Below are 56426 nucleotides of genomic sequence, written 5' to 3' on the forward strand. Positions count from 1 at the left end.
TTCGATGGCGGTCGCGCCGGATTCGTCCTTCACAAAACGTGCAATGAGATTAGACATTCGAGAGCTCCTACTCCACGTGTTACAGCAATTCCGTCAACTTCTCTTGGCGGCTGATCGGATGCTGCCAATCTATCGGGAAGCTCTTTCGATCGGCTTAATAAACAGCCTTACCGATTCCTTTCCCGCTTCGAATGCATTGCGTGGTTAACCGTAAACTAAGTGACGCCCAGAAGCCCGACAGGCATGTCTAAGGCCGCGAAAAGCGCAATTTGGCGATTCGAGAAACGTGGTGGCCCGCTCCAGGCGACCACGATGCCGGTCCCTATATCATCATCGATCCCATCCGCTTAACCGTTGGTTCACCAATCTCGTTCATGTTCCGTTGAGCAGTTTGCCGCCGTGGAGCGTTTCGATGACCGGGCCGAGATCGTCATTTCCGATTGCCGCGCTTCTTGCCGCCGCAGCCTTCGTCGCGCCGGCCAAGGCTGGCGCCGGCATCGAGGTCACGATGAACCAGGCGAAGATCGTCAAATTATCGCGCGCCGCCGACACGATCGTCGTCGGCAATCCGGCAATCGCCGACGCATCCGTGCAGGATGCTTCGACGATCGTGCTGACAGGCAAGGGCTTTGGCGTCACCAACCTCGTCGTCCTCGATCAGGAGGGCCAGCCGATCATCGACGAGCAGATCACGGTCGTGCGGCAGGACGCATCGTCGGTGCGCATCTATCGACGTGCCGAAATACAGACCATGTCCTGCACGCCGTATTGCGAGAGCTCGTATAAGAGCGATGCGGAGAAGACCTCCGAAGCCGAGATGAGCGCCGGCCGGTAGGCGACCGGGCTGTCTTGCTCGCCACAATGCCGCTTCGGTTATCCGCCGGTTAAAATCTTCCCGTCGAATTTAAAGATCATCCAAACTGCACTTCAATGGGTTCCCGCTAATAGTTCCTCCGACACCTCTTCAGGATCGGTAGACGGGACATGAGCAAAGCAGGACGAGCAAGCCTTTCCGCGCGGTTCCTTGGCGACCGGCGCGGCAGCACGGCTTTGGAATTCGCGATGCTTGCGGTGCCGTTCGCGCTTCTCGTCTTTGCCATCCTGGAGAGCTGCATTTCGTTTGCCGGGCAGGAGGTGATGGCCAACATCACCGACGATGTCGCGCGCCAACTGCGGACGGGCCAGATAAGAAGGACCGACATGACCGAGGCGGCGCTGAAGGACATGATCTGCAACCGGCTGGAGATCATGGTCGCCAAGGACTGCCCCGGACTGGAGGTGGATCTGCGCGAATATCCGACCTTCGCCGATGCAGCCAAGGCGGGCTTCAAGATACAAGATCGCGAAATCGTGCTGACGGGCACGAACCCCGCGACTTTTACGGTATCCCCAGGATTGGCTGAATCAATAAACATGCTGCGGGTTTTTTACAAATGGCCTGTCATGACCGATTTCATGGCCAAGTCGATGGCCAATCTGAAAGACGGCAACACGCTGCATTTCACATCGGTAACCTGGCAGAACGAGCCATTCGACAACTGAAAACCTACCGTCGCGTGGGTGGGAAGGGACAAGGGTATGGGGCGTGCGGGGGCACATAAGAAAATCGCCGGGATTTGCACGAAAGCAATCCGGTTCTGCCGCGATCGCCGAGGTGTAGCGGCTGTTGAGTTTGCCTTCATCGTGCCTGTGCTGCTGATCATGTACTTCATGACCATGGAAGCCTCGCAAGCCATCGAGACCAGCAAGAAGGTCAGCCGCGTCGGCAGCATGGTGGCGGATCTCGTCACGCAGCGGCAGACCGTCGAGGCGGCCGAACTCGATGCGATGATGCAGATCGGCAACTCCACCCTTCAGCCCTACAATCGATCGAACCCGGAAATCACCATCACCGCGATAGAGGTCACCAACGAAACGACGCCGAAGGTGCTGGTCGTGTGGTCACGCAAGATGGCCGGTGGTGCTTTCAGCGTCGGCGCCGCCAAGAACTCCGTCACCACGGTTCCACCGGCGCTCAAGATCAAGGGCACCTTTCTCATTCGCGTCGAAGGCAATCTCGCATACAAGCCGATCATCACCTGGTCGGCGGACAGTGAGAAGCGGCTTGGATTGACTTCGGCCTTCGACACGATTTCGATGGGCGAAACCTATTATCTCAGGCCCCGCAGGAGCCCGACGATTCCTTGCGGCACCTGCTGACAACCGCGCCCTTCTCCGATCGCCATTGCTATCGGCCGTTGCCCGACACCAGGCGCACGATGGCCACGGCCATCGCGTAATCCTTCGGGCCGGCAACCGCGAAACCGCCGGAATGTTTCGATTCCAGAAGATCGTAGACATCTGGCGATATCGATCTGAGATTGACGAGGAACACGGTGAGCCGACGCTTGGCCTCGGGGTCGAGGTCGCTGCGGACGGCATGGGGTCCATATCGCAGCAGGCCGGACGTCCACACGATTTGAAGCGCTGCTTTCGAAAGCCCCGCGGCTTCCAGCCTGGCCACCGTGCCGCCTGGAACATCCGGCTGGCCATCGGCCGCCGCCGGCACCCAGCCGAACATGGCATCGGCCTCGCCGTCGACCAGCATCGTTTCAGCCGCGACAGCCGAACTGGCGTGCGTCAGAAATGACGCGTTCTCAGCGATCTTGACGCCTTCGGCGGCCAGCCCGGCACGCGGCAAGAGAGAGCCGACGCTGTCCGCAGGCGCCATGGCCACCCGATATGCTTCCATCGCGGCCAGATCGGGAACCTTGCCGTCCCGCGTCAGCAAAACGGAGCGTACGCCGATCGCGCCGTCGGAATCGACAGGCGCCACAAGAGGCTCTACGCAGTCGCAGCGTTCGGATGCGGTGGCGTAGGCGATCGCCGAATAGACCGCATAGTCGACACGGGCATCGGCCTGCGCCTCGATCAGCGCCGCGTAATCGCCGGCAACGACAAACTCCACCTTCATGCCGAGCGCCTTGGTGTAGGCATCCGTCAACAGCGCCAGACCCGGAACGGTGCCGCCGGCGCCGGGCTCGGCGACGATGCCGACACGAAACGTGCCTATGTCATCCCGCCAATCGGCGCGCACCGGGTTTGACCAGGATGCGCCCAATATCACCATGACGGCTGCAGAGGCCTTCAAGGCACGCGCCATGGGAATCCCATCCCTTCTTTGTCGATCCGTGCATATGCAGGCGTTCGCCACATCTCAACCATCGCGCCAAGCCGCCTGGTTCCGAATTGCCAATGGCGGCGCAGATCCCTATGTCTTGGCAGACAGACAATAATAATGAATCCCTGCAAATGGCGCGCGCCTTCCTTTTCGTTCTCGATTCTTTCGGCATCGGCGGCGCGGCCGACGCCGAGCGCTATGGCGACGCCGGTTCCAACACGTTCGGACACATCCTCAAAGCCTGCGCGGAAGGGCGCGCGGATCGTGTGGGACTGCGCAAAGGGCCGCTCTTCGTACCCAACATGCTCTCGCTCGGTTTGGGCCACGCGGCGAAAACCGCGACGGGATTAAGCTTCGGCGACGGCGCCGGGGCCCTGCTCGCCTCCGCCTTCCATGGCGCGGCGCAGGAGATTTCGAGCGGCAAGGACACGCCATCGGGCCATTGGGAAATCGCCGCCCTGCCAGTCCGCTTCGAGTGGGGCTATTTCCCGGACACGGTTCCCGCCTTTCCGGCCGAACTGACCGAAGCGATCATGCGCGAAGGGGGGGTGCCGGGCATTCTCGGCAATTGCCATGCCCCGGGTACCGAGATCATCGAGCGGTTCGGCGAGGAGCATATCCGCACCGGCAAGCCGATCTGCTACACTTCGGTCGACTCCGTCCTGCAGATCGCGGCGCATGAAGTTCACTTCGGCCTGGAACGGCTCTACGAATTCTGCAAGGTGGTGCGCAGGCTGGTCGATCCGCTTAATATCGGACGGGTGATCGCGCGGCCTTTCATTGGGGAGACCACCGCCAGCTTCGAACGGACGCACAATCGCCGGGACTATTCGGTGCCGCCGCCGGAGCCGACCCTGCTGGACCGGCTGACGACGCGCGGCAGCCGGGTCATCGCGGTCGGCAAGATCGGCGATATCTTCGCCCATCGCGGCATTTCGGAGGTCCGCAAGGCCGCCGGCAACATGGCGATGTTCGACAAGGCATTGGGTGCTATGAGCGACGCGAGCGACGGCGATCTCGTCTTCGCCAATTTCGTCGATTTCGACACCGAGTTCGGCCACCGGCGCGACGTTGCCGGCTATGCCGCCGCGCTGGAGGCTTTCGACTGGCGGCTGCCGGAGGCGCTTGCGCAGCTGAGGCAGGGCGATCTACTCATCCTCACTGCCGACCATGGCAACGATCCGACCTGGCGCGGCACCGATCATACGCGCGAACGCATTCCGGTGATCGGCACGGGACCGGGGTTGGGCGGCGATATCGGGCTCCGTGCGACGTTCGCCGACATCGGTGAAACCGTCGCCGAACACCTTGGGCTGGCGCGCGGTCGCCACGGCACTTCCTTCTATGCAACGATAGGCGGCCATGCCTGAGTTGCCCGAGGTCGAAACGGTCCGGCGCGGCCTGCAGCCGATCCTGGAAGGCGCCCGCATCGCCCGCGTCGAGGCACGCCGGCCCGACCTGCGTTTTCCGTTCCCCGAAAGATTCTTGGAGAGGCTGACCGGCAAGACGATCACGGCGCTCGGTCGCCGGGCAAAATACCTGACGATGCACCTGGAAGGCGGTCCGGTGCTGATCTGCCATCTCGGCATGTCGGGGTCGTTCCGCATCGACGCGTCCGATGGCAGCGAAATGGCCGATAACAGCGAAGTGTTGGGCGCGTTTTATCACGAGCGATCGAAAAATGCGGTACACGATCATGTCGTCTTCCATGTCCTCTCCCCCGAAGGCGCCCGTTGCCGCGTGATCTTCAACGACCCGCGCCGTTTCGGCTTCATGCTGTTTTCGGAAGGGGCGCCCGACACGCATCCGATGCTGGCAGGACTGGGCGTCGAGCCGACAGGCAACACGTTGGACGGCGGGCTGCTCGCCTCGCTGTTGAAAGGCCGGAAGTCGCCGCTGAAGGCAGCACTTCTCGACCAGCGGCTGATCGCCGGGCTCGGCAATATCTATGTGTCGGAGGCCCTGTGGCGGGCCGGCTTGTCGCCGTTGCGCGAGGCGGGCACTGTCGCAAAACCTGGAAAGAAGGCCAAGCAGCAGCGCGACGCGTTGGCCGAAGCAATCCGCTCGGTGATCGCCGATGCGATCGCCGCCGGCGGATCGTCGCTGCGCGACTATATGCAGACCGACGGGTCCCTGGGTTATTTCCAGCATTCCTTCGCGGTCTATGATCGCGAGGGCGAACCCTGCTCCAGGCCCGGCTGCGGCGGCCAGATAGAGCGCATCGTGCAGAGCGGGCGTTCCACATTCTATTGCCGGACCTGCCAGTTGTAAGTTAGTTGGCCAGGTATGAGCCAGGTGCCGGGTGCAAGCAGATGACCGAGCGAGGAGATACAGTCATGGCCTACGAAACGATCATCGTGGAGACCCGCGGCAAGGTAGGGCTGATCACGCTGAACCGGCCGAAGGCGCTCAACGCGCTGAACTCGCAGGTCCTGGCGGAAGTGGTCGCGGCCGTGAACGGCTTCTGCGCGGATGCCGGCATCGGCGCGATGGTCATCACCGGCTCCGAAAAAGCCTTCGCGGCTGGCGCGGACATCAAGCAGATGCAGGCGATCTCCTTTGTCGACGCCTATGTCCAGGATTTCTTTGTCGGCTGGGAAGAGTTCACCCGGACGCGCAAGCCTGTCATCGCGGCGGTGGCCGGCTATGCGCTCGGCGGCGGCTGCGAACTGGCGATGATGTGCGATTTCATCATCGCCGCCGACAACGCCAAGTTCGGTCAGCCCGAGATCACGCTCGGCGTCATGCCGGGCATGGGCGGATCGCAGCGCCTGACCCGCTTCGTCGGCAAGTCGAAAGCGATGGACATGTGCCTGACCGGGCGGATGATGGATGCCGCAGAGGCCGAGCGTTCCGGCCTGGTGTCGCGCGTCGTGCCTGCCGGCGAGTTGCTCGAGGAAGCGCTGAAGGCGGCGGCCAGGATAGCCGATTTTTCGCTGCCGTCGGTGATGATGGCGAAAGAGGCCGTCAACCGCGCCTATGAAACGACACTGGCCGAGGGGCTGCGGTTCGAGCGTCGGCTGTTTCACTCGCTTTTTGCGCTCGACGACCAGAAGGAAGGCATGGCGGCCTTTGCCGAGAAGCGGAAGCCGAATTTCACGAACCGGTAGATCGTGATGGCGGCGGCCGGAAGCGAGCGACAGCAGCAGTCAAAAAGAAGCCGAAGCAGCGTTGACGCGCCGGAAAAGCTGAACTATAAGCCGCACCAACCGAGGCGGCCCTGTGGCTGCCCGTTTGTTTTTTGCGCCCTGCGGCATCCCGCAAGCGCCCACCAGATCAGAAGAGAGGCATCATGGCCAATACCTCCTCGGCCAAAAAGGCAACGCGCAAGATCGCCCGCCGTACGGCGATCAACAAGAATCGCCGCTCGCGCGTGCGGACCTATATCCGCCAGGTTGAAGAGGCGCTCGCCTCGGGCGACAAGGCTGCCGCGCAGGCTGCTTTCAAGGTGGCGGAGCCGGAGTTGATGCGCGCCGCGACCAAGGGCGTGATCCATAAGAACACGGCGTCCCGGAAGGTGTCGCGCCTGGCCCAGCGACTCAAGGTGCTATCGGCCTAATATCCCTTCCCCTGAACTGGTCTTCTTCAAACCCGGCCGCTACCGCCGGGTTTTTTCGTTTGCCGGCAAGTACTTAAAAAGAAAGCCCGCGAACGACACTCTGCATGGATTTCAAAGTCCGAAATGCTTTGCCGGCATATACATGCCCGCTAACGTTCGCCGCCACTGAAAGCCCCCATGGCGAAAACATCAACTGTCAAAAATTTCCTTTATTTTTCAACAATTTATAGATGGTCATCCACAACTTGTTCACATCGTGCGTAAGGGATGGGGGACAAGTGGCTGTCAAGAAAAATATTTCAGAAAATTTCGCGCGGTGTGGCCTTTTTCACATTCGCCGGAAAAGGGTTTGAATCACAATGGCTTTGTCAAAATACGCCCGCTCCGAACCAGTCTGGAGTAACCACATTCCTTAAAAATCCGTTAGTCGTGGCCTTGCCCTATCCACAACGATTTCGCTAATGTCGGTCTATCGAGAGGGACGGGCCTTTGGCCCTTAACCCAGCCTGAATCGGCCAGCTCAAATTGGCGGAATTCACGACGTGGATCATATCCGCGGCGGGTTTGGTTTGCCTTTCGATACGGTAGGGGATTGGCGTAACTGTAAATGGCAGGTCAATGACGCACCGGCGTTTTCGCCGGACGGAATTGTATTGCTTTGACATGACCCAAACGGGCTGGCTCCGAGGAGCCGGCGCCGGTTCTCGACAACGAGGTGACATCATCTGCCGGCGGTGGCGATGGTGTCGTAGCGAAGACACGGTCGCCGGAAACATGGATGCAGGAGGCGCATTCCCGGCGGAAAACAGGTACAAAAGGACAAGGAACTCGGTCATGCAGAGCGGCATCGAAAGGGAGCTTACGGGCGACCTCCCATTTCCTGGAACCTTAACCGGAGGGGACGCTATATTGGCTTCCAGCGACGCGGAACAGAAGTTCGACCGGGTCAAAGCCCAGTTGAAGGCGCGTCTGGGAACCGAGGTCTATTCGAGCTGGTTCGGACGCATGAAGGTCGCCGAGGCGTCCCGTGGCATTGTCCGCATCTCGGTACCCACCGCCTTCCTGCGCTCGTGGATCAACGGTCACTATCTCGACCTCATCGCCGAGTTGTGGAAACACGAGGATCCCGAAATACTCAAGGTCGAGATCGTCGTGCGCACCGCTACCCGTCCGGGGCGCAACAGCGTCGAACCCGAAGTGGCCCCGGCGCGCAAGATGACCAGGCAGGCGCAAACGGCGCTGGCTGCGGGCACAGCAGGCCCCGGCAGGGTGGAGCGGGTACCGGCACCTCGCCCGGGAATGCCGGCGGAGACCGAGTTCAGGCATAATGTGCTCGGTTCGCCGCTTGACCCGCGCTACACGTTCGGCTCCTTCATCGAGGGACCGTCGAACCGGGTGGCCTTCGCCGCCGCCAAGGCGGTGGCGGAATCGCAGTCGAGCGCGGTGCGCTTCAACCCGCTCTTTCTTCACGCGACGGTGGGACTGGGCAAGACGCACCTGTTGCAGGCGATCGCGGCAGAGTCGCTGAAGCAGAACCCGAAGTCGCGCGTCGTCTATCTCACGGCCGAATATTTCATGTGGCGGTTCGCCACCGCGATCCGCGACAACAATGCGCTGACGCTGAAGGAACAGCTGCGCGACATCGACCTGCTCATCATCGACGACATGCAGTTCCTGCAAGGCAAGTCGATCCAGCATGAATTCTGCCATCTGATCAACATGCTGCTCGACAGCGCCAAGCAGGTGGTGGTCGCCGCCGACCGGCCGCCGTCGGAACTGGAATCGCTGGAGCCCCGCGTCCGCTCGCGCCTCAACGGCGGTGTCGCGCTCGAAATGTCGGCGCCGGATTTCGCCATGCGCATCGGCATGCTCAAGCTGCGCCTTGCCACCGCCAAGGCCGACGATACATCGCTGGACATCTCGGAGGAGATACTCAACCACGTCGCCCGCACGGTGACCGGCAGCGGGCGTGAACTCGAAGGCGCGTTCAACCAGCTCCTCTTCCGCCAGTCGTTCGAACCGCAGATCACCATTGACCGCATCGACGAGATCCTTGGCCACATCTATCGTTCGGGCGAGCCGAAGCGGGTGCGCATCGAGGACATCCAGCGCATCGTCGCGCGCCATTACAATGTGTCGAAAACAGAACTTCTGTCCAACCGGCGCACGCGCACCATCGTCAAGCCGCGGCAGGTCGCCATGTACCTGTCGAAGGTGATGACGCCGCGCTCCCTGCCGGAGATCGGGCGGCGTTTCGGTGGCCGCGACCATACGACTGTGCTGCATGCCGTGCGCAAGATCGAGGATCTTTCGGGCGTCGACAACACGCTGGCGCAGGAACTCGAATTGCTCAGAAGACTGATCAACGATCAGGCCTGACCGGCCAGAAAAATGAAAGCGCGTCGCGTTTGGATAGCTCATGCGACGCGCTTGAAATCTTCGTTTTCATCCATGTCGCTGTCCCAGAACCGCTGCGCACTTTTGGGCGACAAGCATTGGCTTGCGGGCTTCTCCAGCTTTATCCCCAGAAAGCCCGCGTAACCGACCCGAACCGGTGGCGCGGACTTGCGCTTGCAGGGTTTTTCCTATCAGTTTATGCAGATTCTGAGCCTGTTCAGACCTTTCGCGGGGCGCCGCTTGCCGGAGACCCGCTCATTCATTCAAGCGAGCCTGTTTCGTCATGCGTGTTATCCTGGAACGGTCAAATCTCCTGAAGTCGCTGAACCACGTTCATCGCGTGGTCGAGCGGCGCAACACCATACCGATCCTGTCGAACGTGCTGCTAAGCGCCGAGGGCGCCACTCTCGAGATGAAGGCGACCGACCTCGATCTGGAGGTGACCGAAGCCACGCCGGCCAAGGTCGAGCGCGGCGGGGCGACGACGGTTCCCGCGCATTTGCTCTACGATATCGTGCGCAAGCTCGCCGACGGCGCGGAGGTCATGCTGAAGACCGACGATGACGGCAATGCCATGACGGTGACCTCCGGGCGCTCGAGTTTCCGTCTCCAATGCCTGCCGCAATCCGATTTCCCGGAGCTTTCGGCCGGATCGTTCTCGCATATCTTCCGGCTCGATTCGGTTGCGCTGAAGGGCCTGATCGAGAAGACCCAATTCGCCATCTCCACCGAAGAGACGCGCTACTACCTGAACGGCATCTATCTGCACACGCATGACGCCGACGGCAAGCTGAAGCTGCGCTCGGTTGCGACCGACGGCCATCGGCTGGCGCGCGCCGAGATCGACGCACCGGCAGGGTCCGAAGGCATGCCGGGCATCATCATTCCGCGCAAGACGGTCAGCGAGCTGCAAAAGCTTGTCGACGACCCGGACGTCGCCGTGACCACCGAATTGTCCGACACCAAGATCCGCTTCACCATCGGCAGCGTCGTTTTGACATCGAAGCTGATCGACGGCACCTTCCCGGACTATCAGCGGGTCATCCCCACCGGCAACGACAAGAGGCTGATCATCGACCGCCAGAGTTTCGCCGCCGCCGTCGACCGCGTCTCGACCATTTCCTCCGAACGCGGCCGCGCGGTGAAGCTTTCGATTGGAGATGGCCAGGTCACGCTTGCGGTCAACAATCCGGATTCGGGCAGCGCCACCGAGGAACTGGCCGCGGACTATTCGTCCGACCCGATCGAGATCGGCTTCAACGCCAAATATCTGCTCGACGTCGCCGCCCAGTTGACCGGCACGGAGGCTAGATTCATGCTTGCTGATGCCGGTTCGCCAACGCTGATCCACGACATGACCGACGAAACCACGCTCTATGTGCTGATGCCGATGCGGGTATAAGCCCGAACGAGGCCATCTTGCTGTCATGACCGGAGTTGCGAAGCAGTCTGAGCACGGCCAGCAGACTCATATAAGTAAGCTGTCTCTTACGGATTTCCGCAATTACGCAAAATTGTCGATCGACCTCGCCCCTGGCGCGGTGGTTTTTTCCGGCGACAATGGCGCCGGCAAAACCAATTTGCTGGAAGCGATTTCCCTGCTGACACCGGGGCGCGGCCTGCGCCGCGCACCCTATGCCGACGTGGCGCGTGAAGGCGGCGACGGCGGCTTTGCCCTCCATGCCAGGCTCGATGGGCCGGATGGCCCAGTCGAGATTGGCACCGGGATTACAGGCGGCGACGCCGCCGGCGAGGGCGGCCGGCGGGTGCGGATCAATGGTGCGGCGGCGCGCTCGGCGGAGGACATGCTGGAATGGCTGCGCGTCGTCTGGCTGACGCCGGCGATGGATGCATTGTTCACCGGGCCTGCCGCAGACCGCCGGCGCTTTCTCGACCGGCTGGTTCTGGCGATCGATCCCGGTCACGGCCAGCGCGCGCTCGACTACGAGAAAGCGATGCGCGGCCGCAATCGGCTGCTCGCCGAAGGCTCTCGTGACGGCGGCTGGTTCGATGCGATCGAGACGCAAATGGCCGAAACCGGCGTGGCGATTGCCGCGGCGCGGGCCGAACTGGTACGCCTGCTCGCCGCCATGATCGACAGGCTGCCAAGCGCCAGTCCGTTTCCGCAGGCCGACATCGGCCTGTCGGGCGCCTTGGAAAGCGAGGTCGGTACCGCCGCGGCCGTCGATGTCGAGGAGCGGTTCCGCCGCGCCCTAGCCGAAGGCCGTGATCGCGACCGGGCCGCCGGGCGCACGCTCGACGGCCCGCACCGTTCGGATCTCGTGGTGCGGCACCGGCCCAAGGCGATGCCGGCCGAGCTCTGTTCGACCGGCGAGCAGAAGGCGCTGCTGGTGGGCATGGTCCTGTCGCATGCCCGGCTGACCGGCGAGATGTCGGGCATGACGCCGATCCTGCTGCTCGACGAGATCGCCGCCCATCTCGACAGCGGCCGGCGTGCCGCACTGTTCTCGATCCTGGAAGAGCTGAACTGCCAGACTTTCATGACCGGAACTGATGCGGCGCTATTTTCCAGTCTCAAGGGACGCGCGCAGTTCCTGACCGTCGATCACGGCACGGTTGGGCCAACCATTTGAAACTTTATGCATATCGTTATCCCAAAACCGCTGCGCACCGTCGGGTCAAGCCCGAGGGCAGGCTTTTGGGCAGCCTGCATTGACCCCTGACAAGATTTTTGCGCCGCTGTAAGGTTCGGCCATGACCGCCCTCACCGACGAAGAACTCGAACGCTACGCCCGCCATATCGTGCTGCCCGAAATCGGCGGCGCCGGCCAACAGAAATTAAAGCGTGCTCGGGTCCTTGTCATCGGTGCCGGCGGGCTGGGGGCGCCAGTACTCGAATATCTCGCCGCCGCCGGTGTCGGCACGCTCGGCGTCGTCGATGACGATAGTGTCTCGCTGTCGAACCTGCAAAGACAGGTGATCCACGGCACCGAGACCGTCGGCATGGCGAAAACCGACAGCGCCAAAGCGGCGATCGCCTGCATCAATCCGAATGTCGCCGTGGAGTTGCACAATCTCAGGCTGACGGCTGACAACGCCCCTGCCCTCGTCGCCCGCTACGACATCGTCGTCGACGGCTCCGACAATTTCGAAACACGCTTTGCGGTGGCCGACGCCTGCGCCGCGGAAAAGCGACCGCTGGTGCATGCCGCCGTTGGCCGTTTCGACGGCTCGGTGACGGTGCTGAAACCGTTCGAGGCCGGCACGGACGGCAGGCCGAATCCAAGCTATCGCGATCTTTTTCCGGAACCACCGCCGCCCGGGCTGGTACCGTCCTGCGCTGTGGCCGGCGTGCTCGGCGTGCTGACAGGGGTCGTCGGCACGCTGCAGGCGATGGAGGCTATCAAGCTGATCGCCGGTATCGGCGAGCCGCTGGTCGGCCGGCTGCTGCTTTACGATGCGCTGGCCGCGCGCTTCGATACGATCCGCTACAAGAGAAACTAGATCTTGGTCAGCCTGGTCTCCGTTGCACAATTCCCGGCCGATTTCGACCGTTGGGACGAGGTGCTGGCGCTGATCATGCGCGCCTTCGCCTCGATGGACGGCGTTATCGATCCGCCATCCTCGGCGCATCGGCTCACCGTCGAAAATCTCCATGACAAAGCCCGGCAGGAAACGGGCTTTGCGGCGAAAAAGGACGGCAGGACCGTCGGCTGCGTTTTTGTCCTGGAGCGGACCAACGATTTCTATGTCGGAAAGCTCGCGGTCGATCGGGACTTTCAAGGGCAGGGCATTGGCAGGCAGCTGATGCATGCGGTCGAGGATCTCGCCCGCAGCCGCCGCAAGCCTGCAATCGAGCTCCAGACGCGGGTCGAACTGACCGGAAACCATGCAGCCTTTGCCCGCCTCGGCTTCCGCGAAACGGAACGGACGGCACACGAGGGCTACGACCGTCCGACGTCGATCACCATGCGCAAAGTGCTTGTGTAAGCATGAACTAACCTAAAGTCACGTCCGCAGCGGCAGCACGCGATCCGGCGGGCGGTGGCCATCGAAGAAGGCGCGGATGTTGATGATCACCTTCTCGCCCATGTCGATGCGGCCTTCCAGCGTCGCCGATCCCATATGCGGCAACAGCACGACCTTGCCCTTGGCGGCGAGCTTCAGCAATTTCGAGTTCAGCGCCGGCTCATGCTCGTAGACGTCAAGGCCGGCGCCGGCGATCTTGCCGTCCTGGATCAGCTTGACCAGGGAGTCCTCATCGATGATGTCGCCGCGCGCCGTGTTGACGATGTAAGCGGACGGTTGCAGAAGCGCCAGCCGCCGTGCCGAAAGCAGATGGAAGGTTGCCGGCGTCGACGGACAGTTGACCGAAATGATGTCCATGCGGGCAAGCATCTGGTCGAGGCTTTCCCAGTAGGTCGCTTCCAGCTCGTCCTCGACCGCCGGCAGCACGCGATGGCGGTTGTGATAGTGGATCGACAGGCCAAAAGCCTTGGCCCGCCGGGCGACAGCGGTGCCAATGCGGCCCATGCCGACAATGCCGAGACGTTTGCCCCAGATACGCCGGCCGAGCATCCAGGTTGGCGACCAGCCGGCCCATTTCTTGTCGCCGGTCAGCACATTGGCGCCCTCAGCCAGCCGCCGCGGCACCGCCAGCATCAGCGCCATGGTCATGTCGGCCGTATCTTCGGTCAGCACGTTCGGCGTGTTGGTGACGGTGATTCCCCGCTTTGCCGCCGCCGCCACGTCGATCTTGTCGACGCCGTTGCCGAAATTGGCGATCAGCTTGAGATTGTCGCCGGCCTGGGCGATCAGCGCCGCGTCGATATGATCGGTTATGGTCGGCACCAGAACATCGGCTTCCTTGACCGCCGCAACCAGTTCCGGCTGCGTCATCGGCCTGTCCTCGACATTCAGCCGGGCATCGAACAGCTCGCGCATACGGGTCTCGACCGGGTCGGGCAGCTTGCGCGTGATGACGACGAGGGGCCTTTTTCTGCCTGCCATTGTTTCCTCAAACCCGATCTCGTTGAGACCTCTTTAACCAAGACGGGCGAAACTGGAAGCCGGTCGCGGTGCCAGTTATCCATGTAACAAGAGGTTCCGTCGAAGACAAAGAAAAAGGGGCGCCAAGGCCGATAGGCCGGCGCCGAAAGGAATGAAAGTGTCTGGTTTCGCGTCGCTCCGCCTGATCCTCAGCGCAGCATTTCTCGGCGCTCTCCTCTACTCCCCGCTTGCGGCGGCACAGGGTGCGGCAGCACCTGCCCAGAGCGTCACGCTCGGACCGAGCGGCCTGCCGCTGCCGCGTTTCGTCAGCCTGAAGGCGGCCCGCGTCAACTCCCGCGTCGGACCAGGCGTCAACTATTCCGTCGACTGGATGTACATGAAACCCGGCCTGCCTATGGAAATCATCCAGGAATTCGACACCTGGCGTCGTGTGCGCGATGCCGACGGCTCGGAAGGCTGGATCAACCAGTCGCTGCTTTCAGGTCGCCGCACGGCGATCGTGGCGCCTTGGCAGCGCGGCAAGGATGCCCGAATCAACCTTCTCGACGACCCGCAAAAGGATGCCAGCATCATCGCGCTCATCGAGCCAGGCGCCATGGGCGCGATCAAGTCCTGTGACGGCCAGTGGTGCGAAATGACCTTCGACGGCCACACCGGCTGGCTCGCTCAGTCGCTTGTCTGGGGTGCCTATCCGGGGGAACGGGTCAAAAACTAACCCCTTCTTGCCGGCTCGGGATCATCGGCTAAAGCGCGCGTTCACGCGACTTTCATGCATGTGGTTATCCCAAAACCGCTGCGCACCCTCGGTTCAAGACCGAGGCCATGCGATTGGGCGACATGCATTAGCGGCCGAGACGGTGTCTCGCGGCCTCATGAAGCGCCGGTCAATCGCGGCGTTTGGGGCGCAGCCTCACCACGATATCGACATTGGCGATCTCCATGCCTTCCGGCGGCTCCGGCAGGTTGGAAACCGTGACAGGACCGCCGGCGATGTCGAAGATTCTGTTTTCGCCTTCTATGTAGAAATGATGGTGATCGGAAGTGTTGGTGTCGAAATAGGTCTTCGACCCCTCGACGGCCAGGATACGCAGAAGGCCCGCCTGGGTGAACTGGTGAAGGGCGTTGTAGACGGTGGCAAGCGACACCGGCACGCCGGCGGCGATCGCCTCCTCGTGCAGTTCCTCGGCCGATAGATGGCGGTCGCCCTTGGCGAAAAGCAGATCGGCCAGCGCAATGCGCTGACGCGTCGGCCTCAGGCCAGCTTCGCGAACCCGCTTGTCCACAGCGACATTTTCCTTCCGGCAGCCCAGATTCATCTATTCGTCCAAGCTCACAGTTTCGCCCCAACATATGCCCAGAATGGCAAAAAAAGAATATCGGCCGAAACCAGGCACTCCCCGACATATATTCTGTCGGCCGAATACGATCAATAGCGCGCATTGACCCAGGCAGACGGGCAGGTTAAGCGCAAACGCCGGTTTCCGGCCTGAAATAGATTGTGTTAGGAAACCAACGACAAGGGCGCCCTACCGCCCGGGACGATTACGGGGACGAGATTGATGGCGGTTACGAAATCCAGCTACGACTACGAGGAACTGCTTGCCTGCGCCCGCGGCGAGCTGTTCGGACCTGGAAACGCCCAGCTCCCCTATCCGCCGATGCTGATGTTCGACCGTATCACCGAGATCAGCGAGACGGGCGGGGCCTTCGACAAGGGCTTCATCCGTGCGGAATTCGACATCAAGCCGGACTTGTGGTTTTTCGCCTGCCATTTCATCGGCAATCCGATCATGCCGGGGTGCCTGGGCCTGGACGCCATGTGGCAATTGACGGGATTCTACCTCGGCTGGCTGGGCGAGCCCGGCAAGGGAATGGCGCTGTCGACCGGCGAGGTCAAGTTCAAGGGCATGGTGACCCCGTCGGTCAAGAAGGTGGAGTATGGGGTGGACTTCAAGCGCGTGATGCGCGGACGGCTGGTGCTTGGTATCGCCGATGGCTGGCTGAAGGCGGATGGCGAACCCATATACGCAGCAACGGACCTCAAGGTGGGTCTGTCCAAGCAATCGGCCGCCTGACCGGGCGCCGCCACAGCGCCGCGGGTCCAAAGGAAGCTGTAGAATCTTAATGTGCGCATGATCCTTGTCCGACAGGTTTCGGGCTCATGCGCTGGAAGGAGTTGCGAATGAGACGGGTCGTAGTGACAGGCCTCGGCATCGTGTCGTCGATCGGCAACAATGCCAACGAGGTGCAGGCCTCGCTCCACGACGCCAGATCCGGCATCAGCTTCTCCGATTCCTTCGCCGAACACGGCTTCCGTTGCCAGGTCTGGGGGGCGCCGACGCTCGACCCCTCCGCCATGATCGATCGTCGCGCCATGCGCTTCCTGTCGCAGGGTGCGGCCTGGAACCATGTCGCTATGGACCAGGCGATCGCGGACGCCGGACTTGGCGAGAGCGACATCACCAATGAGCGCACCGGCATCGTCATGGGATCGGGCGGACCATCGACCCGAACCATCGTCGAGGCCGCCGAGACCACCCTCAAGAACGGCAGCCCCAAGCGCATCGGCCCGTTCGCGGTGCCGAAGGCGATGTCGTCGACCGCTTCTGCGACGCTCGCCACCTGGTTCAAGATCCACGGCGTCAACTATTCGATCTCTTCGGCCTGCTCGACCTCGGCGCATTGCATCGGCAATGGCTATGAACTGATCCAGTGGGGCAAGCAGGACATCGTCTTCGCCGGCGGTCATGAGGATCTCGACTGGACGATGTCAGACCTGTTCGACGCGATGGGCGCCATGTCCTCCAAGTTCAACGACAAGGCATCGGCCGCCTCGCGCGCCTACGACGTCGATCGCGACGGCTTCGTCATTGCCGGGGGCGCCGGCGTGCTGGTCCTGGAAGAGCTCGAGCACGCCAAGGCGCGCGGCGCCAAGATCTACGCCGAGATCGTCGGCTATGGCGCGACCTCCGACGGCTACGACATGGTGGCGCCCTCGGGCGAAGGCGCGGTGCGCTGCATGCGACAAGCGTTGGCGACAGTCTCTTCGCCGGTCGACTACATCAACACGCACGGCACCTCGACGCCGGTTGGCGACTCCAAGGAGATGGGTGCGATACGCGAGGTGTTCGGCGAGAAGATGCCTTTCATCACTTCGACGAAATCGCTGACCGGCCATTCGCTGGGTGCGGCCGGCGTGCAGGAATCGATCTACTCGATCCTGATGATGCGAGGCGGCTTCATCGGCGAGAGCGCCCATATCGAGCAGCTCGATCCGGAATTCGAAGGCATGCCGATCGTGCGGGAACGCATCGATGACGCCAGGATCGACACTGTTTTGTCCAATTCGTTCGGTTTCGGTGGCACCAACGCTACGCTGATTTTCCAGCGCTATTCCGCATAAGGATTGCCGACCATGGACGGATTGATGAAGGGCAAGCGCGGGCTTGTCATGGGTGTCGCCAACGACCATTCGATCGCCTGGGGCATCGCCCGGAAACTGTCCGAACATGGGGCGGAACTCGCCTTCACCTATCAGGGCGAAGCCTTCGGGCGCCGGGTCAAGCCGCTCGCCGACAAGCTCGGCGCTTCGCTGGTCGTCCCTTGCGACGTCGAGGACAGCGCATCGGTCGCCGCCACCTTCGAGACCTTGGGCGAGGCCTGGGGCGGGTTGGACTTCGTCGTCCATGCCATCGGCTTTTCCGACAAGAACGAGCTCAAGGGCCTCTACGCCGACACCAGCCGCGACAATTTCGTCCGCACCATGGTCATCTCCTGCTATTCCTTCACCGAGATCGCCCGCCATGCCGCCACGCTGATGAAGGACAGAGGTTCGATGATCACGCTGACCTATGCGGGTTCCGTCCGCGTCATGCCGAACTACAATGTCATGGGCGTCGCCAAGGCCGGGCTGGAAGCCAGCGTCCGCTATCTCGCCAACGACTACGGCCCACGCGGCATCAGGGTGAACGGCATATCGGCGGGACCGGTGCGGACATTGGCCGGCGCCGGGATTTCCGACGCACGCCACATGTTTTCCTACCAGCAGCGCAACTCGCCGCTGCGCCGCACAGTGACCATCGACGAAGTCGGTGGTTCCGCACTCTACCTCCTGTCCGACCTGTCGTCGGGCGTCACCGGCGAAATCCACTATGTCGATTCCGGCTACCATATCGTTTCGATGCCGACGCTCGAGGAGTTGAAGCAGACCGACACCAGCCGGGACTAATTCGGCCGGTAGGATAAATCGGCGGAAAGTCGCGTGATTTGGGATGCTAACGTCGGCAGTCTTGCCGGCATGCAGACCGGCATAGGATTCGCGAACGACGCCTAGCCAATCCGCACCGGCTCAGCGGCGTGCCGCGAGAACCTTGAACATGCCGTCGCGAGCGATCTCGGCGTGGCTGGAGAAGGCGGCCGCCAGCACAGACTCGTAGGGAAGCTGGCGATTCGCCACCATGAACAGGCGCCCGCCCGGTTTCAGCGCCTTCGCCGCTGCGCGGATCATGCCAGCGCCAATCTCCGGTTCGGCGGCCCGGCTGCGGTGAAAGGGCGGGTTCATGACGATTGCGTCATAGCGGCGCTCGACCGGTTCGCTCAAAAGATCGATCCAGAAGAAATCGGGCTCCGCCACTGTGTTGCCGATGTTGCCTTTCGCCGCCTCCAGCGCATCGAAATCGGCCTCGTAGAGATCGAGCGCCGATATGCCGGGCGAGCTTGCGGCGGCCTCGGCCGCCACATAACCCCAGCCGGCGCAGAAATCGGCAACGCTGCCACGCAGGTCGTTAGGCAGATTGTCCACCAGCAATTTCGAACCCGCATCGATCTTGTCGAAAGAGAACATGCCTGGCGCGGTGCGGAAACGGCCCTCCACCAGAATCCCCGGGTTGGCTGCGCGAAGCGCTGCCGCCGCCGCAGCATTGGCTGGCCGACGGAACCAGAAGGCGATGCCGTGATGTTTCGGCAAATGGCCGTCGAGTGGCACAAGCTCATCGATGCGTTTGCGCAGGCTGGCAATGCCATCATCCTTGGCGCCGGCGACGACGATCAGTCCGCCTGGTGTCGTACGCTCCATCGCCTCTGTGATGCGCAATTCGTTTTGTCCGCGATGACGGCCGGCAAGCACCAACGCCGCATCGAAACCTTCGTCCTCCAGCCGCGGCGTGACCGTGAAGCCCGCCCCCTGCAGCGCGCGAAAATGCGGCCGGAAGCCTTGCACCAGATGCAGTTCCGCATCGAAGCCTTCGGGCCGGCGAAAACCGGGTTCGGCGCCCAGAAAGAGGACACGCTCGCCCTTACGCGGCAAGGAAACAGCCTCTGCCTCGAAAGGATGGAACAGTGTCTTCAGTGGCTCGGCGGACATTCTTTAGTCTCGAAATGCGGCTGGCTTGTCTTGAAAATGAAAACGGGCGCGACCTTCCGGCGCGCCCGCTTCGATGGTGCGATCAGGCCGCTCAGGCGGCGTCTTCTTCGCCTTCGGCCTTCTTTTCGCGGGCGATTTCCTTGCCCGTGGCCTGGTCGACGACCTTCATCGACAGGCGAACCTTGCCGCGCTCGTCGAAGCCCATCAGCTTGACCCAGACCTTGTCGCCTTCCTTGACGACGTCGGAGGTCTTGGCGACGCGATCGTTGGCGAGCTGCGAGATGTGGACGAGGCCATCACGCGGACCGAAGAAATTGACGAAAGCCCCGAAGTCGGCGGTCTTGACGACCGTTCCCTCGTAGATCTCGCCGACTTCCGGCTCGGCGACGATGGTGTGGATCCACTTCTTCGCCGCCTCGATCTCCTTGGCGTTGGACGAAGCGATCTTGACCGTGCCGTCGTCCTCGATGTTGATCTTGGCGCCGGTCTTTTCGACGATCTCGCGGATGACCTTGCCGCCCGAGCCGATCACGTCGCGGATCTTGTCGGTCGGGATGTGCATGACCTCGATGCGCGGCGCGAATTCGCCGAGTTCGGCACGCGCGCCGGAGAGCGCATGACCCATTTCGCCGAGGATGTGCTGGCGACCATCCTTGGCCTGGTCCAGCGCGATCTTCATGATCTCCTCGGTGATGCCCTCGATCTTGATGTCCATCTGCAACGAGGTGATGCCGTTGGCGGTGCCGGCAACCTTGAAGTCCATATCGCCGAGGTGATCCTCGTCGCCGAGGATGTCGGAGAGCACAGCGAAGCGCTCGCCTTCCTTGATGAGACCCATGGCGATGCCGGCGACGGGCTTCGCCAGCGGCACGCCGGCATCCATCAGCGCCAGCGAGGTGCCGCAGACGGTCGCCATCGACGACGAGCCGTTGGACTCGGTGATCTCCGAGACGACGCGCAGCGTGTAGGGGAACTGGTCTGATGTCGGCAGCATCGGGCGGATCGCGCGCCAGGCCAGCTTGCCATGGCCGATTTCGCGGCGGCCGGGCGACCCCATACGGCCGGTTTCACCGACCGAATAGGGAGGGAAATTGTAGTGAAGGAGGAACTTTTCCTTGTACATGCCGGTCAGCGAATCGACATACTGCTCGTCCTCGCCGGTGCCGAGCGTGGCGACGACCAGCGCCTGGGTCTCGCCGCGGGTGAACAGCGCCGAGCCATGGGTGCGCGGCAGGACGCCGACTTCGGAGACGATCTTGCGAACCGTCTTCAGGTCGCGGCCGTCGATGCGCGATCCGGTATCGAGGATGTTCCAGCGCACGATCTTGGCCTGGAGCTCCTTGAACACGGTGCCGACCTGCTCGGACGTGTACTTTGCTTCCTCGCCTTCGGCCGGCGCGAACGCAGCCTTGACCTTCGCCTTGACGGCGTCGACGGCGGCATAGCGCTTCTGCTTGTCGGTGATCTTGTAGGCATCGCGAAGTTCGCCTTCGACGATCTTCAGCATCTCGGCTTCAAGCGCCGAATAGTCGGGCGCGGTGAAATCGCGAGGATCCTTGGCGGCGACCTCGGCCAACTTGATGATCGCGTCGATCACCGGCTGGAAGCCGCGATGGCCGAACATGACGGCGCCGAGCATCAGATCCTCGCCGAGTTCCTTGGCTTCGGACTCGACCATCAGCACGGCGTCGGCGGTGCCGGCGACGACCAGGTCAAGTTTGGACTCCTGCATCTCGTCGACATGCGGATTGAGCACATATTCGCCATTGATGTAACCGACGCGCGCGCCGCCGATCGGGCCCATGAAGGGGACGCCGGACAGCGTCAACGCTGCCGAGGTGGCGACGATCGACAGGATGTCCGGATCGTTTTCGAGATCATGCTGGACGACGGTGACGACGATCTGCGTATCGTTCTTGTAGCCGTCGGCAAAGAGCGGCCGGATCGGACGGTCGATGAGGCGGGAGACCAGCGTTTCCTTTTCGCTCGGGCGGCCTTCGCGCTTGAAATAGCCGCCCGGGATCTTGCCGGCGGCATAGGTCTTTTCCTGGTAGTTGACGGTCAGCGGGAAGAAATCGAGGCCGGGCTTCGGTTCCTTCATCGAAACGACGGTGGCGAGAACCTTGGTTTCGCCGTAGGTGGCGAGCACCGCGCCGTCAGCCTGACGCGCGATCTTGCCGGTTTCGAGGATGAGCGGACGGCCGCCCCATTCGATTTCGACTTTGTGGTGATTGAACATGTCTTGTCCTTCATATGCGGAAAGGGCCGCGCCGTTTCACCGTGCGCGAATGCCCCTTCCCCTGGCTTCGTTTCTCGGGCAGCCACGGGCAAGACAACGGGAAGCTCGGCTAAATCCGGCGCGGTTGGCCGGGCGAGCGTCCTGCAATCCTGCCCCATGACCGTCCATGGGCGGTTTCGAATGGCCCTGTGCACTCTCGAAACCGGTCTGGCCAATCGACCCGACTGGCCTTGCGCATGATCCCGAAAACAGCGGTCCTCGGAAGGCATCATGCGCAAATTCAAACTTTCAAGGCGTCACTTTGCGTGTCCAGTTCGACACACGGCGCCCTGCTTCCTTCATTGGAACGCGGATAGGTCCGATGCTCCAATGCGCGACCGGCGGGCCCTCGAAAGAACCCGCCGGTCAATTCGTCAACGGCGCAGACCGAGCTTCTCGATCAGCGTCTGATAGCGCGCGTCATCCTTGCGCTTGAGATAATCAAGCAGGCTGCGGCGCTGGGAGACGAGAGCGAGCAGACCACGGCGGGAATGGTTATCCTTCTTGTGGTCCTTGAAATGGTCGGTCAGGTTCTTGATGCGCTCGGAAAGGATGGCCACCTGGACTTCCGGAGACCCGGTATCGCCCTTGGCGGTTGCGAATTCACCCATCAATTCCTTCTTGCGCTCGGCAGTAATCGACATCGTGTTTTTCCTTATCTGTTTGAGGAAACGGGACGCCCTCGGCCGGGATGTCGTCCAGCAGGGGCCGGTACAAGCAACGCGTCATTGCACGATGCTGCGGCGCATATAGTGCAATTCCGGCAAAAACACCAGCCCAATTCACAAGCCGGCTTTCTCACGGCTTTCGCCAAAGAAATGGAGATTTTCAGCTTACGCTAAAGCCACTTCTTCCATTTGAAGAAGGCAACCAGGCTTATCGCGACAACAGCCATGAACAAGAGCGCTGCCGGGTAGCCGTAGTAGGCTTTCAGCTCTGGCATGTTCCACGGCGAGCTCTCTGGATCGAAATTCATACCCCAGACGCCGACGATGAACGTGAGCGGGATGAAAATCGCCGAAACGATCGTCAGGACGCTGATGACGTCGCTGGTGCGCGCCTGGCTCAGCGACAGATGCATCTCGATCAGACCGGTCAGCATGTCGCGCTGAGTTTCGACCAGTTCTATCAGCCGAAGCGAATGATCGAGCGTGTCGTTCAGGAAGATCTTGGTCTCGGCCTTCACATAAGGCACGTCGCTGCGGATCAGCGTCGCCAGCGCATCGCGCATCGGCCAAAGCACCCCCTTCAGCACGTTGGCGTCGCGCCGCAACTCGTGAAGCCGCCGCATCTGGTGCTTGTCCGCCGCGCGCAGCATCTGATCTTCGATACTGTCGACCAATTCGCCGGCAGTCTCGACCGGCGGGAAATAGCTGTCGACGATGGCGTCGATCAGCGCATAGGCGAGATAGTCTGCGCCGCGTGTGCGCAACCGGTTGGGCATCGAGCTTTCGATGCGCTTGCGCACGGGATTGAACGGATCGCCTTCGTGCTCCTGGAAGGTGACGACTAAGTTCCTGCCGAAGAAGACCGCGATCTGCTCGTAACGATGCGCGGTGACGTCGTCGATCATCCTGACGACGACGAAGGCATGGTCCTCGAAGAAATCCACTTTCGGCCGCTGGCCGGTGTTGACGACGTCTTCCAGCGCCAGCGGATGCAGGCTGAAAATTCGGCCGATCTCCTCGATCAGCGGGATGTTGGCGAGACCGGTACAGTCGAGCCAGATGACCGGCCATGTGTCGCAATTGGCGTTGACGTCATTGATGCTGGCGTTGTCGATCGTCTTGGACCTGTCGGGCGAGATCAGCGTCAGCCGCAGTTCGGTCCGGCGCGCCTCCGGATCGGCGATCAGCGTGCCAGGTGATGCGCCGATTGGCGGCCGCCGTGTTGTCGCCGGCGCCCGCCTCTTGATCGTCTCGGCCTTTGCCATGTGCCCCTCGGATGTCACGTCTGATCGAGATTAGACGACGGGACTCATGCGGCAAAGACCCGCTTCGGCTTGAACATGCCTTGCTCGATGGCGCCGATGGCGACCAGCTTGCCGCGCGCCGTGGCGCAGGCTTCCTCGGCTTCCACCGGCGCGTCGCGGCCACGGATGATGACCGGATTGCCGAGACGGATTTTTGTTGCGGCATCGTCGCTGATCGCGATCTGCGGCAGGCAGTCGAGTGCTGCTGATGTATCGACCAGAAGCGCATCGATGGCGTCGAAGTCGATTGGCGCATCCCCCGTGTCCGCCGAATTCGAACTCTCGCCCTGTTCGCCGAAACGGGCGGCTTCCAGCTCGGCGATGGTGACGAAGTCTTCCTGCGTGAACGGCTCGACCTCGATCCGGCGCAGTTCGGCGATGTGGCCGAAACAGGCGAGGTCGCGGCCCATGTCACGAGCCAGCGAGCGCACATAGGTGCCCTTGCCGCATTCGACCTCGAAAATGGTGCGATCCGCATTGTGCTCGATCAGGTCGAGACGGCCGATCTCGACTTCCCGCGCCGGGATGTCGACCGTTGCGCCGTCGCGGGCAAGATCGTAGGCGCGCTCGCCTGATATCTTGATGGCCGAAAATTGCGGCGGCGTCTGCATGATGACGCCGGTGTATTTCGGCATCAGCAAAAGCACTTCGGCTTCCGCTGGACGCTGGTCGGAACTTTTCGTCACCGGCCCTTCGAGATCATCGGTCGAACGCTCCTCACCCCAGGCGACCGTGAAGCGGTAGACCTTGGCGCCGTCCTGGACATAGGGCACGGTCTTGGTCGCCTCGCCGAGCGCGATCGGCAGCATGCCCGAAGCGAGCGGGTCGAGCGTGCCGGCGTGGCCGGCCTTTTCCGCCTGGAACAGCCACTTGATCTTGGAGACGGCTTCGGTCGAACCCATGCCGACGGGCTTGTCCAACACCAGCCAGCCAGAGATCGGCCGGCCCTTCTTCTTGCCGCGACGCGCCACTATTTTTCGTCCTTGTCGTTGTCTTTATTCTGGTCGTCAATCTGAGCATCCGGGCCGAGATCACGCGCCACTTCGGGCGAGTGCAGCAATTCGTTGATCTTCTGGAAATTGTCGTAGCTGGTGTCGAGCCGGAAACGGAACTCCGGCATGTACTTCATCTGCCGGAGCGCGCCGGAGACGCGGCCGCGCACGAATTTCGCGTGCTTGTTGAGCGCTTCGACCACCGCGTCGGTGTCCTTGACGCCGAGCGGCGAAACGAAGGCGGTGGCGATCTTCAGATCGGGCGACATGCGCACTTCCGAGACCGAAACCACCGCATTCTCGATCAACGGATCGATGATCTCGCCGCGCTGCAAGGTTTCCGACAGCGCATGGCGCACCTGTTCGCCGACGCGCAGCATGCGCTGGGATGGGCCTGATGTGGATGAACGGGGCATTTTCCTGATCCTGAAATCATGAGGCACGGGATGGGACCGTACGTCATGTCTCATATGGTTTAGAGCCTGATACACCCGAGAAAATCGGAATGGATCAGGCTCTATCTTTGTTTGGACGACAGAATACTCGAACTCAGAGCGTCCTGGTCACCATCTCGACGCGGAAGCACTCGATGACGTCGCCGACGCGCATGTCCTCATAGTTCTGGAAGGCCATGCCACATTCCTGGCCGCCCGGGACTTCCGCAACTTCGTCCTTGAAGCGCTTCAGGGTCTTCAGCGTACCTTCGTGAATGACGACGTTGTCGCGGATCAGGCGAACGCCCGCACCGCGCTCGACCTTGCCTTCGGTGACACGGCAGCCGGCGATCTTGCCGACCTTGGTGATGTCGAAGATCTCGAGGATCTCCGCATTGCCGATGAAGGTCTCGCGACGCTCCGGCGAAAGCAGGCCGGAGAGCGCCGCCTTCACGTCATCCACGAGATTGTAGATGATGGAGTAGTAGCGGATCTCGATGCCCGCCGCGGCGGCAGCCGCGCGCGCCTGCACATTGGCGCGTACGTTGAAGCCGATGATCGCGGCACCCGATGTTTCGGCCAGCGACACATCGCTTTCGGTGATGCCGCCAGCACCCGCATGGACGATGCGCGCACGCACCTCGTCGGTGCCGAGCTTGTCCAGCGCCGCACTGATCGCCTCGATCGAGCCCTGCACGTCGCCCTTGATGACCAGCGGGAATTCCTTCAGCCCGCTCGTCTGCAGTTGCGACATCATCTGTTCGAGCGAGCCACGCTGGCCGGCATGCTTGGCCACCGCCTTCTCGCGCGCCAGGCGCTGGCGGTATTCGGTGATCTCTCGGGCGCGGGCCTCGTTGTTGACCACGGCGAAGCGGTCGCCGGCCTGCGGGGTTCCCTGCAGGCCGAGCACTTCCACCGGCATCGCCGGCGGCGCTTCCTTGATCTGCCCGCCGCGGTCGTTGACCAGCGCGCGCACCCGACCCCATTCGTTGCCGGCAACAAGGATGTCGCCGGGCATCAGCGTGCCGGTCTGCACCAGCACCGTGGCGACGGGACCGCGACCCTTGTCGAGCTGGGCCTCGATGACGACGCCCTCGGCGGTGCGGTCGGGGTTTGCTTTCAGGTCGAGGATTTCGGCCTGCAGCAGGATCGCTTCGAGCAGCTTGTCGAGATTGGTGCCCTTGGTCGCCGACACTTCGACGTCCAGCACCTCGCCGCCCATCGATTCGACGAAGACTTCGTGGCGCAACAGTTCCGAGCGCACCTTCTGCGGGTCGGCGTCATGCTTGTCGATCTTGTTGATCGCCACGATGATCGGAACGCCGGCCGCCTTGGCATGGCTGATCGATTCGATCGTCTGCGGCATCACGCTGTCGTCGGCCGCAACCACGAGGATGGCGATGTCCGTCGCCTGGGCGCCACGGGCGCGCATCGCAGTGAAGGCGGCGTGGCCGGGCGTGTCGATGAAGGTGATCTTGTGACCATTCTTCTCGACCTGATAGGCGCCGATATGCTGGGTGATGCCGCCGGCCTCGCCGGACACGACATTGGCGCTGCGGATTGCATCGAGCAGCGACGTCTTGCCGTGGTCGACATGGCCCATGATCGTCACCACCGGCGGACGCGGCTCGAGATCTTCGGGACGATCAGCGATGTTGAACAGGCCTTCCTCGATGTCGGACTCGGCAACGCGGCGAACCGTGTGGCCGAATTCGGTGGCGACCAGTTCGGCGGTGTCGGCGTCGATGACGTCGCCCGGCTTCAGGATCTGGCCCTGCTTCATGAAGAACTTGACCACATCGACAGCGCGCTCGGACATGCGCTGCGCCAGTTCCTGGATGGTGATGGTTTCGGGCAGAATCACTTCGCGCATGACTTTCTCGCGCGGTTCGTTATGCAGCGCGCGCTTGAATTTCTCCTGGCGCCGACGCATCGACGACAGCGAACGAGCCCGCGCATCCTCATCGGAAAGTGCCGCATTTAGCGTCAGCTTGCCGCGGCGGCGATCTTCCTCGCCCTTGGTCGGCTTGGCCGGACGCGCCACTTCAGGCGTGACCGGACGGCGCACCGGGGCACCGGCGCCGGCCCGCTTCGGCTTGATGTCCTCGTCGTCGACTGTCGCCAGTTCTGCGGCCAGCGGCGCGCGGCGGCGCGCTTCTTCCTCGGCACGCCGGCGGGACTCGGCCTCGGCCTGCAACCTGGCTTCTTCCTCGGCCTGGCGGCGCGCGGATTCCTCGCGCTCACGACGGCGGCGCTCTTCCTCCTCGGCGCGGCGCTTGGCCTCCTCGATGGCGCGCTGGCGATCCTCGACATCGCGCACCTTCGAACCCTCCAGAGCCCGGCGGCGCGCCTCCATCTCGTTACGCGACAATTCGTTCAGCACCATGCCGCCGCGTTCGACGGGCGGAGGCGGCGGCGCCTTAGGCGCCTCCTGCACAGCGGGCGCTGCTGCGACCGGCGGCTTCGGCGTGAAGACGGACGCAGGGGCAGCGGCCGGCTCCGGCTTGTCACCGGGCAGCGAGAACTTGCGCTTCTTGGTCTCGACCACGACCGCTTTGGTGCGGCCATGCGAGAAGCTCTGGCGCACGGTGCCCTGTTCCATACCGGGGCGCTTCAGCGTCAAGGTCTTCTTCGGCGTAACACTCAACGTCTTGTCATCGCCCGATTTCGTATCGCTCATTCCATATCCTCTGCGGCATCATCTTCGTCAGCAACGGCCGCAAGCATTGCCAGATCGTCCGGGGAACCGCCCCGATACCGGTCGAGCGCAACCATGCGCTTCTGGACCGCCCTGCCCGCGTCTCCCGCGAGAACGGCAGCATGTATCACATTTGTGCCCCCCAATGCCAAGCTCAACTCGGCCTCGGAGAAAAGTTTGTAGGCAAGGATGGCGGGACCGCCGAGGTGGACGGTTGCCCGCCGCGCCTGGCTGATCTTGCGCACGCCGTCATCGGACGCCTCGGCTGCATGGAGCACGAAAAGCGCCAGCCCGCCACGCACCGCGCTCTCGACCTTGGTGGCGCCGAGCGCGATCGCGCCTGCCTTGCGGGCAAGACCGAGCATCCCCAGAGCGGATCTGGAAAGCAACCCGTCGACCATGCCGCCGAGATCGGTCGGCACAGCCACCTGCGCCTTGAACGCGCGAGCGAACAGGTTCTTCGCTGCCGCCTTGTCGATATGTAGGCGGTCGGCGGTCACCCAGCAACCGCGACCGGGCAGGTTTTTCTTGATATCCGGAACGACGGCCGAATCCGGGCCGACGACGAAACGGATCAGTTCATCCGGTTCGGCCTGTCTGCGCGTGACGATGCAAGTGCGATCGTTCATCTCGTCCAAGGGCGGGTTGTGTGCGATGCGGTTTCACCTCACGCACCAACGGCTTCGTCAGCCGGCACGTCTTCGGCTGCAAGCTCGTCTTCGGTGATCCAGCCGGCCCTGAGGCGGGCGGCCAGCACCATCTGCTCGGCATCGGCACGCGACACGCCGTGATTGGCGAGCACACCGGGGAACACTTTCGTCTCGCCGTCCTTGCGTTCCTTCCATCCGGTCAGATCGTCGGCTGCATAGCCGGCGAAATCCTCGATCGTCTTCACGCCGTCTTCCCCGAGCGTCACCATCATGGCAGTGGTCACGCCGGGAATCTCGCGCAACTCGTCCTCGACGCCCAACGCCTTGCGCTTGTCGTCGTGCTCGGCTTCGATCTTCTCCAGATACTCGCGGGCGCGGGCCTGGATTTCCGAGGCGGTGTCCTCGTCGAAGCCGTCGATCGACGCGATTTCGTCGGCATCGACATAGGCGACTTCCTCGACGCTGGTAAAGCCTTCGGAGGCGAGCACCTGGCCGACCATCTCGTCGACGTTGAGCGCGTCCATGAACAGTGCCGAGCGCTCGACGAACTCCTTCTGGCGGCGTTCGCTCTCTTCCTGCTCGGTCAGGATGTCGATATCCCAGCCGGTGAGCTGCGAGGCGAGCCGGACGTTCTGGCCGCGACGGCCGATGGCCAGCGACAGCTGGTCGTCCGGCACCACGACCTCGATGCGTTCGGCGTCCTCGTCGAGCACGACCTTGGCGACTTCGGCCGGCTGCAGCGCGTTGACGATGAAGGAAGCGGCAGAAGGCGACCACGGAATGATGTCGATCTTCTCGCCCTGCAATTCGCCGACCACCGCCTGAACGCGGCTGCCCCGCATGCCGACGCAGGCGCCGACCGGATCGATGGAACTGTCACGCGAGATGACGGCAATCTTGGCGCGCGAACCCGGATCGCGGGCGACCGACTTGATCTCGATGATGCCGTCATAGATTTCCGGCACTTCCATGGTGAACAGTTTCGCCATGAACTGCGGATGGGTGCGCGACAGGAAGATCTGCGGACCGCGCTGCTCGCGGCGCACGTCATAAACATAGGCGCGAACGCGATCGCCATATTTGTAGTTCTCGCGCGGGATCAGTTCGTCGCGGCGGATGATTGCCTCGCCACGGCCGAGATCGACGATGACGTTGCCGTATTCGACTCGCTTGACGGTGCCGTTGACGATCTCGCCGATGCGGTCCTTGTATTCGTCATACTGGCGGTCACGCTCGGCTTCGCGCACCTTCTGCACGATGACCTGCTTGGCCGACTGGGCGGCGATGCGGCCGAAATCCATCGGCGGCAGCTGTTCGGCAATGAAGTCGCCGAGCTGGGCGTCGGGATTGCGCTCACGCGCCGAGGAGATGGCGATCTGCGTCGCATAGTCGTCGACGTTCTCGACCACTTCCATCAGCCGCTGCAGCTTCATCTCGCCGGTATTCGGATTGATGTCGGCACGGATGTTGGTTTCCTGGCCGTAGCGCGAGCGCGCCGCCTTCTGGATCGCATCGGCCATGGCGGCAATGACGATCGACTTGTCGATCGACTTTTCACGCGCGACCGCGTCGGCGATCTGCAGCAGTTCAAGCCTGTTGGCGCTTACAACCATCTTTTTTCTCCCGAGCTTGTTGCCGAGCCTTCGCGCCCGGCAGCCCAATCACATTTCCTGTTCGGTTTCGTCTTCCGCGCCCGCCGCCTGCATGCCCTTTGGCGCATCTTCGGGTTCGCCGCGGCGTTTCCTGGCTTCCTTGCGCGCCCTGTTGTCCTTCGACAGTGCATCGCGGATGAGATCGTCGGTCAGGATCAGCCGTGCTTCCGCGATCGCATCGTAAGGCACGCGCACCGCCGGCTCTTCACCATAGGCCGCCTTGTCGCGCTCGATCAGCACGCCGTCCGCATCGCTCTCGCCGATCTTGCCCTTGAAGCGCTTGCGGTCGGCGACAAGGACAGACGTTTCCATCTTCACCAGATGGCCCGTCCAGGTCGCGAAATCCGACTTGCGGACCAGCGGCCGGTCGATACCGGGCGACGACACTTCGAGATGATACGCCTTTTCGATCGGATCATCTACATCGAGCGCCGGCGATACCGCCCGGCTGACCTCTTCGCAATCCTCGACGGTCATGGTGCCGTCTTCGCGCTCGGCCATGATCTGCAGCGTCAGCCCGTTCTGGCCCGACAGATGCACCCTGACAAGGCGGAAGCCGATGGCGCGAAGGACCGGCTGCACGATCAGCGCGATGCGCGCATCGATGCCGCTTTCGCGGATGATGCGGTCGTCGCTATCGCTTGCCGTCGTTGCCATTCGATCTCTGTCGCTCGTTCGTGGGCGGTCGGCAGGTAATAAAAAAGAGCGGGACCGGGTGGACCCACTCTTCGCCATACCGACCAAGAATTTGAGGCTGATATAGACGATCGCGGCCGTTGTTTCAAGTCCGCATGCAGAGCCTGTCGTAAGCAGATGAGTTGTCCGGGTTATGTAGCACACGAGTTGTCCGGTTTTCTGTCTGTGTGTGAGGCGGCGGCAGTGTTGCACAGGGTGCATGGCGGCCATGCGGCAACGTGCCTGTGATATCAGCGAGTACGCACCTATCTATGTTGCGCTGCACAAATTCAACACGCGTTGCAGCAGGCGAAAGGGCATAATCATGACCAACCGCAAGGTTTTCTCGGCCATCGGCGATTTCTTCACCGTGTTCGGCAGCGCCGTCGCCGCTTCGCGGGCCGTCGAAGCCGGCCGCAGACCGCGCGCGCACGATCTGCGCAATCTCGGCATGGATCCGGCTGCCTTCGAAAAGATCGGCCGCTACTAGGGCTGACGAAAGACGAGGGGTAATCTCTGGTCCTCGTCCATGGCAGAGCGCGCGATAAGCGTTGTCGAACATGCCTATCTTCGGACGAAGGTAAGATAGGCCGGCCGCCGGCCTTCGCGAACGGCCTTCGCCTCATAACGCGTACCCGGCCAACCCTCATAGGGCCGATGCCAGTCGGCCGCATCTTCAGCCTGCCACGCAAACCCATCGTGCGCTCGGCAGTGCAGCAGCGTCCAGTTCACATAGCTGTCGATATCGGACGCAAAGCGGAATTTTCCGCCTGACTTCAGGACACGCCCTAAACGGTCGAGATTGACCGGGCTGACGAAGCGGCGCTTCCAGTGCTTCTTCTTCGGCCAGGGATCGGGATAGAGAAGGTCGATGCCATCGAGCGAGGCTTGCGGAAGCCAGTCGAGCAGGCGGGTGGCGTCGTCGTCATAGACCCGAAGATTGGCAAGCGGCCGTTTCCTGACCGCCATCATCAGCTTGGCCATGCCGTTGACGAAAGGCTCGACGCCGACAAAACCGGTTTCAGGAGCCGCCGTCGCCCGATGCAGCAGGTGCTCGCCGCCGCCGAAACCAATTTCGAGATGTATGGCGCAGACATCCGCTTCGAACAGGCTGCGCATTTGGGCCGGCGGCTCAGCCGTCAGATCGAGGCGGTAGGTGCCGAAGCCGCTTTCCAGCGCCGCCGCCTGCTGCGGACGGATGGCCTTGCCGCGCCGGCGACCGAAAAATGCCTCGGTCGCGCGGCTTGGCCGATCTTTCGGATCCATTTCTTTCGGATCCACTTCTTTCAGACCCACGGCGCCGTGGTTAGGCGGCGACTGCTTCGGCGGTCGTTTCGGCGAGTGCTTCCTTGAGCGCCTTGGCCAGGTCGGTCCTTTCCCAGGAGAAGGACCCATCGCGGCCGGCCTTGCGGCCGAAATGGCCATAAGACGACGTCTTGGCATAAATTGGCTTGTTGAGATCGAGGTGACGACGAATACCGGACGGCGACAGGTCCATTACGGTGCGCAGCGCTTGCTCGAGCTTTGCCTCGTCGACCTTGCCGGTGCCGTGCAAGTCGACATAGACCGACAGCGGCTGGGCAACACCGATGGCATAGGAAAGCTGGATGGTGCAGCGATCGGCGAGCTTGGCCGCAACCACGTTCTTGGCGAGGTAACGTGCCGCATAGGCTGCGGAACGGTCGACCTTGGTGGTGTCCTTGCCGGAAAAAGCACCGCCGCCATGAGGCGCAGCACCGCCGTAAGTATCGACGATGATCTTGCGGCCGGTCAGGCCGGCGTCGCCGTCGGGGCCTCCGATGACGAACTTGCCCGTGGGGTTGATGTACCAGTTGCAGCTGTCGGCGATCTTCAGCTCGCCCAATGCCTCGCGGATATAGGGTTCGACGACCTTGCGGACCTTCTTCGAATCCCAGTCCGCGTCGAGGTGCTGGGTGGACAGTACGATCTGCGTCACTTCCGCCGCCTTGCCGTCGATATAGCGGACGGTGACCTGGCTCTTGGCATCCGGGCCGAGCCGGCCGGCATCGCCGTGGCCTTCGTGGCGCGCGGCGGCCAGCAGTTCGAGGATCTTATGGCTGTAATAGATCGGCGCCGGCATCAGATCAGGCGTCTCGCGGCAGGCATAACCGAACATGATGCCCTGGTCGCCGGCCCCTTCCTCGCCTTGTCGGTCGGAGGCATTGTCGACGCCCTGGCCGATATCCGGCGACTGGCCGTGCAGCAGAACCTCGATCTTTGCCGTCTTCCAGTGAAAACCGGCCTGTTCGTAGCCGATTTCGCGGATCGCCCTGCGGGCGGCCGACTTGAACTTCGCCGGATTGACGATTGGATGACCGGCGGCATCCATCAGGATGTTGCCGGCCTTGTCCTTCTTGAGCAGGGTCTCGGGGACGCGCACCTCGCCGGCGATGACGACGCGATTCGTGGTTGCCAGCGTTTCGCAGGCGACGCGGACCTTCCAGGGGTCCATGCCGGCCTTTCTGGCCTCGCGATAAACCAGATCGACGATCTCGTCGGAGATACGGTCGCAGACCTTGTCGGGATGACCCTCGGCAACGGATTCCGAGGTGAATAGGTAATTTTGCCGCGTCACGGGTGTCCCCTCTTGAAAAAACATCGGCAAGCTGCCGATTGGCGCGCCACGTGTTAGCGGTGCCGGGCGCCGCTCGTCAAGCGATGCAGCCGTTCTGGCACCAAAATCGCGCTATTATCTTGTACCACTGTGACCGGCTACCCACTGTGACCAGCGGCACGATACCGCCAGCGTGGCTAACTCCAACTCGCAAATGAAAAAGATTTTGAGGACGGGCGTCGAGCAAAATCGATCCCTTCTTGGGCATGCCTACGCAATGCAAATTCCACGTCGCACGAAACCCCGAGAATTTTTGCGTGCCGCTACGACGGGCCCCGCCATTTTCGACCTTTTTCGGCGAGCTGCCAAATCGGTCCAATCAATCGACTTCGTCGGCGGAAAGCGCCTTCACAAGCTCGATGATCTTGCGACGTACCTTTACGTCGGCGATCTTGACGAAAGCCCGGTTGAGTTGAAGACCTTCAGGACTGCCGCAGAATTCGACGGCAAAAGCCATCGATGTATCCTCGGCAAATCCGCGGTTGCCCACGGCCTCCTGACCCGGCGCGTCTTCGAAAAAGAAAGCGACAGGCGCACCGAGTATCGAGGCGATTGCCTGCAAACGACTGGCGCCGACGCGATTTGTCCCCTTTTCGTATTTCTGTATCTGCTGAAACGTTATGCCGAGGTTCTCGCCCAGCTTTTCCTGACTCATTCCCAACATGTTGCGGCGAAGCCTGATGCGACTTCCGACATGGATGTCGATCGGATTCGGTTTCTTCTTGTTCTCTTCTGTCATTTTTTCCTCGCCGAATTTTTCCGGCTTTTTGTGTTTTTTCCTGCCCAAACAACGCCGGCGGCCAGTGCCCCAACAGAACGACATACCGACTTCGAGAAATTTCAGGCGCTTACAGTATGAGTTTCTAATGTGTCGACTGTCAATTCACCCGTAGCCTTTGCCTTACATTCAATGTGCACGAGGCCAGGACAAGCACCAACATGATCAGCAGTCCGTTAACGCGTCTTTGACCGGAGGAGACGATGGCTTGATTGGAAATCGGCACATGGGCATCGATGGCTCCGCGCGCGTCGATCGCCAGTGCGTCGAGGATGCGTCCGCGCGGATCGACTACGGCGGAAATGCCGTTATTGGCTGCGCGCAACAAAGGCACCCCGTTCTCCACCGCACGAATCTGCGCCTGCCTGAAATGCTGGTATGGACCGGGCGTGTCACCGAACCACGCGTCGTTCGTGACATTCACAATAAGCTCGGCTGACGCAACGTCAACTGTCACCAGATCAGGGAAGATGACTTCATAGCAAATGAACGGAAGCGCGCGGATACCACCGGGCAGCGCGATCGGATGCCGCTCATTGCCCGCCGCGAAAGTCATCGGCCCGGCGACGAGCTGTTCGAGCCCGAAGCGGCCAAGCAGGTCGGTGAAAGGCAGATATTCGCCAAAAGGCACCAGATGAACCTTGTCGACGGCGTCGGTGATTTCACCCCTGTCGTCGATCGCCACCACGGAATTGTAGTACCGCGTGCCGGCATTTGCCGCCGAGCCACCCTCCTCCCGAACGACGCCGGCGATCAGCATCTGGCCGTCGCCAAGCATCTCTCCCAGCGCGGTCAGCGCATCGGGACGTTCCGTGAAAAGAAACGGCACGGAGGTTTCCGGCCACAGGATCAATTGCGGCTTGCCAACGCCAGGTTCCGGCGTCTTGGCCGAGAGCCCCATCATGGTGGCGAAGATGCGGTCGCGCACCGAAGCATCCCACTTCTCGCTGAGGTCGACCGCCGGCTGCACGATGCGGACATCGAGAGTGCGCTCGGCCGGCTTCTCCGGAGCAGTAAGCCTAAGATAGCCGAAGCCGACATGGGTCGCGACGAGAGCGGCAAGCAGGGTAGCACCCAGACGGACATGCCGGCGTGCCGCAAGCAGCGCCGGCAATGCGAAGACGAAGGCTGCCAGCGCGTTCATGCCGACCATGCCGGTCACCGACACGCTCTGCATCAGCAAAGGCACCGGCATCGCCGCGTAGCCGATCGCATTCCAGGGAAAGCCGGTGAACAGGAAGTCGCGCAGCCATTCCGCCAGGCCAAAGCCGAAGGCCAGGGCAGCGATGCGGCCGATGTCGTTGCTCCACAGCAGCCGGGCAACCGCTGTCGCGAAGCCGTAGAAAAAGGCGAGCACCAGCGGAATTCCGACCACTGCGAAGGGAAGCGCCCAGGCGAAACTGTCGGCCTCGACGAGAAGTGCCGACCCGACCCACCACAGGCCGGCAAGAAAATAGCCGAAGCCGAACCACCAGCCGATGGCGAAAGCCGGCCGCAGACGCCGGAGCCAGCCATCGGAGGCCTCGCCGATCGCGCCGTCGAGGAGCCAGACCAGCAACGGAAACGAAACGAAACAGACGGCGAAGAAGTCGTAAGGCGCCTGGGCAAGAACCGTCAGCGCCCCGGCAAGAAACGCCGCAAGCGCGCGTCGCCAACCCCATAGCAGAATTATCCGGCCGGCCAGGCGCTGCATCAGTGCTTCCGAGTCGTGCGAATCACGAGCAAGATTTATCAGGCTGCGGTCTACGCTCCAAACCCGGATGAGCGCGATCCGATTATCGCGGCTATCGGTGCCAGCCCTCTATCAGCAAACCGCTCAACTGCTCGGCTTCCTTACGAAGAATGGAACGTACGGTCTGGGAAAAGGTCCAGACGTGACCTTCAGGATCGCGCGCTCTGTACTGCCGTTCACCGTAGAACTGGTCGGCAGGCTCCTGGACGATCCCGGCCCCCGCCGCCCTTGCACGATCGCAGTGGGCGTCTATGCCGTCCTTGAGGCGCACATAGACCGACTGCGTGTTCTTGCCCGCGACCGAGGCCGGGCTGGCTACATGGTCGGCCCATTCGGAATCGACGATGATATAGCCGTCGCCGAACCGCATCTCGGAATGGACGAGCCTGCCGTCGGCGTCGCTGACCGCCATGCTCGGCTCGAAGCCGAAGGCCTTTTCGAGCCAGATCAACGCGGCGCGCCGATCCTTGTAGAATACGCCGGAGCCCAAGGTCGAGTGCTTGAACGGGTCGTCGACCGTCATCGGGCGAGCTGCGTCTTTCAAGCCTGCTCGGCGCGGACGGCACGCCGACGACGCTCGCCCTTCGGAGTCTCGACGATGCGCACGCGCTTGACGCGGCGAGGATCGGCGTCCAGCACATGGAATTCGAAGCCAGGGATGGCCTGCACCACTTCGCCGCGGGCCGGAACACGGCCAAGCGTGTTGAAGATCATGCCGCCGATCGTGTCGACATATTCGCCATGCTCGCCGGCGGCGAAATCCTCGCCGATCATCTTGGCGACATCGTCGATCTCGGCCTTGCCGTCGACGACGAACACCCCCTCTGCGGTCTGGGTGATCATCGGCTCGTCGTCGTCATGCTCGTCCTCGATGTCGCCGACCACCATCTCGACGATATCCTCGAGCGAAGCCAGACCATCGGTGCCGCCATATTCGTCGATGACCAGCGCCATCTGGGTGCGCATCGCCTGCATCCGACCCATGAGATCGGAGGCGAGCATCGACGGCGGCACGAAAAGCACCGGGCGGATAAGGTTCAGGTCGCCGATTGTGCGCGCGAGATCGACCTTGGCGAGATCGAGAAGCGTGGCGGCGGCTTTCCTGGTCGTCCTGCCCTTCCTGACGCGGGCGACCTTGGTGATGTGGGCGAGCACGTCGCGGATGTGGACCATGCCGCGCGGGTCGTCGAGCGTCTCCGAATAGACCGGCATGCGGGAATGGCCGGACTGCTCGAACAGTCCCAGAAGATCGCCAAGATTCGTCGTGATCTCGACCGCCTCGATGTCGGCGCGCGGCACCATGACGTCCTCGACGCGCACCTCGCGCAGGCGCAGGATGTTGTTGAGCATGGCGCGTTCGCCGGGCGAGAAGGATCCGGCATCGCTAGCCGTTTCGGCAAGCGCGTCGGCGATCTCCTCGCGCAGGCTGGTGCCGTTGCGTTGCCTGAACAGGCCGAGCACGCGATCGAACAGGGACGGACCGGCAGGCGATGGCTCGCTGGCGAAGCTGCCGGTCATGGTACTCGGACTCGAGCCCTCTTCCGTCTGTTCGGATGGCTTGATCGCACTGCCGGCGTCTGGGCGGGCGGCAGTCTCTGGTTTGTCGTTCATCGTCGTCCGGTCATTTGATCTTTTTAGTTACGCGTAGGGATCGGGAATGGCAAGTCTCGCAAGTGCCGCGCGCTCGACGGCTTCCATTTCCTCGGCCTCGGCATCGGTCTCGTGATCGTAGCCAAGCAAATGCAGCAGGCCGTGAATGACGAGATGGGTGATATGGTTGTCGACGGGCTTGTCTTCCAGTGCGGCTTCCCCCGCGACCGTTTCGGCGGCCAGCACGATATCGCCCAGCATGGGTGGCAACGGGCCGCCCTTCGCGAGCGGAAAAGCCGGGAAAGACAGGACGTTGGTCGGTTTGTCCTTGCCGCGCCAGTCGGCATTGAGGCTGCGGATATGGGCATCGTCAGAAAAGACGATACTGAGTTCGGAAGTCCCGGCCGCGCCGGTTTCGGCAAAAGCAGCGGCAACCGCGCGATCGACCAGCCGCGTCAGCGCGGCCTCATCGGGCCAGTCGCCTGCTTCGACCGCAATATCGATGTCGACGGGAACCGGAATATCCCCGCCGCCAGACCTTCTGTCCTCAGCCATGCAGCTGCATCGTCATACTGGAGCGGCTGACTTTCGCTCCGCACCGCGCCGCCGCTCGATCTTTTCGTTTGAGCATCGGATTCGCCAAAACCGCTGCGCACTTTCGGGCGACATGCACTAGCCTTCGGCGTCCAGGCCCCGGGCCAGCTTGCCGTCGCGGTCGTAGGCCTTGACGATCTCGGCGACCAGCGGGTGCCTGACGACGTCGCCTTCGTTGAAGCGGACCGTCACCATGCCGGTGACGCCGTCGAGGATCCTGAGCGCCTCGACCAGACCGGATTTGGTGTTTTGCGGCAGGTCAATCTGGGTCGGATCGCCGGTGACGATCATGCGCGAGTTCTCGCCGAGGCGGGTCAGGAACATCTTCATCTGCATCGGCGTGGTGTTCTGCGCCTCGTCGAGGATGACGGCGGCATGCGCCAGCGTGCGGCCGCGCATGAAGGCCAGCGGCGCGATCTCGATCACCTCGGCGGCAATCGCCCTCTCGACCTTGTCGGCCGGCATCATCTCGTAAAGCGCGTCGTAGAGCGGCCGCAGATAGGGATCGACCTTTTCCTTCATGTCACCGGGCAGGAAGCCAAGCCGCTCGCCGGCCTCGACGGCCGGCCGCGACAGCACGATGCGCTCGACCATGCCGCGTTCGAGCAGCATCGCCGCATGCGCCACCGCCAGGAAGGTTTTTCCCGTGCCGGCCGGGCCGATGCCGAAGACAAGCTCGGACCGCTCCAACGCGCGCATGTAGGCGTCCTGGTTGAGCGAACGGGCATAAATCGTCTTCTTACGAGTCGATATCTGGGCAGCGGACACCTTGCCCTTGCGCTCCAGCGTCGGCAGCGTCAGCTGGTCGTCGGCGGCGATCGCCATGCGCACGGCGCCGTCGACGTCCGACTGGCCGATGTCGGCGCCTTTCTGGAGAATGCCATAGAGATTGTCCAGGGCGCGGCGCGCCTGCTCGGCGGCCGAGGCGGAACCCTTGATGGTCAACTGGTTGCCGCGCGAGCGGATATCGACGGCAAGCTTCTGCTCAAGCCTGGCCAGATTCTCGTCGAACTGGCCATAAAGGGCGCTGGCAAGCTTGTTGTTGTCGAAAGTCAGAACGATGTGCGCCATATCCGAAGCCCCCGATGGTAGGTTCTGGGGCAGGTTCTTCACTTCCGCAGCGCTCAACCGTCTCTCCTCATCTGCCGAGACCTTCAGGCCAATTCGGCGAACAGGCTGTTGTAACCCGTCTTCGTGATTCGTACCTGGATAATCTCACCGATTTCGCCGGCCTTTTCATCAACAATAACCGGCTGCAGCCACGGCGAGCGGCCGACCTTCTGACCGGCCTGACGACCGGGCTTCTCGATCAGCGTGTCGATGGTGCTGCCGACCAGGCTCGCGCCGAAATCCTGCTGCTGCTTCAGCAGCAGCAGCTGCAGCCGCTGCAGGCGCTCGTCCTTGACGGTTTGCGGCACATGATCGGTCATCTCGGCGCCCGGCGTGCCGGGGCGCGGCGAATATTTGAACGAGAAGGCCGAGGCGTAATTCACCTGGCGGACCAGTTCCATCGTCGCCTCGAAATCCGCATCCGTCTCGCCGGGAAAGCCGACGATGAAATCGCCCGAAAGCGCGATGTCGCTCCGCGCGGAGCGGATCCGGTCGAGCAGCATCAGATAGTCCTTTGCCGTATGTCTGCGGTTCATCGCCTTGAGGATGCGGTCCGAACCCGATTGCACCGGCAAATGCAGATAGGGCATCAGCGCCGGCAGATCACGGTGGGCGGCGATCAATTCCTCGTCCATGTCGCGCGGGTGGCTTGTGGTGTAGCGCAGCCGCGAAAGCCCCGGGATCTCGGCCAACCTAAACAGCAGGCGGCCGAGGCCCCATTCGTCGCCGCTTTCGCCTTGCCCATGCCAGGCATTGACGTTCTGGCCGAGCAGCGTCACCTCGCGCACGCCGGCTTGCGCCAGCCGCTCGGCCTCTGCAACGATCTGCGCCACCGGCCGCGACACTTCCGAGCCTCTGGTATAGGGCACGACGCAGAAGGTGCAGAACTTGTCGCAGCCTTCCTGCACGGTCAGGAACGCGGTAACGCCACGCTTGATGATCTCGGCGCGTTTGGGCCGCGGCAGGTGATCGAACTTGTCCTCGACGGCATAGTCGGTCTCGACGATCTTTTCGCCGCCGCGCACCCGCGCCAGCACATGCGGCAGCCGGTGATAGGTTTGCGGGCCGATGACCAGATCGACGGCCGGCGAGCGGCGGATGATCTCGGACCCCTCCGCCTGCGCCACGCAACCGGCGACACCGACCAGCATCTCGCGGCCGGCCTGAGCCCGTTCGGTCTTCATCTCACGAATGCGCCCGAGTTCGGAATAGACCTTCTCCGCCGCCTTCTCACGGATATGGCAGGTATTGAGCAGCACGAGATCGGCTTCGCCGATGGCGTCCGTCGCCACATAGCCGTCGGCGGCCAGCGCATCGGTCATACGCTGCGAATCGTAGACGTTCATCTGGCAGCCATAAGTCTTGACGAAGACCTTCTTGGCCGCTGCAGACGGCACAACCGCAGCTTCGGCGGCAGTGTTGATGTCGTCCCGTTCTATCGTAGTCAATTCCATCTGGCGGCTTCTAACGCCTTTCCGTGACAAAAAACAGACGATTCTGTTCAACGGCGCCGCGCAACCTCTTGGACGCGCAGGACGCCTTAGCACTTGATTTTGTGCATGAGCCCTTCCGGTCTATCGGCTCGGGCGCGGATCGGCGAGCGCCGCCTGCACCATGTCACGCACCTGGTTTTCCATCAGCCTCGCCGTTTCCTTGCGGCTGGAGCCCTTGGAAAAGGCGACCGGCTCGCCGAAATGCACTTCGACATCGAGCCCGCCTTCCGCCATCAGAACCTTGAGATGCGGCACCAGATCCTCATCACCGATCCAGGCGGCAATCGGCCGGTGCCTGCGGCCGAGCGGCACGCCATGCAGGCGCGTGTAGACGATCGCCACCGGCTGGATGAAGACTGTTTCGGCCGTTCCTTCCGAAATCGCCATAGAGGCTGCGCCGAACAGCGTGCTCTTGAACGGCAGGATCATGTTGCCGTCGCCGGTCGAGCCTTCGGCGAACAGCACCATGGCGTCACCCTTGGCTATGCGGTTGGCAATCTCGCTGGCCTGGTCGCTCGACGAACGCTTGCGCTCGCGCTCGATGAAGACGGTACGCTGCAACTTCGACAACATGCCGATCAACGGCCAGCCGGCCATATCGGCCCTGGCGATGAACTTCACGTCGACCATGGACCCCAGCACCATGATGTCGGTCCAGGAGATGTGGTTCGACGCGACCAGTAGAGGGCGCTGGCCGGACAGCGTCCCCTTGACATGGATGCGCATGCCCAATGACCTGACGATCAGCCGGTGCCAGATCTTCAGGATGAACGTCTCGCGCCAGAGCCCGGTCTTCATCGACAGGATCTGCAATGGCACGAGGACCAACGAGCCGCCGACAACGAGGCCCAGCGCCAGGAAAATCCTGATTTTTTTGATCATAGAGAACCCCGGAACGCTGGCTAGCGAAGATCGCGGCGCATGACAAGCGCGCCGGTCGGGCCGTGCTCGGGCGATCTGTAATAGTTGGCACGCTTGCCGACCTCGCGGAACCCAAGCCGCCGGTAGAGCGCGATCGCAGCGATGTTGGTCTCGTCGACCTCGAGGAAAAGCGCCTCGGCGCGTTGCGCGTGCAGTTCGCGCAGCACCGCGTCCATCAATTGCCAGCCGAGCCCCTGGCGGCGATGGGAGCGCGCCACCGCGACAGTCAGGATCTCGCCTTCGCCGGCAGCCAGGCGCGCCAGCACGAAGCCGACCGGCGGCTTGGCGCCCTGTCCGGTCTCGCGTGCGGCATAGCCGAACACCGTGTCCTGCTCGAGCAAGGCGGCAAACTCGCCGTCGGTCCACGGCCGCACGAAATCCTCGCGATGCAGCACGGACACGGCCGGGCTGTCGGCAATCGTCAGCGGCCCGAGCGCATAGTCCCTGCGGCGAGGCTGGAGGAAAGGAATGCGCATCAGTTCTTCTTCCCGGCTTTCTTCCTGGACAGGATAAAGCCCGCCTGCGGCTTGGCGTCCGCGCCGCGCAGATAGAGCGGTTTCGGCTTTTCGCCTTCGCGCTTTTTACCAGCACTTTGGGTGGCGGCCAGCCGGGCATAGATAGCGATATCCGCAGTGGCCGCTGTCGGGCCGATGTCGAAGGCGCACCCGGCCGAGGCGGCGATTTGCGTTGCCGCCGTGCCGGCAAGAACCGGAGAACTATCCGCAGCCATGGCGGCAGCTTGCGCAAGCGTGGTCGCGGCCGGACCATAGCGCAGAACCGACACTTCGTCGTAAAATGCTGCGTGGATTTCCTCATGGCCGGCGTCGAGCGCGGCCAGCACGGCGCGGCCGGGAAATGTCTCTCTCGCTTGCGCTGCCAGGGCTTCCAGAGTCGTCACGCCGATCGCCGGAATTTTCAGCGCCAACGCCAGCCCCCGCGCCGCCGAGACGCCGACGCGCAAGCCGGTGAACGAGCCCGGGCCGGTGGAGACAGCAATGACGCCGAGGCCGGCATAGTCGGTCCTGCCGGTCTTCAACGCCTCTTGGATCACGGCCATCAAATGCTCGGCATGGCCCTTGCCGAGATCGAGCACCGAGCGGCCGAGCTCGTTCCTGGCCGCTGTGTCGTAGACACAGGCGGCGCAGAGATTGGCGGCACAGTCGATGGCAAGCAACTTCATGAGGCGACCGGTTGGAGCACCCGCTCGGGTACAGCTGTTCGAAAAACAACTCCCCTGTGCCCGCCATGGCTCATCGCCGCAAGGGGATATTGCATAAATCGTTTGGCGGCTTTGCTTCGCCTGAGGACGGTAAGTTCTGGCGAACGTAGCCGTTGGGGAACCATGCCGCGCTATCCGGCCAGCTCGATGCGCAGCATGTGATTGTCCCATACATAGTCGGGTTCGGACCGTGTCGCGCCGCCCGCTTCGACGATTTCGCCGGTACCCGTCGTCGCCATGAAGCTCGTCCCCTCGGGCGCCACGCCGCAGACCTCGGCCAGCGCGCTGGTGGCGACGACCCGGCCGCTGGCCGCATCGATCACCGCAAGCGAGTTGCCTTGCGGGGAGGACACGGCGACGGTGCCTGCTGCGGTATTGGCGGCGACCGAGCCGATGTAGTTCCTGAAGCCCGAAAGCACGCCCTGCGGCATGTCGAGCAGTTGCAGATCCCTGCCGTGCGCGGCGCGGCCGACCAGTGGCGGACGATCGGCGCCCGGCCCCCTGTACTGGCAGCCGAACCAGACCGTGCCGGATTCATCGGCATCCATGTGACGGATCGAAAGCTGGTGCAGCGTCGGCGGCAGTTCGTGCTTTTCGACGAGATCGCCGGTGAGGCGGTCGACCAGCACGTAGGAAGGTTTCATCGTCGCGATGTTGAGCTCGGCGCGGCCGAAATCCGGATGCGTCTCGATGCCGCCATTGGCGACGGCAATCGTCCTGCCGTCACCCAGCAGCAGAAGCTCATGCGAACCCATGCCGTAGGTCGGGAACTCACCGACGCGCCGGAATTTAGCACCCGCGTCGTAGACGCCGACCACGCCGGCGGCGTTGTCGAAATCGTTCTCGGTGGCGTAGAGCAGGGCACCGTCGGTCGAGAACACGCCGTGGCCGAAGAAATGCCGTCCACTGATGCTGGCAATGGTCAGCGGCTCGTCGCGGCCGGTGTGGTCGAAAACCACCGCGAAAGTGCCTGGCTGCCTGGCAAAGACCACGGAGCGCTTCGACACCGGATCGAAGGTGACGTCGTGACCGCGGTCGGGCAGATCGATGACATGCAGGACCGTGCCGGCCTCGGACAGGATGGCCGCGCCATAGCTGCCGTCACGCTTGACGAAAGCGGTGGCGAAGACGGCGTCCGTGCTAAGCGTCTTCGCCCAGGCGGACGGCGCCATGGCCGCCACAAAGCCAACGCCTGCGGCCCTGAGGAAATCACGGCGATCGATCAGCGGCGTGCGCATGCAATCTCCGTTCGAGCATGACCTTGTCCAAAAGTCTGCAACTTTTTGGGATCATGCTCAGTCACCGTCCAGCGACGAAAAGCCTGCGGTCAGGCCGAATTCGGCGGTCAGTCTGGTGCCGATCAGGGTCGACAGGCTGGATGTCACCAGCGAAAAGTGGTCGAGCTTCTGGCGAAGCGCCGGGTCGGCGAGCGCCCTGTCGATCGGACCTCTGACGGCCGTGGCGTCGGCGGCCCCGTTGACGAGCTGGATATGGATCGATTCCGCCATCCAACGTGCATCGGGCGACAGCGCGTCGCCAAGCTGCGAGGCCTGGAACAGCGCGTCCATGCCGGCAAGATTTCCGGTCAGCGAACGCGTCGTGTTTTGCGAACGCCAGTAGATCGCCTGTTTCGGCTTGTCGGATTCCGGATTGCTGCCCAGAAAGCCTTTCAGACGCACGTCGCGGACCATTTCCAACTCGTTGATGAAGACGCCGACCAGTTCGGTCACCGCTTCCGTGCCGTCGCGGTAGAGCGCATTTTGCGGCCCCGGATTGGCCCAAAGCGCGGCAAAGCCGTCGGGCTTGCTCCAGGCATCACTGACCTCGGCGGCAATCGTCTCGATGTTGCCGGCGACGGTCGCGCCGTAGGCGCAGCGATAGGGATCGTCCTTGCCGGCCAGCGTTTCCGCGCCATCGCCATAAAGCACGAATTCCAGCGCACCGAGCCCTTGCATGGCGACGCTCTTTGCCGCCAGCTGGGCAGGATCGGCGGCGGTCTGATCCTTATTGGCCAGCGCCGCCTGCACCTGCCTCAGGCCGATGCTCTTGCGGTCTGGCCAAAACAGCATGCGCTCCAGCCGGTTGTCCTGCGTGATCGGTCCGATACGGATGATCTCCACGACCGACCAGGCATCCACGGTGCCGGAGAATTCGGCGCGCGCCGCATCGAGACGCTCCCGCGAGGGCGCGTCGCAAAGCGTGCGCATTGCCTTGGTCAAACTGTCCGCATGATCATGCAGGCGTGCATAGGCCGGGCGGACAAAGCCGTCGATCGCCCGCTGGATCACGTCGGAGGCCTTGACTGCGGCGGACGCCGGCAAAGCGCTGGCGAGGACCAGCGGGAGAACCAGGGCGAGCGCTAAGCAGGCACTCGTAGGCTGGCCCACGAACGCCTGCTTGGATTCTTTTGTTTGTTGCAGGTTCTTGCCGCACCGTGGGACACTTTTGCGGAACCTGCTTGGACGCCTCGACATCAAAACGACTCCAGGAACTTGACCAGTGCGTCGCGTTCGGCCGCATCGGCGGCGGCAAAGCGGTCGCGCGCCGCCTGCCCCTCGCCGCCATGCCACAGGATCGCCTCCGTCAAGGTGCGCGCGCGCCCGTCATGCAGGAAGAAGCTATTGCCATTGACGATCTGGGTAAGGCCGATGCCCCACAGCGGCGGCGTGCGCCATTCACTGCCGGTCGCCTCGCCCACGGCCTGCCCGTCGGCGAGGCCCGGCCCCATGTCATGCAGCAGGAAGTCGGAATAGGGCCAGATCAGCTGGAAGGCCTGCGCCTTGTTGGGCGTGCCGCGACGGGTGACGAATTTCGGCGTATGGCAGGAAATGCAGCCCATGTCGTAGAACAGCTTCTTGCCGGCCAGCACATGGGGCTTGTCGAGGTCGCGCCGCGCCGGGACGGCGAGGTTTTGCGAATAGAAGGTGACGAGGTCCACGACCGGCGGCGGCGCCTCGACCGGGCCAAGGCGCTGCTGCATGCCGTTCGGCATGGCAAGGCAGGCCTTTTCAGCTGCGGTGCAATCGCCCCAGTGCTTCGGCACTTCCGGCGTCGAAATGCCGATATCGCCGGCGAATGCGTCCGCCGCTTGCTGGCGGATCGACGGGGTCTGCCCTTTCCAGCCGAAGCGGCCGAGCGTCAGTTCGCCGCTCTTGCGGTCACGCACGATGTTGGGCCTGCCGGAAATGCCGTCGCCATCACGATCGTCCGGATCGGCATGGGCGAGAATGTCCGCCGGCGCGATCTGCTCGACCAGGCCAAGGCCGATCATCGGCGGCGTCATGCGCGGCGACAGCGTGGTGTGCGGATCGAGCGGCCCGTTGGCAAGATCGTCGACCGAATAGCTCGGCTTGCGCAGCGAAACCACGGTACCGTCCGGCAACGTGACTTTTTGCTCCTGATAGTCGACACGCATCCTGCCTTCGCCCCGAAGGCCCGGAACGGCCAGATCCTGCAATTGTGAGCCGTAGACCGGATCGGGGAAGTTGAGCATCTTGCGATCGGCAAGCGCTGCTTTCTCTTCCTCGGTGCTCGCCTGCCGCGCCAGCCGCAGGAACATGGAGGTGGTCCCGCTGTCACCTTCCGGCGGATGACCGCGGCCGTCCTTCAGATGGCAATTCTGGCAGGCGCGCTCGTTGAACAGCGGACCAAGCCCGTCCGATGCCTGCGTCGAGGAGGGCGACGACACCCAGTTCTTGCGGAAAATGGCATTGCCGAGCTTGAAGGTGCCTTCTTCCTCGAAAGTGATGTTGGTCGAGGCGTGCGAGAAGGCGTCCTTGTTGACGCCTTTCCGCGACGTGCCGGCGCCGCCCTGCATCGGCTCGAATTGCTCGGGCGTGGAAAAATCCTTGGTCGGCCTGGTGATGGCGATGACACGCGCCAGATCCTTCGGCGTCAGGTCGGTGCGGCTGGTGGCGAGACCGGCCGGCTCGGGCGCGCCGGCCAGCGCCGAGGCTGTCAGCGCGACCACAACGGCAAGCGAAAGCCCGCGAAGCCATCTGTGTCGCGGGTTTCGCTGGGACGGCAGGCCGTAATCCTCGGCCCGCCGCAAGCGGCGCAAGAACTCTAATGTGCGCCGCATTCCCGCATGTCCCTATTCCGCCTCGTCGGCCGATGCCGCGTTGAGCTGGCCGTATTTTTCCTCGCCGATCGAGGCGAGCAGGTCGAGTTGCGTCTCGAGGAAGTCGATGTGACCTTCCTCGTCGGACAGCAGATCCTCGAACAGCTTCATCGTCACGTAGTCGCCTGCTTCTTCGCAAATCTCGCGCGACCGCTTGTAGGCGGTGCGCGCGTCGTATTCGCCGGCAAGATCGGATTCAAGCACTTCCTTGACATTCTGTCCGATGCGCAGCGGCGCTACCGACTGCAGGTTCGGATGGCCTTCAAGGAAGATGATGCGGGCCACCAGCCGGTCGGCATGGTGCATCTCCTCGATCGATTCCGCGCGCTCCTTCTTTGCCAGCTTGGCGTATCCCCAGTCCTCCAGCAGCCGGAAATGTACCCAGTACTGATTGACCGCTCCGAGTTCCAGAAAGAGAGCCTCGTTAAGCCGCTCGATGATCTGTTGTTCGCCTTTCATGGGTACTGCTCCCGTATTGGACGCGCAGGCCTCTGACGCGATCCAGGTGTGAAACGATGTCCACGCCGCTCGCCTCCGAGCGGGCATGGTAATTTTCGGTGACCCGAATGATCGTTTCGACCACATTTGGGAAGCAGCCGCAACAGCGACCGCGCTTGTGCATGGCATGATAGATCTTCGCCGGCACGATAAGCTGCCAGGGATCCTGATCCAGCAGCCCGACGATCGTCTGCTCAATCTCCTTCTCGGTGATGATGTTGCAATGGCAGATCAGCATAGTTTGCTCTTGGCTGACGGCGCTTGCTCCGCGCCGTATGGCTTGTTTGTTAGTAGAGCACGATCTTTTCCGAAAACCGGCTTCCACATTTCGGGATCATGCTCCAGGCTTTGACGCCTTACTGGAATACCTTGTCTGGCGCATCGAGGCTGTCGGAACCCTCGAAGGCGATGGCATTGAGTTGCAGGGTGCCGACGGCGCGCTCGATCGACTTGGTCTGGTCGACCAGCGCGTCGATCGCCGCCTGCACGGTGGCGTTGCCTTCCGTGTTGCCTTCTCCGATCTGCTGATCATAGGCCTCGCCGGCAAGCGCCCGCGCCTTGATGGCTTCCATCTTGGCGACGGTGGCATCCAGTTTGTCCGACAGTTCCTTGTCGATCGCCGAATCGGCTTCCTTGACCATGTCCGATACCGAGGGCCCTTCGACGACCGTGCCGTCAAGGCGGGTGTAGCTGCCATTATAGGCGGTACGGATGCCGACGGCATCGTAGAGATGCGAATCGTAGGTGTTGTCGGAGAAGCAGTCGTGCTCCTCTTCCGGGTCGTGCAGCAGCAGGCCGAGCTTCATGCGCTCGCCGGCGAGTTCGCCATAGGACAGCGAACCCATACCGGTGAGGATGGTCGAAATGCCGGCTTTCGGCTCGCCATCGACAAGGTTCTTGCGGGCGGCGCCGCCTTCCTTCCAGTCGTCGACCATATCCTGCAGATCGGCAACCAGAAGGTCACTTGCCGACTTCAGGTACTGCGCCCGGCGATCGCAGTTGCCGCCGGTGCAGTTGGCGAGATCATAGTCCGTATAGGGCCGTTCGCCGGCGCCTGCGCCGGTGCCGTGCAGGTCCTGGCCCCACAGCAGGAATTCGATGGCGTGGTAACCCGTCGCCACATTGGATTCGATGCCGCCGGCCTCCTGCAGCGTGCCGGAAAGGAACTCGGGCGTCAGCTCGGTGGCGTCGATCCTCTGGCCGTTGATCTCGATCGACTTGTTGGCGATCACATTGGCGGTGTAGAGCGCATTCGCGTCCGACTCGGTGCCGTAGCTCTCGGCGACATAGTCGATCAGACCTTCGTCCAGCGGCCAGGCATTCACCTTGCCTTCCCACTCGTCGACGATGGCGTTGCCGAAGCGGTAGACTTCGGTCTGCTGATAGGGAACGCGCGACGCTTTCCAGGCCTCGCGGGCGGCAGTCAGCGTTTCCTCCGAAGGCTTGGCGAGCAGCGCGTCGACGGCCTTGCCGAGCGCCTGTGCCGTGGTCAGAGAATCCTCATATTTGGCGAGCGCAATGTCGGAATAGGTCTTGATGACCGCCTTCGCATCGGTTTCCGCCTTGGCCGGCAACACGAATATCGCGGCCGTCAACGCCGCCGTGGCGCCGATCGCGGCGAGCCTGCCATACCGTGCCGTGATCATCGCTCTCATGATTGTCATCTCCTCGGAATTCAGTGAAATGCCGGCGCCAAGGGCGCGTCGGCAGGCAATCGGCACCAAGGCAGGTCCATGCCATCGGGCGAAAAACAGACCGCGGCATGGCGCGGCTCGCAGAAGAAAGACATCGAAATGCCTCCAATCGAAAGGGTTCAAAGGCCCAGACATCAAAGGGTGCGCTTGACGCGCGAGCTCTCATAAAGCGATGAAGGGGGCGGAAGTCAACCGATTTCACAGAGAAAAGCCAATTGAAACAACAGTTTAGAATTATTCTAAACTGCAAGTGTCAACTTTAAGCCTATTTAACCATGTCGCCGTCGGACGAGGCGATTGACAGATCCCCATTCCGGGTGCGACCCGCAAAAGCGGTCTTGCGGCGGCGTCAGACAATCGCCACTTGGCGAGACGTCCTAGACTTGGATTAAGGAACCGGTGGATTAAGGAATTGCGGCTGCGATGAAAAACGGTGTGGTCATTGTCGGTGCGGGTCACGCGGGCGTGCAAGTGGCCGCCAGCCTGCGCGAGGACGGTTACGACGGGCCCGCGATCCTCGTCGGCGACGAGAGCGAACTGCCCTATCACAAGCCGCCGCTGTCGAAGACCTTCATCAAGGATGGAGAGGCCAAGCCGCAGCCGCTACGCGGCGAGGCCTTTTACACCGGCAGCGCGATCGACTACCGGCCGGGCATCAGGGTCGATCGCATCGATGCCAGGGGCCGCAGGCTGGAGCTATCGGGTGGCGGCTCGCTGGCATTCGACCGGCTGATCCTGGCGACCGGTTCGCGGCCGCGCATCCTGCCGCTGCCGGGTTCGGATCTTTCAGGCGTGGTGTCGCTGCGCTCGCTCGCCGACGCGCGCCTGATCCGCGAATTGAGTGCCCGGAGCGAGGATGTCGTGATCCTCGGCGGCGGCTTCATCGGACTGGAGATCGCCGCGACGCTCAAGGCGGCTGGCTGCAAGGTCACCGTGGTCGAAGCGGTCGACCGGCTGCTCGGCCGGGCAGTGGCGCCGGTCATCGCCAGCCATGTGCGGCAGCGGCTGGAAGCGACCGGCGTCCGCATCCTTACCGGCACGACGATCGCGCGGCTCGAAGGCGAGAACGGCCATGTCTCGGCCGCGATCACCGCAAGCGGCGAGCGCCTGCCGGCGCAGATGGTCGTCATCGGCATCGGCGTCGTGCCCAATGTCGAACTGGCCGAGGCCGCGGGCATCACTATCGCAAACGGCATCCGCGTCGACCAGCAGATGCGCACGTCAGTGCCCGAAATCCTCGCCATCGGCGATGCCGCCTCCTACCGGCACTGGCTCACCGGCGGCGATGTGCGGCTGGAATCGGTGCAGAATGCGACCGACCAGGCGCGCCTTGCGGCGCGCACCATCCTCGGCCATGCGGACGCCTTTGCGGCGGTGCCATGGTTCTGGTCCGATATCGGCGACATGAAGCTGCAGATGGTGGGCCTGATTTCGGGCGGCGACAGCCATGTCGTGCTGGGCGACGTCAACGAGAACAGATTCTCCATCTACCACTATGCGGCAAAGCGGCTGCTTGGCATCGAATCGGTCAATCGCCCCGGCGACCACATGCTTGGCCGCAAGATGCTCGGCGCCGGCTTCTCGCCGACGCCGCAGACGGTTGCGGCAGGACCGGACGGACTGAAGGCAGCGCTCGCCGCCTTCCAGCAGGAGGAGCCTGTCCGCGCCGCTGAATAGGATATGTTGATATTCAGCCAAGCTGCGAACGGTGGGTACCGAGGTCAGGCGGTGCGGACCTCGCGGATCGCGCTTTCCAGGATGTCGAGCGCTTCGTTCATGACACCGTCCTGGATGGTGATCGGCGCCAGGAAGCGGATGACATTGCCGTATACGCCGCAGGTGAGCAGGATCAGGCCCCTGTCGAGCGCCTTCAGACGGACGGCGTTGGCGATTTCCGCCGACGGCAGGCCCTTCTTCACGTCGTTGAACTCGACCGCGTTCATGAAGCCGGGGCCCCTGATATCGATGATCTCGGGCGTGTCGTCGCGGATCGATTGCAGCCGCTGCTTCAGCCGCGCGCCCAGCGTGTTGGCGCGGTCGCAGAGCTTTTCCTCATCGATCACGTCGAGCACGGCGTGTGCTGCGGCGACGCCGATCGGGCTGCCGCCATAGGTGCCGCCGAGCCCGCCGGGGTTGGGCGCATCCATGATCTCGGCGCGGCCGGTGACCGCCGACAGCGGAAAGCCCCCGGCCAGGCTCTTGGCCATGGTGGTGATGTCGGGCGCCACCTCGTGATGATCCATGGCGAACATCTTGCCGGTGCGGGCAAAGCCGGTCTGCACCTCGTCGGCGATCAACAGCATGCCGTGCTGGTCGCAGATCTTGCGCAGCGCCGCCAGGAAATCGCGCGGCGCCTCGTAGAAGCCGCCCTCGCCCTGCACCGGCTCAACGATGATGGCGGCGACGCGGGCCGGATCGACATCGGCCTTGAACAGGCGGTCGAGGGCGGCCAGCGAATCGGCGACGGAGACCCCGTGCAGCGCCACCGGGAACGGCGCGTGGAAGACATCGGCCGGCATGGCGCCGAAGCCGACCTTGTAGGGCACGACCTTGCCGGTCAGCGCCATGCCCATGAAGGTGCGGCCGTGGAAGCCGCCGGCAAAGGCGATGACCGCCGGCCGGCCGGTGGCGTTGCGGGCGATCTTTATGGCATTCTCCACCGCCTCGGCGCCGGTGGTGACGAAGATCGTCTTCTTGTCGAACTTGCCGGGCAGCATGCCGTTCAGCCGTTCGGCCAGCCGGACATAGCTCTCATAGGGTACCACCTGGTGGCAGGTGTGGGTGAAGCGGTCGAGCTGCGCCTTGACCGCCTCGATCACCTTCGGGTGGCGGTGGCCGGTGTTGACGACGGCGATGCCGGACGAAAAGTCGATGTAGCGGCGGCCTTCGACATCCCAGATTTCCGAGTTTTCGGCGCGGTCGGCATAGATCTGCGTGGTCATGCCGACGCCGCGCGAGATCGACTGGTTCTTGCGTTCGGAAATGGCTGAATTCTTCATGATGTCCCTCGCCGGGCCGGCGCCCGTTCTCGTTTGATGGTTGGTGAAATCTGTTCTGGCCTTATTTCATGTTTTCCTCAAGTTGGCACCGCCGCCAGGCGATTGGGCCTGCCCCAGCCTCGCGCTGATCCCGATCGCGCGCGAGGTGTTCCCGGGGCCGATGGCCTATGCATGATGGGCCGCATCGTCGCCGGCACGGCGATTACGCCTCCCTGTACGCACAACCAACCGTTTTCGGGGAATTCCCATGGAGGAATGGAAGTTTCCAGGCCCACCCAATGTCGCGGTGTTTTTGGATAAGAGAATTGCTACCCGCGGCGACTGGATCGCATAAGAAACGAGTTCATGCGGTTCTTACAAACCCCTCACTGGCTCGCAAGAGATTGCGCGTATAATCCTTGGTCACGCGGTGCCCTATCAGCTGGCTAGCCGTGAGATTTTCCACCGCCTCGCCGTTCTGCATCACCATCAGCCGCTCGCACATATGGGTGATGATGGCGAGGTCGTGGCTGACCATCAGGAAGGTCAGCTTGCGCCGTCGCCGGATCTCTTCCAAAAGGTTGAGCACTTCCGCCTGCACCGAGGCATCGAGCGCCGAGGTCGGCTCGTCGAGCAACAGGATCGACGGTTCGAGGATCAGGGCGCGTGCGATCGCCACGCGCTGGCGCTGGCCGCCTGACAATTGATGCGAATAGCGGAAGCGGAAGCCGGTCCCCAGGCCGACCTCGTCCAGCGCCCGCTGGATGCGCTTCTCGCCATCGGCAAAGCCGTGGATGGCGAGCGGCTCCTGCAGCAGGCGGTCGACGGTCTGGCGCGGGTGCAGCGAGCCGTACGGATCCTGGAAGACCATCTGCACCTCGCGATAGAACGCCTTGTCGCGACGTGCGCCGAGGCTCTTGCCGTTGACGGCGATGGTGCCCGAAGCGGCCGGCGCGAGGCCGGCGATTGCCCTCAGCAACGTCGACTTGCCGGAGCCGGACTCACCGACCAGGCCGAAGGATTCGCCAGACTTCACCTCGAGGCTGACGCCCTTCAGTGCGCGAAAGCCGTCGAAGACCACCTCCAGCCCGTCGATGGAAAGGGCCGCATTCATGCCGCCCACTCCGGCTTGCGGTCGAGCACCGGCAGCGGGTGGCGTTCGAAGCCGATCCTGGGCATGCAGTTGAGCAGGCCGCGCGTGTAGGGATGTTGGGCGTCGCGGAGCTCCGACGCCTTGATCTGCTCGACCACCTTGCCGGCATACATGACGATGACGCGGTCGCAGAAGGACGAGACCAGGCGCAGGTCATGCGAGATGAAGATCAGCCCCATGCCGCGCTCGCTGACCAGCCTGTCGAGGATGTTCAGCACATCGAGCTGCACGGTGACGTCGAGTGCCGAAGTCGGCTCGTCGGCGATCATCATCTCCGGCCCGGCGATCAGCATCATGGCGATCATGGCGCGCTGGCCCATGCCGCCCGAAACCTCGTGCGGATGCAGGTCGAAAACGCGGGCAGGATCGCGGATCTGCACCGCCTCCAGCATGGCAAGCGCGCGGTCGCGCGCCTCCGCCTTGCCGACCTTCTCATGCGTGCGCAGCGTCTCGACGATCTGGCGGCCGATGCTCATCACCGGGTCGAGCGAGTATTTCGGATCCTGCAGGATCATGGCGATGCGCTTGCCGCGCAGCGCCCGGCGGTCGCGGGGCGAGGCCGCGAGCAGGTCGATGCCGTCGAAGGCGAGTTTCCCGGCGGTGACCTCGGCCTGCGGCGGGGTCAGGCCCATGATGGCACGGCCGGTCTGCGACTTGCCGGAACCGCTCTCGCCGACGATGCCGAGCCGTTCGCGGCCAAGCGAGAAGGAGACGCCGCGCACCGCCTCGATCAGGCCGGTACGCGTCGGGAAGGTGACGCGAAGGTCGTCGACGTCGAGAAGCGTGCTCATTGATCGCTGCCTATTGCGGTCGCCGCTCATTGATCGCCACTTCGGGGGTCGAGCGCGTCGCGCAGGCCGTCGCCTAGCAGGTTGAAGCCGAGGCTGACGATGAGGATGGCAAAGCCCGGCGCGCCGGCCACCCACCATTGGTCGAGCACGAAGCGGCGGCCCGAGGCGATCATCGCGCCCCATTCCGGCAGCGGCGGCTGCGCGCCGAGGCCGAGGAAGCCGAGGCCGGCGGCGGTCAGGATGATGCCGGCCATGTCGAGCGTCACCCTGATGATCAGCGAGGAGATGCAGAGCGGCATGATGTGGCGCAGTACGATGCGGAACGGCGAGGCGCCCATCAACTGCACCGCCTTGATGTAATCCGAATTGCGCACGGTCAGCGTTTCGGCGCGCGCAATACGGGCATAGGGCGGCCATGAGGTGATGGCGATGGCGAGCACCGCATTTTCGATGCCGGGGCCGAGTGCCGCGACGAAGGCCAGTGCCAGGATCAGCTTCGGAAAGGCCAGAAAGATGTCGGTGATGCGCATCAGGATCGCATCGATCCAGCCGCCGGCATAACCGGCGACCGTGCCGACCAGAAGGCCGATGGGGGCGGCGATGATCGCTACGAGAATGACGACGTAGAGCGTCCATCGCGAGCCGAAGATGACGCGCGAAAGGATGTCGCGGCCGAGGTCGTCGGTGCCGAACCAGTGCGCGGCACTCGGCGCCAGCAGCCGCGACCCCTTCAAGTCGCCGACTGTCGGCGAATAGGGCGCCAGCACATCGGCAAGGGCCGCGACCACAAGCAAGGCGATGATGATGAGCAGGCCGAGAAACGCCAGCCGGTTGGCGGAAAAGCGGCGCCAGGCGACATAGGCGCGGCCGAGCCTTGCCTGCATGCGCGAGGCCGGCCGCTCGCTGAGCAGCCAGTCGCGACGGCTTTGTATCGCCTCAGCGCTCATCGTACCTTGGTCCTTGGGTCGAGCACCCGGTAGAGCAGGTCGGACAGGAGATTGATGCCGATGAAGACCGAGCCGATGATGATGGTGCCGCCGAGCACGGCGTTCATGTCGGCGTTCTGCAGGGAATTGGTGATGTAGAGGCCGATGCCCGGCCAGGAAAACACCGTTTCGGTCAGCACCGAGCCTTCGAGCAGCCCGGCATAGGAAAGCGCGATCACGGTGACCATCGGCACCGCCGCGTTGCGTAACGCATGGCCCCAGATGATGCGCGTTTCCGACAGGCCCTTGGCGCGCGCCGCGACGATATATTCCTGGGCAAGCTCGTTCAGCATGAACGAGCGCGTCATCCGGCTGATATAGGCGAGGGAAAAATAGCCGAGCAGCGAGGCCGGCAGGATGATGTGGCGGAACGCATCGCGAAACACGTCCCACTGCCGCTGCCACAGCGCATCCAGAAGATAGAAGCCGGTGACTGGCGTGAAGGTGTATTCGTAGACGATATCGAGGCGGCCGGGAAAAGCCACCCATTGCAGCCTGGCATAGAACAGCACGAGCGCCAGCAGTCCCAGCCAGAAGATCGGCACGGAGTAACCGACCAGGCCGATGATGCGCACGATCTGGTCGATGATGCTGCCGCGCCGGACCGCGGCCAGCACGCCAAGCGGCACACCGATCACCGAACCGATCAGCGTCCCCAGCGTCGCCAGTTCGATCGTCGCCGGAAAGGCGCGGCGGATGTCGGTCATGACAGGATTGGTGGTCAGCACCGACGTGCCGAAATCGCCGTTCAGGGCATTCCTGACATAGATGTAGAACTGCTCGATCAGAGGCAGGTCGAGGCCCATCTCGCGGCGGGTGCGCTCGACGACATTGGCCGGCGCCCGGTCGCCGAGCACCGCCAGCACCGGGTCGATGGGGATGACACGGCCGATGAAGAAGGTCACGGCGAGAAGGCCGAGATAGGTGGTTATCGCGATGACCAGGAAGCGGCCGATCGACGACGCGACAGCGACGGCACGGGCGCTGCCGCGCCTTGCCGTCGCCTGGCTTTCAACCGTGCTCATGCGGCGCGTCCGCCGGCATCACTCCTTGGAGATCTGGCCGACGAAGTTGGTGTCGAAGCTCGGGCCGAGCGCGAAGCCCTTGAGGTTCTTGCGCAGGCCGGCCACTTCAAGCTGCTGGTGAATGATGATGAAAGGACTGGTTTCGAGGATCTTCTTCTGCAGATCCTGGTACATCGCGGCACGCTTGGCGGCGTCCTTCTCGAGCAGGGCGGCTTCCGTTTCCTTGGTCAAGTCGGGAATGTCCCAGGCGTTGCGCCAGGCTAGGGTCTTGGTCTTGCCTTCATCCGAATTGTCGGGGTTCGAGGCAAA

General features: G+C 62.9%; 56 protein-coding genes (2 of these 56 running past the window's edge). 18 read left to right on the forward strand and 38 right to left on the reverse strand.

Annotated elements, in window-relative coordinates:
• On the reverse strand, positions 1–57 hold the beginning of the coding sequence (locus tag AC0NID_RS02305; protein ID WP_473450447.1) for a Flp family type IVb pilin. The gene continues 138 nt to the left of window position 1, outside the view; 57 of the gene's 195 nt are visible here — the first part of the coding sequence; it begins with the start codon at positions 55–57; its stop codon lies off the left edge, out of view.
• A gap of 355 nt (positions 58–412) precedes the next feature.
• Here AC0NID_RS02305 and AC0NID_RS02310 point away from each other — a divergent pair, with 355 nt between their 5' ends.
• The 3 genes from AC0NID_RS02310 (at position 413) to AC0NID_RS02320 (ending at position 2199) form a co-directional block, all read left to right on the forward strand.
• A complete protein-coding gene (locus AC0NID_RS02310; RefSeq protein WP_473450449.1) occupies positions 413–835 on the forward strand; it encodes a pilus assembly protein N-terminal domain-containing protein in 423 nt (140 codons plus the stop codon).
• A 149-nt stretch (positions 836–984) separates the two neighbouring features.
• On the forward strand, positions 985–1542 hold the full coding sequence (locus AC0NID_RS02315; protein WP_473450451.1) for a TadE/TadG family type IV pilus assembly protein: 558 nt from the start codon (positions 985–987) through the stop codon (positions 1540–1542).
• A gap of 36 nt (positions 1543–1578) precedes the next feature.
• Positions 1579–2199: a TadE/TadG family type IV pilus assembly protein gene (locus tag AC0NID_RS02320; protein ID WP_473450454.1), complete on the forward strand. Its 621-nt coding sequence runs from the start codon at positions 1579–1581 to the stop codon at positions 2197–2199.
• A gap of 28 nt (positions 2200–2227) precedes the next feature.
• On the opposite strand, the gene AC0NID_RS02325 is transcribed toward AC0NID_RS02320, so the two are convergent.
• Positions 2228–3142, reverse strand: coding sequence for a phosphate/phosphite/phosphonate ABC transporter substrate-binding protein (locus AC0NID_RS02325; RefSeq protein WP_473450456.1), 915 nt, complete (start codon positions 3140–3142; stop codon positions 2228–2230).
• Positions 3143–3291: 149 nt separating this feature from the next.
• Between AC0NID_RS02325 and AC0NID_RS02330 the strand changes: the two genes are divergently transcribed.
• The 9 genes from AC0NID_RS02330 to AC0NID_RS02370 all read left to right on the forward strand — a co-directional run bounded on the left by AC0NID_RS02330 (position 3292) and on the right by AC0NID_RS02370 (position 13067).
• A complete protein-coding gene (locus AC0NID_RS02330) occupies positions 3292–4530 on the forward strand; it encodes a phosphopentomutase (protein ID WP_473450458.1) in 1239 nt (412 codons plus the stop codon).
• Positions 4523–5431, forward strand: coding sequence for a bifunctional DNA-formamidopyrimidine glycosylase/DNA-(apurinic or apyrimidinic site) lyase (gene mutM, locus AC0NID_RS02335; RefSeq protein ID WP_473450460.1), 909 nt, complete (start codon positions 4523–4525; stop codon positions 5429–5431). The genes AC0NID_RS02330 and mutM overlap by 8 nt, the downstream gene beginning before the upstream one ends.
• Positions 5432–5496: 65 nt before the next feature.
• Entirely contained in the window at positions 5497–6270 is a 774-nt protein-coding gene (locus AC0NID_RS02340; protein WP_473450462.1) for an enoyl-CoA hydratase, read from the forward strand.
• Between the two features lie 182 nt (positions 6271–6452).
• Positions 6453–6719, forward strand: coding sequence for a 30S ribosomal protein S20 (gene rpsT / locus AC0NID_RS02345; protein WP_473450464.1), 267 nt, complete (start codon positions 6453–6455; stop codon positions 6717–6719).
• A gap of 906 nt (positions 6720–7625) precedes the next feature.
• The gene (dnaA, locus tag AC0NID_RS02350) at positions 7626–9098 is read left to right on the forward strand and encodes a chromosomal replication initiator protein DnaA (RefSeq protein ID WP_473451470.1); all 1473 of its coding nucleotides are present in this window, start codon (positions 7626–7628) and stop codon (positions 9096–9098) included.
• 301 nt (positions 9099–9399) lie between these two features.
• Positions 9400–10518: a DNA polymerase III subunit beta gene (gene dnaN, locus AC0NID_RS02355; RefSeq protein WP_473450466.1), complete on the forward strand. Its 1119-nt coding sequence runs from the start codon at positions 9400–9402 to the stop codon at positions 10516–10518.
• 25 nt (positions 10519–10543) lie between these two features.
• Positions 10544–11710: a DNA replication/repair protein RecF gene (gene recF / locus AC0NID_RS02360; protein WP_473450468.1), complete on the forward strand. Its 1167-nt coding sequence runs from the start codon at positions 10544–10546 to the stop codon at positions 11708–11710.
• Positions 11711–11831: 121 nt separating this feature from the next.
• Positions 11832–12581, forward strand: a complete 750-nt coding sequence (locus AC0NID_RS02365; RefSeq protein ID WP_473450470.1) for a molybdopterin-synthase adenylyltransferase MoeB — start codon at positions 11832–11834, stop codon at positions 12579–12581.
• A 3-nt stretch (positions 12582–12584) separates the two neighbouring features.
• The gene (locus tag AC0NID_RS02370; RefSeq protein WP_473450472.1) at positions 12585–13067 is read left to right on the forward strand and encodes a GNAT family N-acetyltransferase; all 483 of its coding nucleotides are present in this window, start codon (positions 12585–12587) and stop codon (positions 13065–13067) included.
• An 18-nt stretch (positions 13068–13085) separates the two neighbouring features.
• On the opposite strand, the gene AC0NID_RS02375 is transcribed toward AC0NID_RS02370, so the two are convergent.
• Positions 13086–14087, reverse strand: a complete 1002-nt coding sequence (locus tag AC0NID_RS02375; protein WP_126037676.1) for a 2-hydroxyacid dehydrogenase — start codon at positions 14085–14087, stop codon at positions 13086–13088.
• Positions 14088–14244: 157 nt separating this feature from the next.
• On the opposite strand from AC0NID_RS02375, the gene AC0NID_RS02380 reads away from it, so the two are divergent.
• Positions 14245–14802, forward strand: coding sequence for an SH3 domain-containing protein (locus tag AC0NID_RS02380; protein ID WP_473450474.1), 558 nt, complete (start codon positions 14245–14247; stop codon positions 14800–14802).
• 169 nt (positions 14803–14971) lie between these two features.
• On the opposite strand, the gene irrA is transcribed toward AC0NID_RS02380, so the two are convergent.
• Positions 14972–15403 (reverse strand): iron response transcriptional regulator IrrA, encoded by a 432-nt coding sequence (gene irrA / locus AC0NID_RS02385; protein WP_473450476.1) that lies wholly within the window; start codon positions 15401–15403, stop codon positions 14972–14974.
• Positions 15404–15646: 243 nt separating this feature from the next.
• Between irrA and fabA the strand changes: the two genes are divergently transcribed.
• The 3 genes from fabA to fabI all read left to right on the forward strand — a co-directional run bounded on the left by fabA (position 15647) and on the right by fabI (position 18315).
• Positions 15647–16162, forward strand: coding sequence for a 3-hydroxyacyl-[acyl-carrier-protein] dehydratase FabA (fabA, locus tag AC0NID_RS02390; RefSeq protein WP_473450478.1), 516 nt, complete (start codon positions 15647–15649; stop codon positions 16160–16162).
• Between the two features lie 107 nt (positions 16163–16269).
• Positions 16270–17490, forward strand: coding sequence for a beta-ketoacyl-ACP synthase I (gene fabB / locus AC0NID_RS02395; RefSeq protein ID WP_473450480.1), 1221 nt, complete (start codon positions 16270–16272; stop codon positions 17488–17490).
• A 12-nt stretch (positions 17491–17502) separates the two neighbouring features.
• Positions 17503–18315, forward strand: a complete 813-nt coding sequence (gene fabI, locus AC0NID_RS02400) for an enoyl-ACP reductase FabI (RefSeq protein ID WP_473450482.1) — start codon at positions 17503–17505, stop codon at positions 18313–18315.
• 120 nt (positions 18316–18435) lie between these two features.
• Here fabI and AC0NID_RS02405 read toward each other — a convergent pair whose 3' ends face one another.
• From AC0NID_RS02405 to rimP, 10 genes are all read right to left on the reverse strand, one after another.
• Positions 18436–19449, reverse strand: a complete 1014-nt coding sequence (locus tag AC0NID_RS02405; RefSeq protein WP_473450484.1) for a class I SAM-dependent methyltransferase — start codon at positions 19447–19449, stop codon at positions 18436–18438.
• Between the two features lie 91 nt (positions 19450–19540).
• Positions 19541–21688, reverse strand: coding sequence for a polyribonucleotide nucleotidyltransferase (gene pnp / locus AC0NID_RS02410; protein ID WP_473450486.1), 2148 nt, complete (start codon positions 21686–21688; stop codon positions 19541–19543).
• Between the two features lie 413 nt (positions 21689–22101).
• Entirely contained in the window at positions 22102–22386 is a 285-nt protein-coding gene (gene rpsO, locus AC0NID_RS02415; RefSeq protein WP_407660271.1) for a 30S ribosomal protein S15, read from the reverse strand.
• A 179-nt stretch (positions 22387–22565) separates the two neighbouring features.
• Entirely contained in the window at positions 22566–23660 is a 1095-nt protein-coding gene (gene corA / locus AC0NID_RS02420; protein WP_473450488.1) for a magnesium/cobalt transporter CorA, read from the reverse strand.
• A gap of 44 nt (positions 23661–23704) precedes the next feature.
• A complete protein-coding gene (gene truB / locus AC0NID_RS02425; protein WP_473450490.1) occupies positions 23705–24670 on the reverse strand; it encodes a tRNA pseudouridine(55) synthase TruB in 966 nt (321 codons plus the stop codon).
• Positions 24670–25107, reverse strand: a complete 438-nt coding sequence (gene rbfA / locus AC0NID_RS02430; protein ID WP_473450492.1) for a 30S ribosome-binding factor RbfA — start codon at positions 25105–25107, stop codon at positions 24670–24672. Before rbfA ends, truB begins: the two co-directional genes overlap by 1 nt.
• Positions 25108–25240: 133 nt before the next feature.
• Positions 25241–27805: a translation initiation factor IF-2 gene (gene infB, locus AC0NID_RS02435; RefSeq protein ID WP_473450494.1), complete on the reverse strand. Its 2565-nt coding sequence runs from the start codon at positions 27803–27805 to the stop codon at positions 25241–25243.
• A complete protein-coding gene (locus AC0NID_RS02440) occupies positions 27802–28452 on the reverse strand; it encodes an RNA-binding protein (RefSeq protein ID WP_145715302.1) in 651 nt (216 codons plus the stop codon). The genes infB and AC0NID_RS02440 overlap by 4 nt, the downstream gene beginning before the upstream one ends.
• 38 nt (positions 28453–28490) lie before the next feature.
• On the reverse strand, positions 28491–30086 hold the full coding sequence (gene nusA, locus AC0NID_RS02445; protein WP_473450496.1) for a transcription termination factor NusA: 1596 nt from the start codon (positions 30084–30086) through the stop codon (positions 28491–28493).
• Between the two features lie 48 nt (positions 30087–30134).
• Complete coding sequence (rimP, locus tag AC0NID_RS02450) at positions 30135–30782, reverse strand: ribosome maturation factor RimP (RefSeq protein WP_473450498.1); 648 nt, start codon at positions 30780–30782, stop codon at positions 30135–30137.
• 343 nt (positions 30783–31125) lie between these two features.
• Here rimP and AC0NID_RS02455 point away from each other — a divergent pair, with 343 nt between their 5' ends.
• The gene (locus AC0NID_RS02455; protein ID WP_473450500.1) at positions 31126–31290 is read left to right on the forward strand and encodes a hypothetical protein; all 165 of its coding nucleotides are present in this window, start codon (positions 31126–31128) and stop codon (positions 31288–31290) included.
• Between the two features lie 74 nt (positions 31291–31364).
• Here AC0NID_RS02455 and trmB read toward each other — a convergent pair whose 3' ends face one another.
• The 18 genes from trmB to AC0NID_RS02545 form a co-directional block, all read right to left on the reverse strand.
• Positions 31365–32066 carry a tRNA (guanine(46)-N(7))-methyltransferase TrmB gene (trmB, locus tag AC0NID_RS02460; protein ID WP_473450501.1) on the reverse strand — a complete coding sequence of 234 codons (702 nt, stop codon included), beginning with the start codon at positions 32064–32066 and terminating at the stop codon, positions 31365–31367.
• A gap of 40 nt (positions 32067–32106) precedes the next feature.
• The gene (gene metK, locus AC0NID_RS02465; RefSeq protein ID WP_473450503.1) at positions 32107–33420 is read right to left on the reverse strand and encodes a methionine adenosyltransferase; all 1314 of its coding nucleotides are present in this window, start codon (positions 33418–33420) and stop codon (positions 32107–32109) included.
• A gap of 334 nt (positions 33421–33754) precedes the next feature.
• Complete coding sequence (locus AC0NID_RS02470; RefSeq protein ID WP_473450505.1) at positions 33755–34174, reverse strand: helix-turn-helix domain-containing protein; 420 nt, start codon at positions 34172–34174, stop codon at positions 33755–33757.
• Between the two features lie 139 nt (positions 34175–34313).
• Positions 34314–35906, reverse strand: coding sequence for an apolipoprotein N-acyltransferase (gene lnt, locus AC0NID_RS02475; protein ID WP_473450507.1), 1593 nt, complete (start codon positions 35904–35906; stop codon positions 34314–34316).
• Positions 35907–35997: 91 nt separating this feature from the next.
• The gene (locus AC0NID_RS02480) at positions 35998–36468 is read right to left on the reverse strand and encodes a VOC family protein (RefSeq protein ID WP_473450508.1); all 471 of its coding nucleotides are present in this window, start codon (positions 36466–36468) and stop codon (positions 35998–36000) included.
• Positions 36469–36485: 17 nt separating this feature from the next.
• Entirely contained in the window at positions 36486–37556 is a 1071-nt protein-coding gene (locus AC0NID_RS02485; RefSeq protein ID WP_473450510.1) for a hemolysin family protein, read from the reverse strand.
• 27 nt (positions 37557–37583) lie between these two features.
• The gene (ybeY, locus tag AC0NID_RS02490; RefSeq protein WP_473450512.1) at positions 37584–38090 is read right to left on the reverse strand and encodes an rRNA maturation RNase YbeY; all 507 of its coding nucleotides are present in this window, start codon (positions 38088–38090) and stop codon (positions 37584–37586) included.
• A gap of 117 nt (positions 38091–38207) precedes the next feature.
• A complete protein-coding gene (locus AC0NID_RS02495; protein ID WP_473451473.1) occupies positions 38208–39200 on the reverse strand; it encodes a PhoH family protein in 993 nt (330 codons plus the stop codon).
• A gap of 83 nt (positions 39201–39283) precedes the next feature.
• Entirely contained in the window at positions 39284–40585 is a 1302-nt protein-coding gene (miaB, locus tag AC0NID_RS02500) for a tRNA (N6-isopentenyl adenosine(37)-C2)-methylthiotransferase MiaB (RefSeq protein WP_474033461.1), read from the reverse strand.
• A gap of 228 nt (positions 40586–40813) precedes the next feature.
• Positions 40814–41614 (reverse strand): lyso-ornithine lipid O-acyltransferase, encoded by an 801-nt coding sequence (gene olsA, locus AC0NID_RS02505; protein WP_473450515.1) that lies wholly within the window; start codon positions 41612–41614, stop codon positions 40814–40816.
• A gap of 20 nt (positions 41615–41634) precedes the next feature.
• Positions 41635–42129: a ribosomal protein S18-alanine N-acetyltransferase gene (gene rimI / locus AC0NID_RS02510; protein WP_473450517.1), complete on the reverse strand. Its 495-nt coding sequence runs from the start codon at positions 42127–42129 to the stop codon at positions 41635–41637.
• Positions 42129–42833, reverse strand: a complete 705-nt coding sequence (tsaB, locus tag AC0NID_RS02515; RefSeq protein ID WP_473450519.1) for a tRNA (adenosine(37)-N6)-threonylcarbamoyltransferase complex dimerization subunit type 1 TsaB — start codon at positions 42831–42833, stop codon at positions 42129–42131. Before tsaB ends, rimI begins: the two co-directional genes overlap by 1 nt.
• Positions 42834–43003: 170 nt before the next feature.
• Positions 43004–44110, reverse strand: coding sequence for a DUF1513 domain-containing protein (locus AC0NID_RS02520; RefSeq protein ID WP_473450521.1), 1107 nt, complete (start codon positions 44108–44110; stop codon positions 43004–43006).
• Positions 44111–44167: 57 nt separating this feature from the next.
• Positions 44168–45259 (reverse strand): imelysin family protein, encoded by a 1092-nt coding sequence (locus AC0NID_RS02525; protein ID WP_473450523.1) that lies wholly within the window; start codon positions 45257–45259, stop codon positions 44168–44170.
• 86 nt (positions 45260–45345) lie between these two features.
• Positions 45346–46953 (reverse strand): di-heme oxidoreductase family protein, encoded by a 1608-nt coding sequence (locus tag AC0NID_RS02530; RefSeq protein WP_473450525.1) that lies wholly within the window; start codon positions 46951–46953, stop codon positions 45346–45348.
• A gap of 12 nt (positions 46954–46965) precedes the next feature.
• A complete protein-coding gene (gene bfr / locus AC0NID_RS02535) occupies positions 46966–47451 on the reverse strand; it encodes a bacterioferritin (RefSeq protein WP_126037586.1) in 486 nt (161 codons plus the stop codon).
• Positions 47417–47728 (reverse strand): (2Fe-2S)-binding protein, encoded by a 312-nt coding sequence (locus tag AC0NID_RS02540; protein ID WP_473451475.1) that lies wholly within the window; start codon positions 47726–47728, stop codon positions 47417–47419. Before AC0NID_RS02540 ends, bfr begins: the two co-directional genes overlap by 35 nt.
• Before the next feature lie 118 nt (positions 47729–47846).
• Positions 47847–49136, reverse strand: coding sequence for an imelysin family protein (locus AC0NID_RS02545; protein ID WP_473451476.1), 1290 nt, complete (start codon positions 49134–49136; stop codon positions 47847–47849).
• 471 nt (positions 49137–49607) lie between these two features.
• On the opposite strand from AC0NID_RS02545, the gene AC0NID_RS02550 reads away from it, so the two are divergent.
• Positions 49608–50861, forward strand: a complete 1254-nt coding sequence (locus AC0NID_RS02550; protein ID WP_473450528.1) for an NAD(P)/FAD-dependent oxidoreductase — start codon at positions 49608–49610, stop codon at positions 50859–50861.
• A gap of 44 nt (positions 50862–50905) precedes the next feature.
• On the opposite strand, the gene AC0NID_RS02555 is transcribed toward AC0NID_RS02550, so the two are convergent.
• The 6 genes from AC0NID_RS02555 to AC0NID_RS02580 form a co-directional block, all read right to left on the reverse strand.
• On the reverse strand, positions 50906–52183 hold the full coding sequence (locus tag AC0NID_RS02555) for a 4-aminobutyrate--2-oxoglutarate transaminase (RefSeq protein ID WP_473450530.1): 1278 nt from the start codon (positions 52181–52183) through the stop codon (positions 50906–50908).
• Between the two features lie 343 nt (positions 52184–52526).
• Positions 52527–53276: an ABC transporter ATP-binding protein gene (locus AC0NID_RS02560; RefSeq protein WP_473450532.1), complete on the reverse strand. Its 750-nt coding sequence runs from the start codon at positions 53274–53276 to the stop codon at positions 52527–52529.
• On the reverse strand, positions 53273–54106 hold the full coding sequence (locus AC0NID_RS02565; protein WP_473450534.1) for an ABC transporter ATP-binding protein: 834 nt from the start codon (positions 54104–54106) through the stop codon (positions 53273–53275). Before AC0NID_RS02565 ends, AC0NID_RS02560 begins: the two co-directional genes overlap by 4 nt.
• 26 nt (positions 54107–54132) lie before the next feature.
• Positions 54133–55053 carry a nickel transporter permease gene (gene nikC, locus AC0NID_RS02570; RefSeq protein WP_473450536.1) on the reverse strand — a complete coding sequence of 307 codons (921 nt, stop codon included), beginning with the start codon at positions 55051–55053 and terminating at the stop codon, positions 54133–54135.
• Positions 55050–56117: an ABC transporter permease gene (locus AC0NID_RS02575; protein WP_473450538.1), complete on the reverse strand. Its 1068-nt coding sequence runs from the start codon at positions 56115–56117 to the stop codon at positions 55050–55052. The genes nikC and AC0NID_RS02575 overlap by 4 nt, the downstream gene beginning before the upstream one ends.
• An 18-nt stretch (positions 56118–56135) precedes the next feature.
• A protein-coding gene (locus AC0NID_RS02580; RefSeq protein WP_473450540.1) for an ABC transporter substrate-binding protein crosses the window boundary here: on the reverse strand, positions 56136–56426 show its 3' portion. It continues 1353 nt past the right edge of the window; the window shows 291 of its 1644 coding nt (coding positions 1354–1644); the start codon falls outside the window, past its right edge; its stop codon occupies positions 56136–56138.

It is taken from the genome of Mesorhizobium sp. WSM4821, from assembly GCF_055901555.1.

Bases quoted from the DNA above. Each gene is read 5' to 3' on its own strand.
- AC0NID_RS02540 (WP_473451475.1), bottom strand. From the start codon at position 47,728: ATGCTGATCTGCCATTGCAACATCATCACCGAGAAGGAGATTGAGCAG.
- AC0NID_RS02340 (WP_473450462.1), top strand. From the start codon at position 5,497: ATGGCCTACGAAACGATCATCGTGGAGACCCGCGGCAAGGTAGGGCTG.
- recF (WP_473450468.1), top strand. From the start codon at position 10,544: ATGACCGGAGTTGCGAAGCAGTCTGAGCACGGCCAGCAGACTCATATA.
- mutM (WP_473450460.1), top strand. From the start codon at position 4,523: ATGCCTGAGTTGCCCGAGGTCGAAACGGTCCGGCGCGGCCTGCAGCCG.
- rimI (WP_473450517.1), bottom strand. From the start codon at position 42,129: ATGCGCATTCCTTTCCTCCAGCCTCGCCGCAGGGACTATGCGCTCGGG.
- nikC (WP_473450536.1), bottom strand. From the start codon at position 55,053: ATGAGCGCTGAGGCGATACAAAGCCGTCGCGACTGGCTGCTCAGCGAG.
- AC0NID_RS02480 (WP_473450508.1), bottom strand. From the start codon at position 36,468: ATGACGGTCGACGACCCGTTCAAGCACTCGACCTTGGGCTCCGGCGTA.
- AC0NID_RS02325 (WP_473450456.1), bottom strand. From the start codon at position 3,142: ATGGCGCGTGCCTTGAAGGCCTCTGCAGCCGTCATGGTGATATTGGGC.
- AC0NID_RS02310 (WP_473450449.1), top strand. From the start codon at position 413: ATGACCGGGCCGAGATCGTCATTTCCGATTGCCGCGCTTCTTGCCGCC.
- AC0NID_RS02495 (WP_473451473.1), bottom strand. From the start codon at position 39,200: ATGGCGCACATCGTTCTGACTTTCGACAACAACAAGCTTGCCAGCGCC.
- AC0NID_RS02545 (WP_473451476.1), bottom strand. From the start codon at position 49,136: ATGATCACGGCACGGTATGGCAGGCTCGCCGCGATCGGCGCCACGGCG.
- dnaN (WP_473450466.1), top strand. From the start codon at position 9,400: ATGCGTGTTATCCTGGAACGGTCAAATCTCCTGAAGTCGCTGAACCAC.
- irrA (WP_473450476.1), bottom strand. From the start codon at position 15,403: ATGAATCTGGGCTGCCGGAAGGAAAATGTCGCTGTGGACAAGCGGGTT.
- AC0NID_RS02320 (WP_473450454.1), top strand. From the start codon at position 1,579: ATGGGGCGTGCGGGGGCACATAAGAAAATCGCCGGGATTTGCACGAAA.
- AC0NID_RS02530 (WP_473450525.1), bottom strand. From the start codon at position 46,953: ATGCGGCGCACATTAGAGTTCTTGCGCCGCTTGCGGCGGGCCGAGGAT.
- fabB (WP_473450480.1), top strand. From the start codon at position 16,270: ATGAGACGGGTCGTAGTGACAGGCCTCGGCATCGTGTCGTCGATCGGC.
- pnp (WP_473450486.1), bottom strand. From the start codon at position 21,688: ATGTTCAATCACCACAAAGTCGAAATCGAATGGGGCGGCCGTCCGCTC.
- fabI (WP_473450482.1), top strand. From the start codon at position 17,503: ATGGACGGATTGATGAAGGGCAAGCGCGGGCTTGTCATGGGTGTCGCC.
- AC0NID_RS02485 (WP_473450510.1), bottom strand. From the start codon at position 37,556: ATGAACGACAAACCAGAGACTGCCGCCCGCCCAGACGCCGGCAGTGCG.
- AC0NID_RS02575 (WP_473450538.1), bottom strand. From the start codon at position 56,117: ATGAGCACGGTTGAAAGCCAGGCGACGGCAAGGCGCGGCAGCGCCCGT.
- miaB (WP_474033461.1), bottom strand. From the start codon at position 40,585: ATGAACGTCTACGATTCGCAGCGTATGACCGATGCGCTGGCCGCCGAC.
- nusA (WP_473450496.1), bottom strand. From the start codon at position 30,086: ATGGTTGTAAGCGCCAACAGGCTTGAACTGCTGCAGATCGCCGACGCG.
- AC0NID_RS02565 (WP_473450534.1), bottom strand. From the start codon at position 54,106: ATGAGCACGCTTCTCGACGTCGACGACCTTCGCGTCACCTTCCCGACG.
- AC0NID_RS02405 (WP_473450484.1), bottom strand. From the start codon at position 19,449: ATGTCCGCCGAGCCACTGAAGACACTGTTCCATCCTTTCGAGGCAGAG.
- AC0NID_RS02550 (WP_473450528.1), top strand. From the start codon at position 49,608: ATGAAAAACGGTGTGGTCATTGTCGGTGCGGGTCACGCGGGCGTGCAA.
- AC0NID_RS02555 (WP_473450530.1), bottom strand. From the start codon at position 52,183: ATGAAGAATTCAGCCATTTCCGAACGCAAGAACCAGTCGATCTCGCGC.
- AC0NID_RS02315 (WP_473450451.1), top strand. From the start codon at position 985: ATGAGCAAAGCAGGACGAGCAAGCCTTTCCGCGCGGTTCCTTGGCGAC.
- ybeY (WP_473450512.1), bottom strand. From the start codon at position 38,090: ATGGCTGAGGACAGAAGGTCTGGCGGCGGGGATATTCCGGTTCCCGTC.
- rimP (WP_473450498.1), bottom strand. From the start codon at position 30,782: ATGGCAACGACGGCAAGCGATAGCGACGACCGCATCATCCGCGAAAGC.
- olsA (WP_473450515.1), bottom strand. From the start codon at position 41,614: ATGATCAAAAAAATCAGGATTTTCCTGGCGCTGGGCCTCGTTGTCGGC.
- metK (WP_473450503.1), bottom strand. From the start codon at position 33,420: ATGTTTTTTCAAGAGGGGACACCCGTGACGCGGCAAAATTACCTATTC.
- fabA (WP_473450478.1), top strand. From the start codon at position 15,647: ATGGCGGTTACGAAATCCAGCTACGACTACGAGGAACTGCTTGCCTGC.
- rpsT (WP_473450464.1), top strand. From the start codon at position 6,453: ATGGCCAATACCTCCTCGGCCAAAAAGGCAACGCGCAAGATCGCCCGC.
- tsaB (WP_473450519.1), bottom strand. From the start codon at position 42,833: ATGAAGTTGCTTGCCATCGACTGTGCCGCCAATCTCTGCGCCGCCTGT.
- rbfA (WP_473450492.1), bottom strand. From the start codon at position 25,107: ATGCCCCGTTCATCCACATCAGGCCCATCCCAGCGCATGCTGCGCGTC.
- AC0NID_RS02375 (WP_126037676.1), bottom strand. From the start codon at position 14,087: ATGGCAGGCAGAAAAAGGCCCCTCGTCGTCATCACGCGCAAGCTGCCC.
- bfr (WP_126037586.1), bottom strand. From the start codon at position 47,451: ATGAAAGGCGAACAACAGATCATCGAGCGGCTTAACGAGGCTCTCTTT.
- lnt (WP_473450507.1), bottom strand. From the start codon at position 35,906: ATGCAGCGCCTGGCCGGCCGGATAATTCTGCTATGGGGTTGGCGACGC.
- infB (WP_473450494.1), bottom strand. From the start codon at position 27,805: ATGAGCGATACGAAATCGGGCGATGACAAGACGTTGAGTGTTACGCCG.
- corA (WP_473450488.1), bottom strand. From the start codon at position 23,660: ATGGCAAAGGCCGAGACGATCAAGAGGCGGGCGCCGGCGACAACACGG.
- AC0NID_RS02520 (WP_473450521.1), bottom strand. From the start codon at position 44,110: ATGCGCACGCCGCTGATCGATCGCCGTGATTTCCTCAGGGCCGCAGGC.
- AC0NID_RS02470 (WP_473450505.1), bottom strand. From the start codon at position 34,174: ATGACAGAAGAGAACAAGAAGAAACCGAATCCGATCGACATCCATGTC.
- AC0NID_RS02455 (WP_473450500.1), top strand. From the start codon at position 31,126: ATGACCAACCGCAAGGTTTTCTCGGCCATCGGCGATTTCTTCACCGTG.
- trmB (WP_473450501.1), bottom strand. From the start codon at position 32,066: ATGGATCCGAAAGATCGGCCAAGCCGCGCGACCGAGGCATTTTTCGGT.
- AC0NID_RS02560 (WP_473450532.1), bottom strand. From the start codon at position 53,276: ATGAATGCGGCCCTTTCCATCGACGGGCTGGAGGTGGTCTTCGACGGC.
- AC0NID_RS02440 (WP_145715302.1), bottom strand. From the start codon at position 28,452: ATGAACGATCGCACTTGCATCGTCACGCGCAGACAGGCCGAACCGGAT.
- AC0NID_RS02365 (WP_473450470.1), top strand. From the start codon at position 11,832: ATGACCGCCCTCACCGACGAAGAACTCGAACGCTACGCCCGCCATATC.
- AC0NID_RS02330 (WP_473450458.1), top strand. From the start codon at position 3,292: ATGGCGCGCGCCTTCCTTTTCGTTCTCGATTCTTTCGGCATCGGCGGC.